The sequence below is a fragment of the Anaerofustis sp. NSJ-163 genome, from assembly GCF_024135845.1.
GTDB lineage: Bacteria > Bacillota > Clostridia > Eubacteriales > Anaerofustaceae > Anaerofustis > Anaerofustis butyriciformans.
Map to the genome: position 1 here is coordinate 1 of NZ_JAMYJV010000001.1, position 57,671 is coordinate 57,671.

Annotated in this window: 49 protein-coding genes, 1 tRNA gene, 1 pseudogene and 2 riboswitches; of the genes and pseudogenes, 40 read left to right on the forward strand and 11 right to left on the reverse strand. The window is 30.0% G+C overall.

Features of this window, described 5'->3' with window-relative positions:
* Positions 1–1,089: sugar-transfer associated ATP-grasp domain-containing protein (locus M6G78_RS00005; protein WP_253229199.1), on the forward strand; the 1,089-nt coding region annotated here is incomplete at its 5' end.
* A 25-nt stretch (positions 1,090–1,114) separates the two neighbouring features.
* Here the strand turns inward: M6G78_RS00005 and M6G78_RS00010 are convergent.
* From M6G78_RS00010 to M6G78_RS00030, 5 genes are all read right to left on the reverse strand, one after another.
* Positions 1,115–1,579: a TspO/MBR family protein gene (locus M6G78_RS00010; RefSeq protein WP_253229200.1), complete on the reverse strand. Its 465-nt coding sequence runs from the start codon at positions 1,577–1,579 to the stop codon at positions 1,115–1,117.
* Between the two features lie 137 nt (positions 1,580–1,716).
* Positions 1,717–2,067, reverse strand: a complete 351-nt coding sequence (locus M6G78_RS00015; protein WP_207734475.1) for a hypothetical protein — start codon at positions 2,065–2,067, stop codon at positions 1,717–1,719.
* Positions 2,067–2,420, reverse strand: coding sequence for a PqqD family protein (locus M6G78_RS00020; protein ID WP_253229201.1), 354 nt, complete (start codon positions 2,418–2,420; stop codon positions 2,067–2,069). Before M6G78_RS00020 ends, M6G78_RS00015 begins: the two co-directional genes overlap by 1 nt.
* 75 nt (positions 2,421–2,495) lie before the next feature.
* Complete coding sequence (locus M6G78_RS00025; protein ID WP_253229202.1) at positions 2,496–4,397, reverse strand: OPT family oligopeptide transporter; 1,902 nt, start codon at positions 4,395–4,397, stop codon at positions 2,496–2,498.
* Positions 4,398–4,591: 194 nt separating this feature from the next.
* Entirely contained in the window at positions 4,592–6,049 is a 1,458-nt protein-coding gene (locus tag M6G78_RS00030) for an aminoacyl-histidine dipeptidase (protein ID WP_253229203.1), read from the reverse strand.
* A gap of 172 nt (positions 6,050–6,221) precedes the next feature.
* On the opposite strand from M6G78_RS00030, the gene M6G78_RS00035 reads away from it, so the two are divergent.
* The 16 genes and pseudogenes from M6G78_RS00035 (at position 6,222) to pduL (ending at position 27,003) form a co-directional block, all read left to right on the forward strand.
* Positions 6,222–7,154 (forward strand): DUF1848 domain-containing protein, encoded by a 933-nt coding sequence (locus tag M6G78_RS00035; protein ID WP_253229204.1) that lies wholly within the window; start codon positions 6,222–6,224, stop codon positions 7,152–7,154.
* Between the two features lie 14 nt (positions 7,155–7,168).
* Positions 7,169–8,173, forward strand: a complete 1,005-nt coding sequence (locus M6G78_RS00040) for an asparaginase (protein WP_253229205.1) — start codon at positions 7,169–7,171, stop codon at positions 8,171–8,173.
* 176 nt (positions 8,174–8,349) lie between these two features.
* A riboswitch (glycine riboswitch) is annotated at positions 8,350–8,437 on the forward strand.
* 114 nt (positions 8,438–8,551) lie between these two features.
* Positions 8,552–9,985, forward strand: a complete 1,434-nt coding sequence (locus tag M6G78_RS00045) for a sodium:alanine symporter family protein (protein WP_138269387.1) — start codon at positions 8,552–8,554, stop codon at positions 9,983–9,985.
* Positions 9,986–10,129: 144 nt separating this feature from the next.
* Entirely contained in the window at positions 10,130–10,720 is a 591-nt protein-coding gene (locus tag M6G78_RS00050) for an AAA family ATPase (protein ID WP_253229206.1), read from the forward strand.
* Complete coding sequence (locus M6G78_RS00055) at positions 10,720–12,093, forward strand: MATE family efflux transporter (protein WP_253229207.1); 1,374 nt, start codon at positions 10,720–10,722, stop codon at positions 12,091–12,093. The genes M6G78_RS00050 and M6G78_RS00055 overlap by 1 nt, the downstream gene beginning before the upstream one ends.
* Positions 12,094–12,179: 86 nt before the next feature.
* Positions 12,180–13,253, forward strand: a complete 1,074-nt coding sequence (locus M6G78_RS00060; RefSeq protein WP_253229208.1) for a glycosyltransferase family 2 protein — start codon at positions 12,180–12,182, stop codon at positions 13,251–13,253.
* Between the two features lie 199 nt (positions 13,254–13,452).
* Positions 13,453–14,115: pseudogene (locus M6G78_RS10310) on the forward strand (hypothetical protein); the annotation flags it as partial.
* Between the two features lie 661 nt (positions 14,116–14,776).
* Positions 14,777–14,860: riboswitch (ZMP/ZTP riboswitch) on the forward strand.
* A 39-nt stretch (positions 14,861–14,899) separates the two neighbouring features.
* Positions 14,900–16,075 (forward strand): phosphoribosylaminoimidazolecarboxamide formyltransferase, encoded by a 1,176-nt coding sequence (locus tag M6G78_RS00070; RefSeq protein WP_253229209.1) that lies wholly within the window; start codon positions 14,900–14,902, stop codon positions 16,073–16,075.
* A gap of 176 nt (positions 16,076–16,251) precedes the next feature.
* Positions 16,252–19,479, forward strand: a complete 3,228-nt coding sequence (locus tag M6G78_RS00075; protein WP_371922812.1) for a heavy metal translocating P-type ATPase — start codon at positions 16,252–16,254, stop codon at positions 19,477–19,479.
* 191 nt (positions 19,480–19,670) lie between these two features.
* Positions 19,671–20,138: a tRNA (uridine(34)/cytosine(34)/5-carboxymethylaminomethyluridine(34)-2'-O)-methyltransferase TrmL gene (gene trmL / locus M6G78_RS00085; RefSeq protein ID WP_253229210.1), complete on the forward strand. Its 468-nt coding sequence runs from the start codon at positions 19,671–19,673 to the stop codon at positions 20,136–20,138.
* A 50-nt stretch (positions 20,139–20,188) separates the two neighbouring features.
* Positions 20,189–21,892: a Na/Pi cotransporter family protein gene (locus M6G78_RS00090; protein ID WP_253229211.1), complete on the forward strand. Its 1,704-nt coding sequence runs from the start codon at positions 20,189–20,191 to the stop codon at positions 21,890–21,892.
* Between the two features lie 11 nt (positions 21,893–21,903).
* Positions 21,904–22,824, forward strand: a complete 921-nt coding sequence (gene trxB / locus M6G78_RS00095; protein ID WP_253229212.1) for a thioredoxin-disulfide reductase — start codon at positions 21,904–21,906, stop codon at positions 22,822–22,824.
* A gap of 159 nt (positions 22,825–22,983) precedes the next feature.
* Positions 22,984–24,012, forward strand: coding sequence for a BMP family ABC transporter substrate-binding protein (locus M6G78_RS00100; RefSeq protein ID WP_253229213.1), 1,029 nt, complete (start codon positions 22,984–22,986; stop codon positions 24,010–24,012).
* A gap of 12 nt (positions 24,013–24,024) precedes the next feature.
* On the forward strand, positions 24,025–25,092 hold the full coding sequence (locus M6G78_RS00105) for a branched-chain amino acid aminotransferase (protein WP_253229214.1): 1,068 nt from the start codon (positions 24,025–24,027) through the stop codon (positions 25,090–25,092).
* Positions 25,093–25,118: 26 nt separating this feature from the next.
* Positions 25,119–26,339: a U32 family peptidase gene (locus tag M6G78_RS00110; RefSeq protein ID WP_253229215.1), complete on the forward strand. Its 1,221-nt coding sequence runs from the start codon at positions 25,119–25,121 to the stop codon at positions 26,337–26,339.
* A gap of 91 nt (positions 26,340–26,430) precedes the next feature.
* Positions 26,431–27,003 carry a phosphate propanoyltransferase gene (gene pduL / locus M6G78_RS00115; RefSeq protein WP_138269400.1) on the forward strand — a complete coding sequence of 191 codons (573 nt, stop codon included), beginning with the start codon at positions 26,431–26,433 and terminating at the stop codon, positions 27,001–27,003.
* Positions 27,004–27,028: 25 nt separating this feature from the next.
* Here the strand turns inward: pduL and M6G78_RS00120 are convergent, their stop codons facing one another.
* The 3 genes from M6G78_RS00120 to M6G78_RS00130 all read right to left on the reverse strand — a co-directional run bounded on the left by M6G78_RS00120 (position 27,029) and on the right by M6G78_RS00130 (position 32,755).
* Complete coding sequence (locus tag M6G78_RS00120; RefSeq protein WP_253229216.1) at positions 27,029–27,958, reverse strand: hypothetical protein; 930 nt, start codon at positions 27,956–27,958, stop codon at positions 27,029–27,031.
* 68 nt (positions 27,959–28,026) lie between these two features.
* The gene (locus tag M6G78_RS00125; protein WP_253229217.1) at positions 28,027–28,965 is read right to left on the reverse strand and encodes a hypothetical protein; all 939 of its coding nucleotides are present in this window, start codon (positions 28,963–28,965) and stop codon (positions 28,027–28,029) included.
* Between the two features lie 139 nt (positions 28,966–29,104).
* The gene (locus tag M6G78_RS00130) at positions 29,105–32,755 is read right to left on the reverse strand and encodes a DNA polymerase III subunit alpha (RefSeq protein WP_253229218.1); all 3,651 of its coding nucleotides are present in this window, start codon (positions 32,753–32,755) and stop codon (positions 29,105–29,107) included.
* 137 nt (positions 32,756–32,892) lie between these two features.
* Between M6G78_RS00130 and lgt the strand changes: the two genes are divergently transcribed.
* The 3 genes from lgt (at position 32,893) to M6G78_RS00145 (ending at position 34,787) form a co-directional block, all read left to right on the forward strand.
* Positions 32,893–33,795, forward strand: coding sequence for a prolipoprotein diacylglyceryl transferase (gene lgt, locus M6G78_RS00135; RefSeq protein ID WP_138269677.1), 903 nt, complete (start codon positions 32,893–32,895; stop codon positions 33,793–33,795).
* 2 nt (positions 33,796–33,797) lie between these two features.
* On the forward strand, positions 33,798–34,649 hold the full coding sequence (locus tag M6G78_RS00140) for a class II fructose-bisphosphate aldolase (protein ID WP_253229219.1): 852 nt from the start codon (positions 33,798–33,800) through the stop codon (positions 34,647–34,649).
* Between the two features lie 62 nt (positions 34,650–34,711).
* A tRNA-Trp gene (locus M6G78_RS00145) sits at positions 34,712–34,787 on the forward strand.
* A gap of 112 nt (positions 34,788–34,899) precedes the next feature.
* On the opposite strand, the gene M6G78_RS00150 is transcribed toward M6G78_RS00145, so the two are convergent.
* A complete protein-coding gene (locus M6G78_RS00150) occupies positions 34,900–36,555 on the reverse strand; it encodes a DUF4153 domain-containing protein (RefSeq protein ID WP_253229220.1) in 1,656 nt (551 codons plus the stop codon).
* 198 nt (positions 36,556–36,753) lie between these two features.
* Here M6G78_RS00150 and M6G78_RS00155 point away from each other — a divergent pair, with 198 nt between their 5' ends.
* The 12 genes from M6G78_RS00155 to M6G78_RS00205 all read left to right on the forward strand — a co-directional run bounded on the left by M6G78_RS00155 (position 36,754) and on the right by M6G78_RS00205 (position 49,631).
* Positions 36,754–37,371, forward strand: a complete 618-nt coding sequence (locus M6G78_RS00155; RefSeq protein ID WP_253229221.1) for a hypothetical protein — start codon at positions 36,754–36,756, stop codon at positions 37,369–37,371.
* A gap of 177 nt (positions 37,372–37,548) precedes the next feature.
* Positions 37,549–37,671: a hypothetical protein gene (locus M6G78_RS10250; RefSeq protein WP_256476183.1), complete on the forward strand. Its 123-nt coding sequence runs from the start codon at positions 37,549–37,551 to the stop codon at positions 37,669–37,671.
* Between the two features lie 104 nt (positions 37,672–37,775).
* On the forward strand, positions 37,776–38,789 hold the full coding sequence (aroF, locus tag M6G78_RS00160) for a 3-deoxy-7-phosphoheptulonate synthase (RefSeq protein ID WP_138269037.1): 1,014 nt from the start codon (positions 37,776–37,778) through the stop codon (positions 38,787–38,789).
* Between the two features lie 10 nt (positions 38,790–38,799).
* Entirely contained in the window at positions 38,800–39,861 is a 1,062-nt protein-coding gene (gene aroB, locus M6G78_RS00165) for a 3-dehydroquinate synthase (protein ID WP_253229222.1), read from the forward strand.
* Entirely contained in the window at positions 39,862–41,100 is a 1,239-nt protein-coding gene (gene aroA / locus M6G78_RS00170) for a 3-phosphoshikimate 1-carboxyvinyltransferase (protein ID WP_253229223.1), read from the forward strand.
* Positions 41,078–42,157, forward strand: a complete 1,080-nt coding sequence (gene aroC / locus M6G78_RS00175) for a chorismate synthase (RefSeq protein WP_253229224.1) — start codon at positions 41,078–41,080, stop codon at positions 42,155–42,157. The genes aroA and aroC overlap by 23 nt, the downstream gene beginning before the upstream one ends.
* A 9-nt stretch (positions 42,158–42,166) precedes the next feature.
* Positions 42,167–43,084: a chorismate mutase gene (locus M6G78_RS00180; protein ID WP_253229225.1), complete on the forward strand. Its 918-nt coding sequence runs from the start codon at positions 42,167–42,169 to the stop codon at positions 43,082–43,084.
* A gap of 2 nt (positions 43,085–43,086) precedes the next feature.
* Positions 43,087–43,890: a shikimate dehydrogenase gene (aroE, locus tag M6G78_RS00185; RefSeq protein ID WP_253229226.1), complete on the forward strand. Its 804-nt coding sequence runs from the start codon at positions 43,087–43,089 to the stop codon at positions 43,888–43,890.
* A gap of 2 nt (positions 43,891–43,892) precedes the next feature.
* Complete coding sequence (locus M6G78_RS00190; RefSeq protein WP_253229227.1) at positions 43,893–44,402, forward strand: shikimate kinase; 510 nt, start codon at positions 43,893–43,895, stop codon at positions 44,400–44,402.
* A 132-nt stretch (positions 44,403–44,534) separates the two neighbouring features.
* A complete protein-coding gene (locus tag M6G78_RS00195; RefSeq protein WP_253229228.1) occupies positions 44,535–47,507 on the forward strand; it encodes a vitamin B12-dependent ribonucleotide reductase in 2,973 nt (990 codons plus the stop codon).
* Positions 47,508–47,604: 97 nt separating this feature from the next.
* Positions 47,605–48,768, forward strand: a complete 1,164-nt coding sequence (locus tag M6G78_RS00200) for a TraB/GumN family protein (RefSeq protein WP_138269029.1) — start codon at positions 47,605–47,607, stop codon at positions 48,766–48,768.
* 11 nt (positions 48,769–48,779) lie between these two features.
* Positions 48,780–49,631, forward strand: coding sequence for a prephenate dehydrogenase/arogenate dehydrogenase family protein (locus M6G78_RS00205; protein WP_138269028.1), 852 nt, complete (start codon positions 48,780–48,782; stop codon positions 49,629–49,631).
* On the opposite strand, the gene M6G78_RS00210 is transcribed toward M6G78_RS00205, so the two are convergent.
* Together M6G78_RS00210 and M6G78_RS00215 are read right to left on the reverse strand one after the other, a co-directional pair.
* Positions 49,618–49,998, reverse strand: a complete 381-nt coding sequence (locus M6G78_RS00210) for a DUF4363 family protein (protein WP_138269027.1) — start codon at positions 49,996–49,998, stop codon at positions 49,618–49,620. The two genes, M6G78_RS00205 and M6G78_RS00210, sit on opposite strands and share 14 nt — an antisense overlap.
* On the reverse strand, positions 49,995–50,627 hold the full coding sequence (locus tag M6G78_RS00215) for a DUF421 domain-containing protein (protein ID WP_138269026.1): 633 nt from the start codon (positions 50,625–50,627) through the stop codon (positions 49,995–49,997). The genes M6G78_RS00210 and M6G78_RS00215 overlap by 4 nt, the downstream gene beginning before the upstream one ends.
* Before the next feature lie 73 nt (positions 50,628–50,700).
* On the opposite strand from M6G78_RS00215, the gene M6G78_RS00220 reads away from it, so the two are divergent.
* From M6G78_RS00220 to spo0A, 8 genes are all read left to right on the forward strand, one after another.
* Positions 50,701–50,904: a hypothetical protein gene (locus M6G78_RS00220; protein ID WP_138269025.1), complete on the forward strand. Its 204-nt coding sequence runs from the start codon at positions 50,701–50,703 to the stop codon at positions 50,902–50,904.
* Positions 50,905–51,001: 97 nt separating this feature from the next.
* Positions 51,002–51,556: a hypothetical protein gene (locus M6G78_RS00225; RefSeq protein ID WP_138269024.1), complete on the forward strand. Its 555-nt coding sequence runs from the start codon at positions 51,002–51,004 to the stop codon at positions 51,554–51,556.
* Complete coding sequence (locus M6G78_RS00230; protein ID WP_138269023.1) at positions 51,553–52,356, forward strand: TlyA family RNA methyltransferase; 804 nt, start codon at positions 51,553–51,555, stop codon at positions 52,354–52,356. The genes M6G78_RS00225 and M6G78_RS00230 overlap by 4 nt, the downstream gene beginning before the upstream one ends.
* A gap of 4 nt (positions 52,357–52,360) precedes the next feature.
* Positions 52,361–53,221, forward strand: a complete 861-nt coding sequence (locus M6G78_RS00235; RefSeq protein ID WP_253229229.1) for an NAD(+)/NADH kinase — start codon at positions 52,361–52,363, stop codon at positions 53,219–53,221.
* On the forward strand, positions 53,211–53,669 hold the full coding sequence (locus M6G78_RS00240) for an arginine repressor (RefSeq protein WP_138269021.1): 459 nt from the start codon (positions 53,211–53,213) through the stop codon (positions 53,667–53,669). Before M6G78_RS00235 ends, M6G78_RS00240 begins: the two co-directional genes overlap by 11 nt.
* A 1-nt stretch (position 53,670) precedes the next feature.
* Positions 53,671–55,368, forward strand: a complete 1,698-nt coding sequence (gene recN / locus M6G78_RS00245) for a DNA repair protein RecN (protein WP_253229230.1) — start codon at positions 53,671–53,673, stop codon at positions 55,366–55,368.
* Positions 55,369–55,443: 75 nt separating this feature from the next.
* The gene (gene spoIVB, locus M6G78_RS00250) at positions 55,444–56,712 is read left to right on the forward strand and encodes a SpoIVB peptidase (RefSeq protein ID WP_253229231.1); all 1,269 of its coding nucleotides are present in this window, start codon (positions 55,444–55,446) and stop codon (positions 56,710–56,712) included.
* A 90-nt stretch (positions 56,713–56,802) separates the two neighbouring features.
* Complete coding sequence (gene spo0A / locus M6G78_RS00255; RefSeq protein WP_253229232.1) at positions 56,803–57,576, forward strand: sporulation transcription factor Spo0A; 774 nt, start codon at positions 56,803–56,805, stop codon at positions 57,574–57,576.
* Positions 57,577–57,671: the final 95 nt, after the last annotated feature.

Here is a 57,671-nt window from a genome sequence, read left to right on the forward strand (position 1 = left end):
CTTTCAATAAAATTTCCCAAAGAGCAGTTAAAAGACTTTATTACAAATAAGGATACTACATTTAAAGAAAAAATATGGGCAAAAAAACATGGTTTTATATCTTACAGATTACATCAATATGGAATAAATGATGAGAATTATAATAATTATATTTCTGATTTTGAGTATAGATGGTTAAGACATATAAATAATGAATACAGAAAATGGATGGAAGATAAAATAACCGTAAAGTATATTTGTTCTGATTATAATAATTGTTTTCCTGAATACTATTACCATATAATTCTAAAAAATGGAAATAATAAAGTTATTTCTATGATGGATTGTCCTGAAGGGTATACAAATACTTTTGAAGATATTTTTAAACTTGTAAAAGAAAAAAAATCACTTGCTTTAAAACCCGATGAAGGTTCTCATGGTGACGGATTTTATAAATTTGAATATTTAGACGGTAAATACTATCTTAATCATGAACAAGCAAAAAAAGAAGATGTTCTTAATATTTTAAAAGATGTTAATAATCAATACTTAATAACTGAATATATAAACATGCATCCTGTAATTAAAAATATATATTCAGGTGCTGTTAATACAATACGAATGATTGTATTTAAAAAAGATGGTAAAAATCCTCAAATTGGGAATGCTTATATGAGATTTGGATCTAAAAGAACCGGTGCCGTAGATAATATGGGGGCAGGGGGGATGTTTGCAAAAATTGATATTGAAACAGGAAAATTTTACGATGCAAAAATAATTGAAGATAATGAAATTAAACCATGTTTATATCATCCTGATACTAATGTAAAAATAGAAGGTTATTTGCCAAACTGGGAAAAGATAAAACAGACAGTTTTGGATGTTGCAAGAAATATTCCCGAGCTTGAATATTTTGGATTTGACCTTGCAATAACGGAAAATGGAATAAAATTTCCGGAAATAAATAGGTTCCCTGATTATCCAGCTATTGAAAAATTATCTCCAAAAACTATGGATTATTTACTATATAAATTAAAAGAGAAAAAAATTTCTTATGGAGATGAGAATTTTAGAGGGAAATATAGTATAGTTAAACTTCCTTTAAGGTAAAAAAGCTTCTTAATTGAAGCTTTTTTTAATTTAAAAGAATAATCATGAAATTTAAGTATCCTGCAAAAGTAACCCATAAAAGATATGGGATTTGCAAATAACCTGCAATAGGATTAATTTTATAAAAAGATATAATCATTTTTAAGATAAAAAGCCATAGTATTATTAAAATAATAAATGAAAGTATAAAATTATTATAATTGAAGAATATTATGCTCCATATAAAATTTAAAATTAGTTGAATAATATATATTTTTTGAGCATTTTCTTCTTCTTCTCCATCAAAAAATGATATAAAGTATGCACTGATTCCCATTAAAATATATAATATCGTCCAAACAATAGGAAAAATAAACCCTGGGGGAGATAATACAGGTTGATTTAGATTTATATATATATCCATACTATCTTTTGTAAATAGTGCCGACACCCCTCCTACAAGAAGAGGTATTAAAATTGATAAAAGAAGTTTTTTATAATTAATTTTCATTTTTCACTCCTAAAGTTTATATAATTAATTTATGCTAAAATTATATAAATATGAATTTTAAAAGTGAATAATTAAAATTTTTATGTATTTTAAATATTTAAACTTTATAAAAAAAAGATATCGAAAGATATCTTTTTTTATTTAAGTTTATAAACGAATCTTCCATTTTCTTTCTCTTTTATTAACATATCATTTTCAATCATAAAAGAGAGAATAGAAGTTGTAAAACTTACTTTATCCGTTACGCCCAAACGGTTTTTAGAGAAAGGCTGGCTTACCTGAATATTTTTTACTACTTCTTGTATTTCTTTTTTTGATAAAGGACCTTTTTGTTTGATTGCCTTTTTTATTTTTGAAACGGCTTTTGAATATAACATATTCATTAAATCTCTTTGTTGTCGAGATGCACGCCATAGCCCCCATCCATAAATTAGCATTGTTGCAACCATAAATAATAATAAATATGGTAGATAATGTAGTATTGACATTAATCAATCTCCTTCCAAGTTATAAAATTATGATTTTGAAGGATTTCCAAAAATTTAATTAATCTAGATAAGCTTTTTTCCATTTTTGGATAATGAGCATCTAATTTTTGTGAAATTTGATAAACTGTACTTTCACCATCTATATTAAGCCAAATAAAACTTCCGTATTCATCTAAAGAGATGTTGCTGGTTTTAGGTTTATGAAAAAATTTTTGTGCAATTTTATTATAAAAACCAACCCAGTCTTTTTTTATAATTACAATACCATTTTCATCTGTTTCATATTCCATTTGAGGATTTTTGATTGGAATAAATTCAAGATAATTATTATTTTTTTTATTAGATTTACTCATTTATGGAGTTCCTTTCATTTTTATAAAAAGATGTAACTTATTTTATAAGTTACATCTTTTTATTATTTAAAACATTTAAGCTTGTTCTTTTTTATCTTTCTTTTTTAAACAAACCATTACAAGAGAAACAATTAATAGTGCAAATACTACTAAGCTTCCTATTTGACCGATGCTAAATGCTTTAGAAACATCGATTGCTTCTGCTTTGTTTACTACAGCAAGAACAGCAAGAACAACACCCATTAAACCTTCACCGGCGATTAAACCAGATGTATATAATGTACCACGTTCAACAGATTCTTTCTTTTCTTCTTCGCTTACTTTTCTTTTATCCATAGCTAAACGAACAAGACCACCTGCCATGATACCAGCACTTAAGCTGAATGGTAAGTACATACCAACTGCAACAGGTAAAACAGGTACACCTAAAATTTCAATTACGATTGCAACACCGGCACCTGCAAAGATTAAAGCCCAAGGTAATTGTGCATTCATTATACCTTCAACTATCATTTGCATCATAGTAGCTTGAGGTGCAGGGATTTCAGCAGAACCGTAACCCCATGCTGCATTTAATAGGTATAATACATAACCGATTGCAGCAGCTGAAGCAATAACACCGATGATTTCACCGATTTGTTGTTTCTTAGGAGTAGCACCAAGAATGAAACCTGTTTTTAAGTCTTGAGAACAGTCTCCGGCGATAGCTGCGATAACACAGATAATAGCACCGATAGCAATAGAACCAACCATACCATCAACACCTGTTGTTCCTGTAGCTTTAAGAAGAATAGTTGCAATAATTAATGTTGCAATAGCCATACCAGAAACAGGGTTGTTTGATGAACCGATAAGTCCAACCATTCTTGATGAAACAGTTGCAAAGAAGAAACCGAAGATTACGATAATTAATGCTCCAAGGAAGTTAACTGGGAACATCGGAAGTAACCAGATAGCAACAGCAATAATTAATAATAAAATTAATAATACTGGCATTGGTAAGTCGGTTTCTGTACGAAGTGTATTTTGGCTTGTAGCTTTTTTACCCATACTCTTCATAGCTTGAGAGAATGTTTTAACAATTAAAGGTAAACTTTTGATTAAGCTTATAATACCACCTGTAGCAACCGCACCGGCACCGATGTATTTTACATATGTACCCCATAAGTCACTTGGTGCTAAAGATGAAATAACAACATCTCCAGGGAAGATTGTTGCATCAGCACCGAATAGAGCAATTATAGGCATGATTACAAACCATGATAATGTACCACCGGCAAGCATGTAGCTTGAAATTTTTGGACCACAGATATATCCAACACCTACTAATGCAGGAAGTACTTGGATACCAATTGCCGAACCTGCGTAACCTTTAATATCATATCCGATTTCACTTGGGAAAACTTTCATTCCATCAGCAATGAATTTATATAAAGCAGCAATACCAAGGCCTGCAAATACAGTGCTTGCTTTGCTTCCTCCTTCTTCTCCCGCAAGTAAAACTTCAGCACAAGCTGTTCCTTCTGGGAAAGGTAATACTCCGTGTTCTTCAACAATTAAAGCTTGACGAAGTGGAACCATGAAAATTACCCCAAGGATACCACCAACAAGTGCTATAAGGAAAATTGTTATTATGCTTGGAGCTGAAATAATACCTTCGTTTGCCCATAAGAATAAGGCAGGTAATGTAAAGATAGCTCCTGCGGCAACAGATTCACCGGCTGAACCAATTGTTTGAACCAAGTTGTTTTCAAGAATTGAATCACGGCGTAAAATAACTCTGATAATACCCATAGAAATAACTGCCGCTGGGATTGATGCAGAGATTGTCATACCAACTCTAAGACCAAGATAAGCATTTGCAGCACCGAATACTATTGCTAAGATAATACCAATAAGAATTGATGTAACTGTAAATTCAGGTGCAACTTTATCTGCTGGTATATACGGTTTAAAATCGTTATGTTTGTCAGACATAATTTAACCCCTTTCTTTTAATTTTATTATAGACAATCAAACTGAATTATATAATAAATTTACATAAAAGTAAATATATTATTAATTTACAATTAAAAATGATAAATTTTTACAATTCTTTATTAAAAATGCGTAAAGCTATTCTTAAATTTAAGAATAGCTTTGATGATAATATTTAATATTAAATTAATTTTTTAAGCATTTGCTTCTTTTTTTAGAACATCGCATAATAATTCATAAAATCTTTCAAATGAATCAAGAGGAATTTCTTCATCAGGTGTATGAACGCCTCTGATTGTAGGTCCAACTGCAATTGCATCAAGACCTTCAATTGATTCTGAGAATAAACCACATTCTAATCCTGCATGGATAGCTTCGATTTTTAAATCTCCACCGAATAATTCTTTGTAACTTTTTATAAAAGTTTCTCTAATTGGAGATTCTTCTTTAAAACTCCAGCCAGGATAAGCACCTGCGATATCACAATTAAAACCAAATGTTCTTGCTAATAAGTAAAGTCTGTCAGTTGTATCGTCTTGTAATGAAGCAACTGAACTTCTTGGAGCAAAAACAATTTTTGCAACATTATCGTTTGTGCTTACTACACCAAGGTTTAGAGATGTTACTACAAATCCGTCCTGTTTAAGATTTCTTTTTAATACTCCGTTTGGCGCTAAGTATACAGCACTTACAAGATTTGTTGCATCTTCTTTACTTAATACGTTAGTTTCTCCTTCTTCTTTTGTAACATTAACAACAAAATCAGGTTCAAAAGGTACAAGTTCTTCAGAAAATTCTTTTGATAATTTATTAACTATTTCTTCAACTTTATTTACTTCTTCTTTGTTTTCTATTAATAATTTAGCTTCGCTGCTTCTTGGGATTGCATTGTCTTTACTACCGCCGTTAAATGAAGCAACATATGTATAAGTATTACTAATAACTCTATTTATTAATCTTGCTAACAATATATTTGCATTTTGACGTTCTTTATTAATATCCATACCTGAATGTCCGCCTAAAAGACCGTCTACGCTTACTGTTAAAATTGTACCGCTTTTATTTTCTTTAACAATATCTTTACTTAAAGTAAATCTCATTCCGCCTGCACAGCTTACAGTTGCGATACCTTCTTCTTCAGAGTCAAGATTAATCATTGTTTTTGCATTGATTTGAGATTTGTCTAAATGATCAGCTCCGCCAAGACCTGTTTCTTCTTGTGTTGTAAATACACATTCAAGATCAGGATGAGAAAGAGTTTCATCATCTAAAATTGCAAGCATTAAAGCAACGGCAGCTCCGTTATCTCCTCCAAGAGTAGTTCCGTTTGCAGTAATTATTCCATCTTTAACAATAATATCAATACCGTCTTTTGTGAAATCATGATTTGAACTTGAAATTTTTTCGCAAACCATGTCAGTATGACCTTGAAGCATTATTGGAGCTTTATTTTTTGCATCTTTACTTGCAGGTTTTTTTATAATTACATTAAACAATTCGTCTTGGTAAACCCATAAATTTCTTTCTTTTGCAAATTCAACAAGATAGTCACTTATGCCTTTTTCATTGCTTGAACCACGAGGAATTGCGCTTATTTCTTCAAAAAAATTAAAAAGTTTTTCAGGTTTGTAACCTTTTATTTTGTAGTCCATTTTTGTACCTCACTTATATATTAAATTTTTAATTAATTTATTTAATTAATTTACAATTTACATCTATTATATAAAAAAATTTAAAATAATACAATATTAATAAAAATTTGGTAAAAAAACAAAATATTTGTTATATTTTAAATAATGAATAAAAAGTTAAAGAGGCTAGAAGATGATACTTAGTGTAAGCAGGAGAACAGATATACCTTGTTATTACTTTGATTGGTTTTTAAATAGGTTAAAAGATGGATATGTTTATGTTAGAAACCCTATAAATAAAAAACATGTAAGTCTTATTGAGTTTAATGATAGGAATTTAGATTTTATTGTTTTTTGGTCTAAATATCCTATAAAAATGTTAAATAAAATAAATGAATTAAAAAAATATGATTATTATATACAATATACAATTACAGGATATGGAAAAGAAATAGAGCCTTTTTGTAATAATAAAGATGATATTATTGATATATTTAAAAAACTTTCTTTAAAAATAGGAAAGGAAAAAATGATATTAAGATATGATCCAATTTTTATAAATAAAAAATATGATGCAAATTTTCATATATTATTTTTTGATTATTTATGTAAAAATTTAAATGGTTATACAAATACTGTTGTTATAAGTTTTTTAGATATATATAAGAAAATAATAAAAAGTATAGAAAAATATGATATAAGATCTTTAAATGAAAATGAAATAATGTATATTTGCGAAAATATATCAAAAATAGCTAAAAAGAATAATATGAGGGTACAAACATGTTCAGAAATAATTGATTTATCAAATTATGGAATTGAGCATGGAAGTTGTATTGATAAAAAACTTATTGAAAAAAATATAGGGTGTGATTTGGATATAAAAAAGGATAAAAATCAAAGAAAAGAATGTGGATGCGTTGAAAGCATAGATGTAGGTTGTTATGATACTTGTCAAAACGGATGTATTTATTGTTATGCAAATCAAAACAGTAAATTAGTAAATAAAATATCAAATTTATATAATGTTAATTCACCTATATTATGCGATAAAATAAATGAAAATGATATAATAAAAAAACGTGAAATAAAATCATTTAAAAATAGTCAATTGAGACTTTTCTAAAATAAGGAGATAAAATGAAAAATATTTTACTTATAACAACAGGCGGAACTATTGCATGTATAAACACAGAAAATGGATTAATGCCATATGTTAGGGCAGAAGATATTCTGAAATATATACCAGAAATAAAAAAAATATGTAATCTAACTTTTAAACAGTTATTTAATTTAGATAGTACAAACATTCAGCCTGAGCATTGGTGTCAGATTGCAAATGTAATAAAGGAAGAATATGATAATTATGACGGATTTATAATTACACATGGCACAGACACAATGTCATATACTGCATGTGCATTATCTTATTTGATTCAAAATTCAAAAAAGCCAATAGTAATAACAGGCTCTCAAAAGCCTATTAACGAAACAATAAGCGATGCAAAGAAAAATTTAACAGATAGTATACGCTTTTGTTTAGATGAACAAAATTATGGAGTTTATGTAGTTTTTGACGGTAAAGTAATTATAGGTACGAGAGCAAGAAAAGTAAGAAGTAAAAGTTACAGTGCTTTTGAAAGTATTAATTATCCTATTTCTGCATTTATTGATGGAGAAAGAATTGTAAAATATGTTGAAAAAAATGAAAAAGAAAGCAGTATAAAATTTTATGATTGTTTAAAACCTTCCGTTTTTGTATTAAAACTTATACCAGGTATTGAACCCGATATACTTGATTATATTATGGATAATTATGATGCTGTAGTTATTGAAAGTTACGGAGTCGGGGGAGTTCCTTTTCATAATAAAAGAAATTTTCTTGATAAATTAAAGAAATATACAAAACAAGGCAAAATTATTGTTATTACAACACAGGTTATGTTTGAAGGAAGCGATGCAAAGCTTTATGAAGTAGGGAAAAATATAATGAAGGAATATAATGTTTTAGAATCTTTTGATATGACCGTTGAAGCTGTATGTATTAAACTTATGTGGATTTTATCTTTAACAAGTGATTTTAATAAAATAAGAGAACTTTTTTATAAAAAAATAAATTTTGACATCTTAACAAAAGAAAATTAAAAAATTATGAAAAAAATGTAATAAATGTTTGAAATTTTCAGAAAGTTCATATATAATAATATGCGTATGAAAATTTAATAATAATTTAGGACAAAAGAAGTTTGTAGGAAAATAGGCTTTGCCTTACCGAAGGAGTAAAACTCTCAGGTATTCAAATTTGAATGAGGACTATAAACGGATGTGGCTCTGGAGAATCTCTATGGAGTGCCGAAGGTGCAAGATGTTTTACATTAATCTCTCAGGCAAAAGGACAGAGTATAATAAAATTATTTTAATATTTTTTATTATGTAATGTTATTTTATTTAGAGTATTAGAGTCAAATATGTTTATTTGGCTCTTTTTTTATCTTTTGTTCTTTATTAGAAAGGTGTTTTAATATGTTGGACAATTTTACTGAACTTCTTGTTAAAATCAATGACTTTGTATGGGGAACTCCTTTGATTGTTTTGATAATGGCAGGGGGAATATTTTTAACTTTAAGATTGGGATTTACTCAAATTCGTAAACTACCTTTGGCTTTAAAGTATATGGTAAAAAATGAAGAAGGCGGAGACGGAGAAGTTACCTCTTTTGGTGCTTTGTGTACAGCCCTTTCAGCAACAATAGGTACAGGTAACATCGTAGGTGTTGCAACCGCAATATGTGCGGGAGGACCTGGTGCATTGTTTTGGATGGAGCTTGCTGCATTTTTCGGTATGGCAACAAAATATTCTGAAGGTCTTTTGGCCGTAAAATACAGAGTTTTGGATAAAGATAATCATGCTCTAGGGGGACCTTTTTATTATATTGAAAGAGGAATGGGTGAAAAATGGAAATGGCTTGCCAAGATATTTGCTTTTTTTGGGATTTGTGTTGGTTTGTTTAGTATAGGGACTTTTACTCAGGTTAATGGTATTGCATCTGCAGTGAATAATTTTTTTGACCCTAATATGGCATGGACTGTTACAATACCCGGTATAGGAACATATTCTTGGACAGTTGTTATTTCATCTTTGATTCTTACAGTTTGTGTTGCACTTGTTTTAATAGGAGGAATTAAAAGAATTGCAAGTGTATCTCAAGTTGTCGTGCCGTTTATGGCTGTTTTGTATTTTGTTGTTTGTCTTATTTTAATGATATGCAATATAACTGAAATTCCAAATGCAATTATGGTTATAATAAAGGGAGCATTTAATCCTTCTGCCGTAACTGGGGGTATAGTTGGTAGTATGATTATTGCGGTACAAAAAGGGGTCGCAAGAGGTATTTTTTCAAATGAATCAGGTCTTGGATCTGCTCCTATAGCCGCAGCTGCCGCTAAAACAAAAGAACCTGCAAGACAAGGTTTGGTTTCAATGACAGGAACATTTATAGATACAATAATAATATGTACTATGACAGGATTATCTATAATCTTGACAGGAGCGTGGCAAGTGAGTGGGCTTGAAGGAGTTGAAGTAACTACATATGCATTTAATAACGGACTTCCTTTTTCTCCACAAATATCATCATTTATATTAATGATTTGTCTTGTATTCTTTGCTTTTACAACTATTTTAGGTTGGGATTATTATTCTGAAAGATGTCTTGAATATTTAAACGGCGGAAACAAAAAAGCATTACTTACATTTAGATGGATTTATATTTTAGCAATATTTATTGGTCCATATATGACAGTAAAAGCTGTTTGGACAATTGCTGATATATTTAATGGTTTAATGGCAGTTCCAAATATGATTGCACTATTTGCATTAAGCGGTGTAGTCGTTAGTGAAACAAAGAAATATTTTGATAAAATGAAAAAAGAAAAAGAATCTAAAGTTGAGGCTTAGTAATTTTAAAAGAAAGAGTGAAAACTCTTTCTTTTTTTTTGCTTAAGTTGCTTTGTTGACAAAAATATTTTTTTATCATAGAATTAAAAATAATAAAAAATTATATAAAAATGTGTTCGTGTTTATGGAATGGGAGGTGTAAATATGAATACAGTTATTACAATAGGAAGAGAATACGGTTCAGGAGGACGTCTTATAGCAAAAAAAGTTTCTAAACTTTTAGATATTCCTTTTTATGACGAGGAACTTATAAATTTAATTGTTCAAGAAACAGGTCTTGCAGCTGATTTTATAAGAAATGCCGATACAAGAAATCCAATAGGATGTTTTTCAAATTTGAGTTTTAGTTATGATAATTTACCTGTTGAGGGACAGCTTCTTGTTTCAGAAGCAGATATTATAAAAAAAGTGGCAGATAAAGGACCTTGTATTATTGTTGGTCTTTGCGCTGACTATATTCTAAGACACAAAGAAAATTGTGCAAGAATATTCGTAAGTGCACCATTTGAAGAAAGAGTGAAACGTGTTAAGGAAGATTATCACGTAGAACAAAAAAATATTGAACATTATGTAACAAAAATAGATAAATCTAGAGCTAAATATTATAATTATATTACAGATGAAAAATGGAATGTAGCAAAAAATTATGATATGGTTTTAAACAGCACAATAGGTTTGGATGAATGTGCACAGCTGATAAAAGCGTTAGTTGAAATAAAGGAGAATAAAGCTTAATGGATGAAAAAGAGCTTGTTATAGACAAAAGAAAAGAGAATAAAATGGGGGTAATGCCTGTAAACAAGTTACTTGTTACTATGTCACTTCCTATGATGGCATCAATGCTTATACAGGCTTTATATAACATTGTTGACAGTATGTTTGTTGCGATGTTAAGCGAAAATGCATTAACTGCGGTATCTTTGGCTTTCCCGATACAAAACTTTATGATTGCAGTTGCAGTAGGTACGGGAGTAGGTGTTAATGCTTATTTATCAAAATGTCTTGGAGAGAAGGAGTTTGATAAGGCAAATCAAGCTGCAAAAACAGCAATATTTCTTGCAGCAATTAATTATATTATATTTTTAATATTTGGAATTTTTGGTTCAAGAGCCTTTTTCCTTTCTCAGACAAATATAACAGATATTGTAAATGACGGAACAATTTATTTAACCATATGTACCGTTTTATCTTTTGGAGTATTCTTTCAAATAGCATTTGAAAGACTGTTACAATCTACGGGAAAAACAGTTTATAATATGTATATGCAAGGTCTTGGAGCAATAATAAATATAATATTAGACCCTATAATGATATTTGGGTTATTTGGATTTCCAAAAATGGGAGTTGCAGGAGCTGCTCTTGCTACAGTAACGGGGCAAATTATAGCTGCTATTGTTGGGTTTTTGTTTAATCATTATAAGAATCACGAGATAGATATAAATTTAAAGGGATATAGACCTAATTTATCCATTATAAAAAGGATTTATTCTGTTGGTATTCCTTCGATTATCTTATCATCATTATCTTCAGTTATGACCTTTGGAATGAATAAGATTTTAATTACATTTTCATCTACGGCAACAGCGGTTTTTGGAGTATATTTCAAACTTCAAAGTTTCGTTTTTATGCCTGTGTTTGGATTAAATAACGGTATGGTGCCTATTATATCGTACAATTACGGAGCGAGAAAGAAAGAAAGAATAATGAAAACTTTCAAACTTAGCATTTTTTATGCCGTTGGGATTATGTTTGTAGGTTTTTTACTATTCTTGTTCTTCCCAAAAGAACTTCTTTCTGTATTTAATGCTTCAAATACAATGATGAGTATAGGTGTTCCTGCACTTAGAATAATAGGAATAAGTTTTGTATTTGCAGGTTTTAGTATTTGTACTCTTTCTATGTGTCAGGCTTTAGGGCATGGGTTGGAAAGTTTACTTATATCAGGAATAAGACAGCTTGTTGTTCTTCTTCCTGTCGCTTATGTGCTTTCAAAAATAGGAGGACTTAATTTAATATGGTGGTCTTTTCCTTTTGCAGAGATTATCGCTGTATTCCTTTGTGTCTTCTTCTTATCGAGAATATACCAAAAAGAAATTAAGAATTTATAAAATAAAGGGTATTTACCCTTTATTTTTTTAACGTTTTTTCATCATATTTCATATTATATATAAACTCTCAAAAAGGAGGTTTTGTTTTGGTAAGCATAAGTTTATGTATGATAGTAAAAGATGAAGAAAGTGTTTTAAAAAGATGTTTAAAAAGCATTAAAGATATTGTTGATGAAATTATCATAGTGGATACAGGTTCGAAGGATAGAACAAAAGAAATTGCAAAAGAATTCACAAATAAAATATATGATTATGAATGGGTAGATAATTTTTCAAATGCAAGAAATTTTTCTTTTTCAAAAGCTACAAAAGAATATATTTTATGGCTTGATGCAGATGATGTAATACTTGATGAAGATAAAAAGAAATTCATAAAAATGAAAGAAAACATGAGTAATGATATAGATGTTGTAATGATGAAATATAATACGTCGTTTGATGAGAATGGCAATGTCGTTTTTTCATATTACAGGGAAAGATTAATAAAAAATATTCATAAGGATATGTGGAACGGTTATGTTCATGAGGCAATAGTTCCTTTTGGAAAAATAGAATATTCTAATATTGCCGTTACTCATAAAAAAATAAAGAAAAGCTACAGTGACAGAAATATAAAAATATTTGAAAAATTATTAAATAACGGGGTTGTTTTTTCTCCAAGAGAACTATTTTATTATAGCAGGGAACTTCTTTATCACAATAAATTTAATAATGCAATTGATGGATTTGAAAAGTTTTTAAATATGGATAACGGATTTTTGGAAAATAAAATTGATGCTTTAAGGATGATGTCTTATTGTTATAAAAATATAGGACAAACAGATAAAGAAATTGAAGTATTGTTTAGGACATTTAAGTATGATACTCCAAGAGCGGAAGTTTGTTGTGATATAGGAAATTATTTTGTTAATATAAATAGATACAATGATGCAATTTATTGGTATAAAGCGGCACTTAATTGTAGTAGAAAGGATACTTTAGGGGGATTTATTTTAGAAGATTGTTATGGATATATTCCTTTAATTCAACTTTGTGTATGTTATGACAAAATCGGTAACACAAATTTAGCAAATGAATATAATGAATTAGCAGGCATTATAAAGCCTGCTGGTAGAGAATATATGATAAACAGAGAATACTTTAAAAATATATTTTCTTAAAAGTAAAATAAGGAGTGAAAATATAATGTATGATTTTGATTATAACAGTTTTTTAGAAGGTAACGATAATTCAAATTGTTGTAAACATTCTAAAAAAAATAATTCATGCAGTATGAAATCAAATGAATATTATCCCTATACAAATAATAATCAATCTTCTTGCTGTTATACTCCCAAAAGTCATAATTGCTGCGTAGTAACCGGCCCAACGGGGGCAACAGGAGCTACAGGTCCGAGAGGTCCAAGAGGGTGTCCAGGACCAACAGGGGCAACTGGTACAACCGGACCACAAGGACCAAATGGTAATAGTATAATAGGTCCTACAGGAGCAACTGGTGTTACAGGTCCAACAGGCCCAACCGGCCCAACGGGAGCTACAGGAGCAACAGGTTCAGGGGCGACAGGTCCAACCGGCCCACAGGGACCACAAGGACCTCAAGGGATACAAGGTCCTACAGGTGCAGGTGTAACAGGAGCAACGGGACCAACAGGAGCTCAAGGTCCCCAAGGTCCCCAAGGTGTTCAAGGTCCTACAGGAGCAACAGGTGTTACAGGTCCAAGTGGAGCGACTGGTGTTACGGGTCCGACAGGCCCAACAGGCCCAACAGGTCCAAGCGGAGTAACTGGAGTTACAGGTTCGACAGGCCCAATAGGACCAACAGGTCCAAGCGGAGCAACTGGTGTTACAGGTCCAACGGGCCCAATAGGACCAGCAGGTCCAAGCGGAGCAACTGGTGTTACAGGTCCAACGGGTCCAACAGGCCCAAGTGGAGCAACTGGTGCTACAGGTTCAACAGGCCCAAGTGGAGCAACTGGTGTTACGGGTCCGACAGGCCCAACAGGTCCAAGCGGAAATAACGGTCAAGCTGCTACATTAAGTGTTGGAACAGTTACAACTTCTGCGCCTGGTACTTCTGCTACTGTTACAAATTCAGGAACACCTCAAAATGCGGTTTTTAATTTTGCAATTCCAAGGGGCGCAACCGGTATAACAGGAGCAACTGGCGCAACAGGTGCCACAGGCGCAAGCAGTTTGGATAATCCTCAAATATTATGTGCAATTGATTCTGCACCACAACCAACAACCGCAAATCAACCTATTCAATTTAACAGTAATTATTTAAATAGTGGCAGTGCAATAACTCATAGTACAAATTCTTCAAATATAACAATTTCGCAAAATGGAATTTATCAAGTTATATTTAACGTTTCTGCGGGTGCTTCAGGTTCTTCTCCTTCAGCAATAAGTATTTCGTTATATAAAAACGGAAGTGCTGTAAGTAGTGCCGTAAGTAGACAGTTTTTATCAAGTTCAGGTAATTATGCAAATATGTCTTTTTCTACGCCAATTTCAGTTACTTCAACACCTTGTGTGTTAACTGTAGTACCTGACAGCAGTGGTTTTACTTTGAGCGATGCTTCAATTAATGTTTATAAAATAGGAAATATAAATAGTAATTAAGCACTAAGAATAAATGTTTCAGATATAATATTGACTTAAAAATAAAAAAATGTTATTCTATTTTATGTTATACGACTGACGGAATAGTGGAATTAACCACATGAAGTATAATGATTATTATGAGCCGACCGTCTGGGCAAGAGCCTGGATTGGTGGGCTCTTTATTATTTTAGGAGTGTAACAAATGAAAGAAATACAGTTAAAGTATGGATGTAATCCAAATCAAAAACCTGCAAGAGTTTATATGGAAGATGGAGATTTACCAATTACGGTTTTAAATGGTAATCCTGGATACATTAATCTTCTTGATGCTTTTAACAGCTATCAATTAGTTAAGGAATTAAAAGAAGCAACAGGGCTTCCTTCTGCGGCATCTTTTAAACACGTTTCACCTGCCGGTGCTGCGGTTGGTTTGGAACTTGATGAAACATTGAAAAAAATGTATTTTGTTGATGAAAATATAAAACTTACAGGTATAGCAAATGCTTATATAAGAGCAAGGGGAGCTGATAGAATGTCTTCTTATGGTGATTTTGCCGCATTGTCTGATGAATGTGATGAAGCAACTGCACTTTATTTATCAAAAGAAGTTTCAGATGGTATTATTGCTCCTTCATATTCAAAACAAGCTTTAGAAATATTAAAGAAAAAGAAAAAAGGAAACTATCTTGTTATAAAAATTGATAAAAATTATGTTCCAAAAGAAATAGAAAGAAAAGAAGTTTTTGGTATAACTTTTGAACAAGGCAGAAACAATATAAAAATAAATGAAGATATGCTTGAAAATATTGTTACTGAAAACAAAGATATGAGTGAAAGTGCAAAAAGAGATTTAATAATTTCTTTAATAACTTTAAAATATACTCAGTCAAATTCAGTATGTTATGTAAAAGACGGACAAGCAATAGGAATAGGAGCAGGTCAACAATCAAGAATACATTGTACAAGACTTGCAGGTAATAAAGCTGATACATGGTTTTTAAGAAGCCACGATAAAGTTTTAAACTTACCTTTTAAAGAAGGCTTAAGAAGGGCAGATAGAGATAATGCTATTGACGTATATATTTCAGAGGAACATGATGACATATTAAGAGACGGAAGCTGGGAAAATGTATTTACTAAAAAACCAGAAGTATTAACAATGGAAGAAAAAAAAGAGTATTTAGCTAAAATGACAGATGTATGTCTTGGGTCAGATGCTTTCTTCCCATTTGGTGATAATATAGAAAGAGCATATAAAAGCGGAGTTAAATATATTGCTGAAGCAGGCGGCTCAATAAGAGACGATAATGTAATAGATACTTGTAACAAATATAACATGGTAATGTCTTTTATCGGTACAAGATTATTCCATCATTAAAGATAACCTCCATATGGGTTATCTTTTTTTTATATTTACTTGTTTGTTATTGCTAACATGGTGTATAATATTTATATAAAAAAAATATATTTCCTATTGACATTATAGGATTAAGTGTTATACTTTTTTTAGAATAATTAGCATATGTTAAAAACTCTAAATAGAAGGAGCATGTTATGAAAAAGGAAAAATATGATATTACCGGCATGAGTTGTTCTGCTTGTTCGTCAAGAATAGAAAAGACATTAAGTAAAAAAGACGGAGTAGAAGAAGTAAGTGTCAATCTTCTTACAAACAGCATGAATATTTCTTATGATGAAAATATAACAAATTGTAACGACATAATAAATGATGTAAAGGAAATAGGGTATGGAGCAAGTTTACATGATAAAAATATTACAAACATAAAATCAAAAAATAATGTAAGTGTAAATAATGATGAAGAAATAAAATATATGAAAAAAAGGCTTATAATTTCATTTGCATTTTTAATTCCACTTATGTATATTGCAATGTATCATATGTTTGATGGATTTTTAGGGTTAAAGACACCTGATTTTATAATGAATTTATTTCATGGAAGTAAAAATGCCATAAATTTTGCTTTTATTCAATTTTTACTGGTTTTACCTATAATGTATATGAACAGAAAGTATTATACTGTTGGATTTAAAACATTATTCAAAGGTAGTCCAAATATGGATAGTCTTATTGCTATTGGTTCTATGGCTGCTGTTGTGTATGGTGTTTTTGCAATATTTATGATTGGTCATGGTCTTGGTTATGGAGATTTAGAACTTGTTAATAAATACAGCACAAATTTATATTTTGAATCAGGAGGAATGATATTAACGCTTATAACTTTGGGAAAATTTTTGGAAACAAAGTCAAAGGGGAAAACAAGTGAAGCTATTTCAAAACTTATGAATTTAGCTCCAAAAATGGCAGTTGTAGAAAGAAACGGAGAAGAAATGGAAGTACCTGTTGATGATGTTATGAAAGGGGATATTGTAATTGTAAAACCCGGAAGTAGTTTTCCTGTTGACGGTATAATCGTAAATGGAAATACAAGTGTTGATGAATCAATGATAACAGGAGAAAGCATACCTGTTGAAAAATCAGTGGGAGATAAAGTAATTGGTGCAACAATAAACAAATCAGGGTTCGTAAAATTTGAAGCAACTAATGTGAATGAAGATACTACAATTAATAAAATTATAAAACTTGTAGAAGAAGCTAGTTCATCAAAGGCACCTATTGCAAAAATGGCTGATAAAATATCAGGGGTGTTTGTTCCTATAGTTATAGGTATATCATTAATATCTATGATTGTATGGTTACTTCTTGGTGAGAGCTTTGAATTTGCTTTATCAGTAGCCATTTCTGTTCTTGTTATTTCTTGCCCTTGTGCTCTTGGACTTGCAACACCTGTTGCAATAATGGTTGGAACGGGAAAAGGGGCTCAAAACGGAATACTTATAAAGTCAGGAGAAGCTTTAGAAATTGCACACAGCATAGATACAGTTGTTCTTGATAAAACAGGAACAATAACAAAAGGTGAACCTGTTGTTACTGATGTGTTAAATTTTGAAATTTCGAAAGAAGAGCTTTTAAGTATTGCATATTCTCTTGAAAGTGGCAGTGAACATCCTCTTGCAGAATCAATAGTTAAATATGCTAAGGATAATAATATAAACACTATTCCAAATGAAGATTTTGAAGCAATATTCGGTAAAGGTGTTAAAGCAAAAATAAATTCAAAAATGTATTTTGCAGGAAATGCATCTTTAATGAATGATATTAATGTAGATATATCTATATATGAAAAAACAATAAATGCTCTTGCGGATGAGGGGAAAACTCCTTTAATTTTTGCAAATGAGGAAGATGTAATTGGAATTATTGCGGTAGCTGATATTGAAAAAGAAAGCAGTAAAGAAGCAATTGAAAAGTTTAAAAATATGGGTATAGATGTTGTAATGCTTACGGGAGATAATGAAAGAACAGCAAAAGCAGTGCAAAAAAGGCTTTCTATTCCAAAAGTAATAGCCCAGGTTTTACCTGATGAAAAAGAAGCAAAAGTAGTAAGTATTCAAAAAGAAGGTAAAAAAGTTGCAATGGTTGGAGATGGGATAAATGATGCTCCTGCTCTTGCCAGAGCTGATGTTGGTATTGCCATAGGTGCAGGAACTGATGTTGCAATAGAAAGTGCAGACATAGTTCTTATGAAAAATAGTTTACTTGACGTCGTAAATGCTATAAAATTAAGTAAAGCTGTTATAAAAAATATAAAAGAAAATTTGTTTTGGGCATTTTTCTATAATAGTATAGGTATACCTTTAGCAAGTGGATTATTTTATACAGCTTTAGGATGGAAATTAAATCCTATGTTTGGTGCAGCGGCAATGAGTCTTAGCAGCGTATGTGTTGTAACAAATGCATTAAGACTTAAATTTATAAAGTTTGATAATGAAGATAATAAAGATGAAAAAGGAGAAGAAACAAAAATGAGCAAAAATGAAAAACAACTTGTAATCGAAGGAATGATGTGTCCTCACTGTAGTATGACAGTTGAAAAGAAACTTAAAGAAATTGATGGTGTAGAAGCATGTACTGTTGATTTAGACAAAAAAAGTGCTTATGTTAAATTAAGTAAAGATATTAATGATGATGTATTTAAAAAAGTTATAACTGATGCAGGATATGAACTTATTGAAATAAAAATAGTAAGTAAAATGAAAACATTAAAAAAGATATTTGTTTTTATAATATGCTTTTGCATCCTTGTTTCCTTTTGTTCTTGTAAAGAAGATATAGATGCTGATTCAAATTATGAACTTGGATTATCGTACTTTAAAAAACAGGATTTTTATAATACTATTGAAACATTAAAAGTTATAACTGACAATGATTTATCTTTAAATAAACATAAAAATGATGAAGCAAATATGTATTATATGTTAGGCTATTCATATTGGCAGTTAAAAAGATTTGATACTGCAACTGCATATATGGAAAAAGCAAATGAACTTGATAATAACAATGAAGAATATAAACAAGTTATGGGAAGACTTTATTATATTGTTGATGAGTTCGAGAAATCAAGACAATGTTATGAAGGTGTTTTAAAAATAAACAGTAAAAATGAAAAAGCGTATTATAATCTTGGACTCATATCCTTAAAAGAAAGTCCTATGGATACAAAAAATGCAAAAAATTACTTTGAAAAAGCAATCAATTTATATCCTGAATATGCAATGGCTTATGCAGGAATGTCTATGGCATATTATTTTGAAGGAAACAAAGAAAAGACAGATTATTATTTACAAAAAGCTATTGATTTTGGATATAACGATTTACCAGTTATAAAACAAATTCAAAATGGAGAATTAACCAAACCGTAAAACACAGATTTTTCTGTGTTTTTTTATTTTTTTAAGGAATAATATAATATATTTAGATAAAAAATAAAAAAATTTTGCATTTTATGTAAAATTTAAGTAAAATAAATATAAATACATAGTAAAATAAATTTAAAATATGATATATTATTTAAGATTTTTTTAATTTTATATAAGAAAAACGGAGATAATTTATGTTTAATATAGTTTTATTTAATCCTGAAATTCCACAAAATACAGGTAATATAGTAAGAACATGTGCTGTAACAAATTCAAGACTTCACTTAATTAAACCTTTGGGTTTTAGCATTAGAGATAAGCATTTAAAAAGAGCAGGTCTTGATTATTGGAATGAAGCAGACATACACGTTTATGAAAATTTTGATGAATTTTTAGAAAAAAACGATATAAAAAATTTATATTTACTTACAACAAAGGGAGATAAAAATTATTCTTCTTTTAGTTTTTGTGATAATGACTATTTTATGTTCGGGTCTGAAACAAAGGGGCTTCCGGATTTTATACACGAAAAATATAAGGATACAAGACTAAGGATACCTATGATACCAAAAGAGAATGCGAGATGTTTAAATTTATCCAACAGTGTTTGTGTAATTTTATATGAAGCCTTAAGACAGACAGAATTTAAACATATGAAATAAAACAAACTAAAAATTAAATCAAACATTTATGTTATTGGGAGGAAATTGTTATGAGTGTTATGATGTTAATCCAGCTTTTCGGAGGTCTTGGGCTTTTTTTGTATGGAATGGATTTGATGGGGGAAGGATTAAAAAAAGCCGCAGGTAATAAATTAAGAGATATTCTAAATAAAGTTACCAGCAACCCTATAAAAGCTCTTGCACTTGGTACTATTGTTACAATGATTATACAAAGTTCATCTGCCACAACAGTTTTGGTTGTAGGTCTTGTTAATGCAAATTTAATGAGCCTTGTTCAAGCTGCAGGGGTTATTCTTGGGGCGGATATTGGTACAACAATTACAGGGCAGATTATAGCTTTAAATTTGTCAGAATATGCTCCTTTATTCATTGGTCTTGGTGCAGCAATAAGAATGTTTTCAAAGAAGGATAAAACAATTCATATAAGTGAATGTATACTTGGTTTTGGTATTTTATTTTTTGGAATAAGTGTTATGTCTGATGTTTTAAAGCCTCTTGCAAATAATCCTGTATTTACAAATATGCTTATAAGTTTAGGCAAATATCCTATTCTTGGAATGTTCGCAGGTGTGTTTGTTACTGCTGTTATTCAATCTTCTTCAGCATCAATTGGTTTACTTCAAGCACTTGCTCTTGGTGGTGCGTTTGCAGGTGTAGAAGGTTATGAAGCTTTAGGCGTTTTAATTCCGATTGTTCTTGGTATGAATATAGGAACATGTGCAACTGCTATGATTGCAATGATAGGTGTAGACAGACAAGCTAAACAAGCTGCTGTTTTCCATTTGATAACAAAAACAATAGGGGTAATTTGGATGATGACAATATTATTCCTTACAGGTGCATTCTCTGCAAATGGTGACAGTTTTGTATTTAACTTTATTCTTGATATTTCAGGAAGTGACCCTACAAAACAAATTGCGAATTTCCATACGTTATTTAATGTATGTAATGCATGCTTATTATTATTCTTAAGTAAGCCTATAATATCATTTATTGAAAAAATTCTTCCTGTTAAGAAAGAAACTAACGAAGAAGAAGGTTTTGAATTAAAATTAAATGATATTTTGTTAGAAAACCCTGCTTTTGCCGTTTCAGAAGTATTAAATGAAGTAGAAACAATGGCAGAGCTTGCATATAAATCAGTAAATCTTGCTTCTGATGCTTGTATAAATGATAAATATGACAATGAAGAAGAAGTAAAAATGTTAGAAAATTTAATTAATAAATATGAAACGGGTATTGCTGATTTTGTAATTAAGATTTCTGCATTGGATGCAAGTATACAAAGTGCAGATTTTACGGTTCATTTACATCAAGTAATACATGATATAGAAAGAATCGGTGATTACTGTATGAGTATGATTAGGATTGCTCAACTTAAGAAAGAAGAAAATACAGTATTTAGTGAAAATGCAACAAATGAACTTATGGAAATGTATGAAATGGTAAAAAATAATTTAAGATGTGCTATAGATGCATTCAAGGAAAAAGATATTGCAAAAGCCGTTAAAACGGATTTGGTTGAAGAACAAATTGATAAAAAAGAAGATGAATTAAGGATGGCACATATAGACAGATTAAATAGAAAAGCTTGCACACCGGAAGCAGGTGTAGTATACTTTGACATAGTGGCAGACTTAGAAAGAATAGGTGATTATACTGCCCATATAGGAAGTTTTGTTAAAGAATATGTTGAGCTTTTATCAAAAAGACAATTTGACATGCTTCCATAGGAGGAAAAAAAATGAAATATGATGTAATAATTATTGGAGCCGGTCCTGCCGGGTTAAGTGCCGGACTTTATGCTTCAAGGGCAACTTTAAATACTTTAATTATAGAAAAGGCTGTAGTGGGAGGTCAAATTACAACAACTACTGAAATTGAAAATTATCCCGGTGCCAGCGAAGTAACAGGTCCTGAACTTGTTGAAAAAATGAAAGAGCAATGTTTAAGCTTTGGTGCAAAAATAATAAATGACGAAGTTTTAAGCATAGAAAAAAAAGATGATGGTTTGTTTTATGTTAAAGCAAACAAAGACGAATATATTGCAAAAAGCTGTATTATTGCTTCCGGTTCTTCTCCAAGAGAACTTGGAATTAAAGGTGAAAGAGAATATAGAGGAATGGGTGTTTCCTATTGTGCAACATGTGATGCAATGTTTTTTACAGGATTTGAAGTTTGTGTTGTAGGTGGAGGAGATACTGCGTTAAAAGAAGCAATATATTTAACAAAATTTGCAAAAAAAGTTACCATAATTCATAGAAGAGATGAATTTAGAGGAGGAAAAAGCTGGGAAAAGAAAGCAAGAGAAAATGAAAAAATCCATTTTCTTTTAAGCCATGAACCTGTAGAAATAATTGGTGAAAATGGAATGGTAACAGCAATAAAACTTAAAAACAAAAAAACAGGGGAGATTTATGATTATAAAACAGACGGAGTGTTCATGTTTGTAGGTCATAATCCTAACAGCGATTTAGTTAAAAACATGGTTGATGTTGATGAAAGTGGCTATATAATAACAGATGACTCTCTTCAAACTTCAATAAAAGGATTGTTTGTTGCTGGAGATGTAAGGAAAAAATCTTTAAGACAAGTTGTTACAGCGGCTTCAGACGGAGCAATTTGTGCAACAGGGGCAGAAGAGTTTATTGATGAATTAAATTAAAAAAGTGTTATTTTAATAACACTTTTTTTATTTATATTTTTTATTAAAATGATTTATAAATATAAAAATTAATATTATAAAAAACTTGAAAAAAATATGAAAAAAGCATAAAATAAATATATTATACAGATATAAGTATAAATAATTAAGAGGTTAAAAATGAAAAAATTTATTAGCATAATAATGGCTTTATTTTTTGCCCTGACATTGTTTGGATGTGGAGGAAGTAAAAAAGAAAGCGCAGTAAACAGTAAAAATGGTAAAGAATATAAAATAGCATATATGACTGATACATACGGAGCAGAAGAAAGTTTTAACAAACAAGTTATTGAAGGTATTAATGAATCTTTTGGAAATTATGAATATAGTTTGGATATTTATACTCCAAAGACAAATACTGAATATGAATCAATGGCAACATCAGTTCTTTCTGCTTCTCAATATGACCTAGTTGTGTCTAATTCATCGGCTGTATGTTCTGCTCTTCTTGCCGCTCAAAGCGAATACTCAGGTAGTAATTTAGGTTTTATTGGTTATAATGATGAAACAAATAATGCAATGAGTATTACTTTTAAAAATGAAGAAGCAGCTTTTTTAGCCGGAGTTCTAGCAGCATTGGAAACAAAAAGCAATGTTTTGGGATATGTAGGAGCTTATAATGATAGAGATCTTGATTATGAATATGGTTTCTTAAGCGGTGTAAAAGCAGTTAATTCTAAAATTAAAGTTAAAAAAGAGTATATTAATTCTTATATGAGTGCTGAAGAAGCAGAAAAGGTAGCTGAAAAATTATATAATGAAAAAGCTGATGTAGTATTTACCGTATGCGGAGCCGGAGCAATAGGTGTAAATAATGTTGCTAAAGAAAAAGGCTTTAAAGTTATTGATTCAGATTTATATAATAAATCTGATAATGAAATAAAACTTGCACAAATAAACAAGGATTATAAAAGTGCAGTAATTTCAATTTGTGATGCCGTAATCTTTGAATCATATTCAAAAAGTTGTAGTGATTTAAGTGTACTAGACTCTGTAATAGATTTAAAGTTAAATCAGAATTTTTTTGATCAAAGTTCAAATGAATATACTACTATAGAAAAAGTAAAAAAAGATATGGCAACAAAGAATTTAGTTATTCCAACGGACGAAAAGTCTTTTAAGGCTTTTAAATATAACATTAACGATTAAGGAGAGATTAAAATGGATATAAAATATGAATTGGTAGAACAAAGAAAAGAAAAACCGGATCAAAACAATTTAGGTTTTGGTAATTATTTTACAGACCATATGTTTGTTATGGACTATACAGAAGGAAAAGGCTGGCATGATGCTAGAATCGTACCATATGGTCCTTTAGCTGTTGATCCTGCAACAATGGTTTTACATTATGCACAAGAAACTTTTGAAGGTTTAAAAGCATACAGAAATGAAAAAGGTGAAATATTATTATTTAGACCTGAAATGAATGCAAGAAGAATGATTAATTCAAATAAAAGAATTTGTATGCCAGGTGTGCCTGAAGATATGTTTATTGAAGCAGTTGAAGCATTGGTAAAATGTGAAAAAGATTGGGTTCCTACAAAAGAAGAAACTTCTTTATACATAAGACCATTCATGTATGCAAGTGAAGCAAGTGTTGGAGTTCATCCTGCAAAAACATATAAATTCATTATCATTTTATCACCTGTTGGTGCTTATTATCCAGAAGGTGTTAATCCTGTAAAAATTTGGGTAGAAGATGAATATGTAAGAGCCGTAAAAGGTGGTACTGGTTTTACAAAATGCGGTGGTAACTATGCTGCAAGTATAGCTGCACAAGTTAAAGCAGAAGAAAATGGTTATACACAAGTGCTTTGGTTAGATGGTGTACACAGAAAATACGTTGAAGAAGTTGGAACAATGAATGCAATGTTTGTAATTGACGGTAAAGTTGTTACAGCAGCTCTTGAAGGTTCTGTTCTTCCAGGTGTTACACGTGATTCTATAATTCATATTTTAAAAGACTGGGGTTATGATGTTGAAGAAAGAGATTTAAGCATTGACGAATTAATGGAAGCAGGAAGAAATGGAAAATTAACAGAAGCTTTTGGTACAGGTACTGCTGCTGTAATCTCTCCAATCGGTGAATTATGTTATAAAGGCGAAAAAATCGAAATTAATGGATTCAAAACAGGGGATTTAACACAAAAATTATATGATACTCTAACAGGTATACAATGGGGTAAATTAGAAGATAAATATAATTGGACAAGAAAAATTAATTTATAATTTAATATAGAAAAGGAAATAAAAATATGAGTGAATTACTTGCTCCTGCTGGAGATTTAGAAAAATTAAAATATGCTTTTACCTATGGTGCCGATGCGGTATATTTAGGTGGGAAAAGTTTTTCGATGCGTGCTAATGCAGGGAATTTTACAATTGATGAAATTCGTGAAGGAGCACAGTTTGCCCATGAAAGAAATAAAAAAGTATATGTTACAATAAATATTTTAGCTAGAAATTATGATTTTATTGACCTTTCAAAATATATAAAAGAACTTGACAAGGCCGGGGTTGATGGTATTATTGCCGCTGACCCCGGAGTTATTATGACAATAAGAGATACTCTTCCTGATATGAAGATTTCAATATCTACACAACAAAGTACTACAAATTATAAAAGTATGGAGTTTTGGAAAAGAAATAAAGTTAATAGAGTAGTTTTAGCAAGAGAGCTTTCTTTTAATGATATTAAAGAAGTTTGTGCTAATAAACCTGACGGAATGGAAGTTGAAATGTTTGTTCATGGTGCAATGTGCATTTCTTATTCCGGCAGATGTCTTCTTAGCAATTACCTAACAGGCAGAGATGCTAATAGGGGAGATTGTGCACAGCCTTGCAGATGGAAATATTCTCTTGTTGAAAGTACAAGACCGGGAGAAGAATTTCCTATTGAAGAACATAAAGAAGGAAGTTTTATTTTTAATTCAAAAGATTTATGTTTAATTAATCATATACATGAACTTATTGAAGCCGGTGTAGATAGTTTTAAAATTGAAGGAAGAATGAAGAGCATTTTCTATGTTTCAACCGTTGTAAATGCTTATAGAAATGCTATAGATTCTTACGAAAGAGATAGAGAAAATTATAAGGTTGATCCTAGTTTATATGAAGAACTTACAAAAGTAAGTCACAGACAATATACTGAAGGTTTCTTCTATGGAAATGCTGATTCTACTTCTCAAAATTATGGAACAAGTTCATATACAAGAAATTATGATTTTGTTGCTCAAGTAATTGGGTATAACGAAGAAAAGGGTATGTACGAAATTGAACAAAGAAATAAATTCTTTATTGGTGATGAACTTGAACTTGTAAGACCAAGAGAAAAAAGCGTAACATTTAAAATTTCAGAAATGTATAACGAGAAAGGGGAAGCCGTAGAAAGCACTCCTCATCCAAAAGAAAGATTGTTTATTAAAACCGACGGAGTTATATTAAAAGAATTTGAACTTATAAGAAAAAGATTATAAGTTTTTAAAAAATATGTACAAATTTTGTGATTTGTGATAGAATATTCGTGGTAAACATATAAATTATTTATTGAAGGAGAATTATAGATAGATGAAAACTAAAGTACCTGTAGGTCTTTCAAATAAACACGTTCATCTTAGTAGAAAAGATATAGATGCTTTATTTGGTGAAGGCTATGAATTAACTATAAAAAAACCTATTTCTCAACCCGGACAATTCGCTGCAGAAGAATTTGTTGATGTTGTAGGTCCAAAAGGTACGATAAAAATGAGAGTTCTTGGTCCTGCAAGACCTCATGCACAAATCGAAATTTTAGCAAGCGATACTTTTAAACTTGGCGTACCTAAAGTAATCAGAGATTCTTGGGATTTAGACGGAACACCAGGATGTATTTTAAGAGGTCCTAAAGGTGAAGTTGAAATTGATAAAGGGGTTATAGTTGCAAGCAGACATATTCATATGACTATACCTCAAGCTAGAGAATACGGCGTTAAAGACGGAGATATCGTTAAAGTTAGAGTCCCTGGAGAAAGAGGTTTAATTTTTGAAAATGTATTAATTAGATCTAATGAAAGATGTGGACTTGAAATGCATATTGATATTGAAGAAGGTAATGCTGCAGGATGTAAAAATGGCGATATGCTTGAAATTATTAGAGACTAAAAAAGACTGCTTATGCAGTCTTTTTTTATTTATTGTTTGGAGTCATTGTCAAAATTTCAGTACCATCTTTTGTATCTTTCATTTTATAAATTATTTTATCATCTTCATAAGATACTTCTCCATATGGAATACCCTCTTTAGTATATTTATATTCAATTGAATTTAATTTATCCCACAAATTGGTACTTACTGTTTTTGGATTATTATTTTGTCTCCATATAGCAGTTTGTATCATATTTGTATATCCTGAATATTTTTTAATTAAAGTTTCATATTCGTTATCAGATTCTGTATTAATCCAATTGTATGAAATTTCAATTTTTTCTATTTCTTTATAATTTGAAGAAGGATAAATAATTATTTTTAAATCATTTTTGTCATCAATTACGAGTTCGAAATAACCTTTACTATCATCAAAAGTTACATCTTCAAGCAAATCTATTGTTGTATCGTTAAATTTATTTTTAAATATACTTTCGTTTATATAATTTGTTGTTAAAATTAAATCTTCAGGAGATATTTCAAAATAGTTATTTACCTCTATACCTTCATATGCGTAATCTACATAACTTTTGCTAAAAGTTCCATTAAATATTGCTATTAAAATGAGTAAAGCTATGGCTATACCTCCAAAGATTGAAAAAAATATAAGTTTTTTATTTTTTTCTTTTAATTTTTTTATATCTTTTTCCAAATTTTTAGAGTCATTATTTTCTTTTATATAATTTTGTTCATAATTAGAAGATGTATGCATATTTTCGTTTTGTTCAATATTATTAAATTTATCTTCTTGGATATTGCTGTTTTCTTCTTCTATTGATTTTTTATTTACTATAAATTCTCCTTTTTCTTCTTTAGTATTTAGTTCTTCATTACCTTCTTCATCAACTTTTTTGTTTACGATAAATTCGCCCTTTTCACTGTTTAAATAATCTTTGTTGCTTTCGTTATCCATTTCCATCCCTCACTTTACTATAAAATTATTTATTTATATTTTTAAAAAAGACTTCTTAAGTAGGCTTTTTAGTTGTTTGGTTCCATTATAATTGATGTTGTTCCATCTTCTAAATCGTTTCTAGTATATGTTACTTTATAATCTTCATAAGAAATTTTACCATAACCTATGCCTTCATCATTGTACTTATATTTAATTGAATTTAATTTATCCCAAATTTTTTTATTTTTACTTTGTTCAAAATTATTATATCCATCAAAAATATTCATCGACATATTTACATAAGCTGAATATATTTGATTTATTTCATCTAGTTTATCACTATCAGTTAATGTGAAAAATTCATCATAAGACACAACAACTTTTTCTATACTTTTATAATCTTTTGAAGGGTATATGTTTATGTATAGTTCACTTTCATCATCGAAAATTTTCTCATAGCATCCTTTTTCATCATTAAATGTTATTTCACCGATTGTAGGTATTGTTACTCCATCAAAGTCACTATAATAAATATTTTCGTTTATATAGTCTAATGTTTTAGCAAAATCTTCGGGAGATAGTTCAAAATAGTTATTTATTTCTATGCCATTATATGCATAATCTTTAGAGCTTGGACCGTTATTTCCAAATAGTGCAAAGCAAACTATTAAGGCAATTATTAAAATACCAGCAATGGAAAATCCAATAATTTTTTTATTTTTCTTTTTGTTTTTATCTTTAATTTTTTGCATTTCTTCTTCAAAATTGTAATGATTTTGGTTATTAAAATTATAATTTTGTTCATAATTAGAAGATGTATTTATATTTTCGTTTTGTTCATTATTATTAAATTTATCTTCTTGAATATTGCTGTTTTCTTCTTCTATTGGTTTTTTATTTACTATAAATTCTCCTTTTTCTTCTTTAGTATTTAGTTCTTCATTGACTTCTTCATCAACTTTTTTGTTTACGATAAATTCGCCCTTTTCGCTGTTTAAATAATCTTTGTTGCTTTCGTTATCCATTTCCATCCCTCACTTTATAATATTATAAAATTATCGAAACGTTTTAATATATATTACATTTTATCATAAAATTTAATAATATTAATAATAAAATTAAATAAAACATTATTTTATAAAAAAAGAACCTAAGTAGGTTCTTTTATTTTATTATTATATTGTTTTTTCCGATGAGTTCAGCTAGTTCGTCAATTAATCCAAATTCAAGACTTACCCACATGCTTTTATCAGCAACGTAAGATTTCTTTGAAACAGGGGAGAATAACACAACTTTTTTATCTCCTTTATATTTAACAAAGAGCTGTCTAATATCACTCATAGTTTTCGGACTTATTTTATTTAAAACAAGTATAAGGGATTTTCCCATTATTTTATTTGAGTTGGACTTCTTGATTTCAGGGGACTGAGCTGTTTTATCAATTGTTTTGACTATTGGTGCTTTTGTTTTCTTTCTTACAGCAGGTGGTCTTGTTCTTTTATCTTCAAGGTCGTAAATTTTATCTGCAATAATCGAAACGCTTACTTCTTCATCTTCTTCTTTAACACTTACTTGACCTTTGATTATTACTTTGTTGTCAGTTTGCAATATGTTTTTGTATTCTTCAAAGGTTCTTGGGAAAACAACTATTTCCATGTCATCAATCAAATCTTCAATACTCATAAACGCCATTTGTTTATTATCTTTTTTTGTATATATTACTTTAACGTTTGTTATTAAACCGCCAATGCTTATGCTTTCTCTTTTGTTGTTATTATATTTTGAGTATTTATTTTGAACTTTTGGTTCTATTTCTTCTTCACTTTCATCTTCATCCTCACTTTTTTTCTTGCCGTACATATCATATACTTCATAAAGTTTCATGCTAGTATATTTATTAAGATCCTCTTCAAACTCTCTTAAAGGATGTCCACTTATGTACATTCCAAGAACTTCTTTTTCGTATTTAAGTTTATCGGCATTCTCAAATTCACTCATTGTAGGAATATGCATTTCAATTTGCTCGTTTTGTTCCTGTGAAAGCATATCTAGAAGTGTTGTTTGTCCTGATATATTTTGTTTTCTTTGTTTTAAAGTGTTATTTAAAAATTCTTCATAAATAGTATAAAGTTCTCTTCTATTGTTTCCAAGTGAATCAAATGCACCTGATAAAATAAGACTTTCAACACCTTTTTTATTTAAGGAGTGGAATTCAATTTTATTTACAAAATCAGGGAAAGAAGTAAAATCACCTTTTGTTTCTCTTGCTTCAACTATTTCTTCTATGGCACCTTCTCCAAGACCTCTTAGAGCAAGTAAACCAAATCTTACACTTCCGTTATCTACCGTAAATCTTGCGTAACTCTTGTTTACATCAGGAGGTAATAACTCTATTCCTTGTTCTTTTAAGTGATTCATGTATAACATTCTATCATCAGAACCAATATAAACAGTAATTAGGGCAGCCATAAACTCAGCAGGATAATATGTTTTTAAATATGCTGTTTGGTATGAAATAACACCATATGCCGCAGCATGAGATTTGTTAAATCCGTAGGAAGCAAATTTTTCCATTAAGTCATATATTTCATTACCTGTTTTTTCATCTATTCCAATTGCTACACATCCGTGAACTCTTTCTTTATCTTCGCCTTTATTATAAGCTTCTTCGTTACCGTGTAAGAATACTTCTCTTTCTTTTGCAATTACTTCATGTTTTTTCTTACCCATGGCTCTACGAATGTTATCACTACGTCCCATAGAGTATCCGGCTAAATCTCTAACTATCTGCATAACTTGTTCTTGATAAATGATTATACCATATGTTACGTTTAAGATAGGTTCTAGAGATGGGTGAAGATATGTGATATTTTCAGGGTTATGTTTATTTTCAATGTATGTAGGAATCATATCCATAGGTCCCGGACGATAAAGGGAGATACCCGCTATGATATCTTCAAAAGTGTTTGGTTTTAGCCTTTGCATAAAGTTTTGCATTCCAGGGCTTGCTAATTGGAATACACCTATTGTATCTCCTCTGCTTATTGTGTCATAAACGTTTTGGTCTTTAAAGCTGATATTATCAATATCTACATCAATACCTTTGGATAGTTTAATATTATCTAAAGTATGTTTAATTACCGTTAGATTTTTAAGTCCCAAAAAGTCCATTTTAAGTAGCCCCAATTCTTCAACCGTAATCATGTTGAATTGTGCGGCTATACTGTCTTTATTAAGATATAGGGGAACATAATCGCTAACAGGTCTATCGGATATTATAACCCCCGCTGCATGAGTTGATGAATGTCTAGGCATACCTTCTACGGCTTTTGCCGTATCCAAAAGCTTAGTAATAGTAGGGTCTTCATCGTATAATTGATGAAGCTCCGGATTCATTTCTATTGCTTTTTGAACAGTAATTTTATTTTCATCAGGAATCATTTTTGCAATTTTGTTTGATTGTTCAAAGCTGATTCCCATACATCTTGCAATATCTTTTACGGCAGCTTTTGGTTTTAATGTTCCGAACGTAACAATTTGACTTACGTTATCAAATCCATATTTATCAATAACATACTCTATTGCTCTATGACGATTTTCATAACAAAAGTCGATATCAATATCGGGCATTGATACCCTTTCTTTGTTTAAGAATCTTTCAAAGATAAGAGAATATTTTATAGGGTCAATTTGTGTAATATCTAGGGTATAACTGACTATACTTCCTGCAGCACTACCTCTTCCAGGTCCTACCGGTATACCGTGTGTTCTGGAATAATTTATGAAATCCCAAACAATAAGGAAATAATCGTTAAAGCCCATATCGTTAATAACGCTTAATTCATATTCAAGTCTTTCTGTTAGTTCTTTTGTGACGTTTTTATATTTTTTATATAAACCCTCGGTGCATAATTTTTTTAAATATTCCTGTGAAGTCATCCCTTCAGGAAGAGGGAATACAGGTAAGTGATAATGTCCAAACTCTATTTCAACATTACATCTCTCGGCAATTTTATGAGTGTTTTCTATGGCCTCAGGGCAATATTTAAAAAGTTCACTCATTTCTTCAGGGGATTTTATATAAAATTCGTCATTTGGGAAACGAAGTCTGTTTTCATCATTTAAGTTACTTGAAGATTGCACACAAAGAAGAACATCATGTGCTTCTGCATCTGATTTTCTTAAATAATGGGAGTCGTTTGTGGCAATAAGCCCTACACCATACTCTTTTGCCATTTTAATTAATTCTTCATTTGCAGTTTTTTCTTCTCTTAGGCCATGGTCTTGAATTTCCAAAAAGAAATTGTCTTTACCGTAAATATCTATAAATTTTTCAAGGTATTTTCTTGCTTCGGCAATTTCTCCTGAATTGATTTTTCTTGGAATAACACCTGCAATACAAGCACTTGTTGCAATAATACCTTCTGAATATTTTTCAAGTAAATCAAAGTCTGCTCTTGGTTTATAATAAAAACCTTCTGTATAAGCTATTGATACAACTTTCATAAGGTTTTTATATCCAATATCATTTTCGGCTAATAAGATAAGATGAAATCTTTGTCTGTCGTTTATCGGGTCTCTGCCTTTTCTATCTCCGGTTGTCATATATACTTCACATCCAAGAACAGGTTTTATCCCTTCGGCTTTACATGCTCTGTAAAAATCTATAATACCAAACATATTGCCATGATCGGTAATTGCAATACTGTCCATACCCATTTCTTTAACGTATTTTGGTAGTTCTTTTATTCTGCAAAATCCATCAAGTAATGAGTATTCTGTATGTACATGTAAATGTGTAAATGGTATTGACATTATTTTATCTCCTTATCAAAAAACTAAAATTTATTATATAATATTATAGGTAAAATTGAAATAATATATATATAAAAATATTTATAAATGAATGTATGTGTGATATAATTCCCATATGTATTTTTAGGAGGGAAAAAATGTTGACACCTAATCCAATAGCATTTTCAGTCTTTGGAATTGAAATAAGATGGTATGCAATATGTATACTAACGGGAATAGTTCTTGCTCTTTTAGTAGGTTCAAGAACACTAAAAAAACTTGGTATTGATACTGATATTATATATGATTATTTGATAGTTTGTCTGCCTCTTGGAATTATTGGAGCAAGACTTTATTATGTATTATTTGAATGGTCTTATTATAGCAACCACTTATCTGATATTTATAAAATATGGAATGGGGGACTTGCTATACACGGCGGTCTTATAGGTGCTTTTATAGGTATATATTTAGTAAGTAGAAGCAAAAAATTAAATGTCCTTTTCATTTTGGATATAGTAGCTCCTTGTTTCTTGTTAGCTCAAAGTATAGGAAGATGGGGAAACTTCTTTAATATGGAAGCTCACGGCGTACAGACTACTCTTCCTTGGGCAATTAATGTTATTGATCCAGTACTTGGTTCAATTATGGTTCATCCTACATTCCTTTATGAATCAATTTGGGATTTTCTGGGATTTTTACTTTTGTATTTCATAATAGATAAGAAGTTTAAGAAATATGATGGTGAACTTATTTGTTCTTATTTCATATATTATTCCATAGGAAGATTTTTTATAGAAGGTTTAAGAACTGATTCACTTATGATATTTGGTCTTAGAACAGCTCAGCTTGTAAGTCTTGCACTTATAATTATTGGAATAGTTGGAATTGTTATAATAAGAAAAACACATAAAAAAGAGAATATAAAAGACAAAGCTTATGAGAATATTTGTTTAGAGAAAAATGAACAAGATAATGTAACTGATATAAATACAGAAAAAATTTGTGAAGATAATAAAACAGAGAATATAAAAAGTAAAGACAACTTAGGTAAGGAGTAATTATGGCACTTATATCATCAACACAGTTATTTAAAAAAGCAAAAGAAGAAAAATATGCTATTCCGGCTTTTAACTTTGAAAATATGGAAATGGCAAAAGGAATAATCGAAGCATGCAGCGAAGAAAATTCTCCTGTAATAATGCAGACAACAACTTCAACTCTTAAGTATATTGCTCCTGAGATAGCTTATGAAATAGTAAATTATTATGCGAAAGAATATAATATTGATGTTGTTCTTCATCTTGACCACGGAGCAAGTTATGAGCTTTGCAAAAGATGTATAGACTCAGGATATACTTCTGTTATGATTGACGGGTCAAAACTTGATTTTGAGGAAAATATTGCTCTATCAAAGAAGGTTATTGATTATGCTTCAAAGTATAATGTTCCAGTTGAATGTGAACTTGGCAGAGTAGGAGGAAAAGAAGACGAAATAATAGTAAATGATAAAGACGCATTTTTAACCGACCCTGACAAAGCTTTAGAATTTTCTGATAGAACAAATTGTTCATCTCTTGCAATTGCAATAGGAACGGCTCATGGTTTCTATAAAAAAGCTCCTAATTTAGATTTTGAAAGACTTGATAAAATAAATAAAATGGTTAGTGTCCCTTTGGTTTTACATGGTACAAGCGGAACTAAAGATGAAGATGTTAAAAAAGCAATAAGTCTTGGAATGTGTAAAGTAAATTATGCAACGGATTTAAGAGCTGCGTTTACAAAAGGTGTAAGAGATTGTTTACAAATGGAAAGTGTATATGATCCAAAAGAATATAATAAAGCGGGAATTGAAACTTTAAAATTAAGAGTAAAAGAACTTATTGAAGTTTGTGGAAGTAAAAATAAGGCTTAATAAATTAAAAATATATATTGACATTTTTACAAAATTTGATATAATTTTATAGTGTCAAAAATAGGGGTATAGCTCAGTTGGTAGAGCAGTGGTCTCCAAAACCACGTGCCGAGGGTTCAAGTCCTTCTGCCCCTGCCATAAAGAAATCAAATCGGATTTTTATCCGATTTTTTTTATTTATAAAATATAAAACGAATTAAAAAAATAATATAAAAAGTTATATAAAAAAAGCAGGTTAAACCTGCTTTTTTTATTTTTTTAGTAAATAAATAGAGAAAGTACAATCTGATATCTTTTCTTTTTCTATTGAAAAATCTATTGAAGTAAAGACTATTCTTGTATTTTTATCTATATCATATATTAACTTTTTATCAAGGGTATCAATATTTTTGTTATTTTCATATAAATCATAAAAGTAGTCATATAAATCTATATTAATGCCATGTTTATCTATTTTTGTTCCTTCAATATATAATTCATACATCTTGTTGTATTCTTTTATGTTTATTTCTTCATTTTCATAATCATGATAAAAAGAAAAATATTCTGTATTTTCGTATTCATCTTCAAACTCATAATATTCATCTATGTTTTTAAATTTAAAACCATATAAGTTTTCTGTATCTTTTTTTTCTATTATGTTTTTTACAAAGTTTGACTTTTTACCGATTGAGACTGTAAGATATTCATGGGCGCTTTGTATTTTTTCTTTATCTTCTTCGCTTATATTGTTTGATTTTATTATTTCCTCTCCCTTTATCATATTATTCTCTTTGAGAATGCTTATAAGCCTTGCTTCCTGGTTAAAATTTGAAATATTATATATGTTTAAAGGTGTAAGAGTAAATATAAATATTATCACCGTAGCTATTAAAAATGGATATTTTACATTCTTTTTTATAATTGAATTAATTAGGAATATTATTCCAATAACTATAAATATAATTGATAATACCCTTGCAGGTGTAAGTCCGTATGCATTTAATCTTATATATATAAATATAAGCTGAGTTATTATTATAGGTATCATTAAATAACCGCCGTATTTTTTATATAAAATGCTGTAATTATCCTCTTCATTTAAAAGGTTTAAATATAGGAATACAAATCCAAGTAAAGCGAGAGAAGCAAATATATTCATTTCTCCCACAGGTAAGTTTAATGTAATTATTATTTTAAGAATATAAACATATAGTATTCCAATAAGAACAGTAAATAAAGGCAGTAAAATATTTTTGATTATTGTTTTATAAAATTTAGGGATAATTACCTCTTCGTCTTTTTTAGGTATTGAAATTATTATCAAGCTTATATTTATAAAAACAAAGCATAAATTTGTGGTAATGATACTTATATTAATGGTTTTAATTGGAATAATAAGAGTATCAAAAGCAGTTATACAGACCATCATTCCAATAAATAAAATAAATGATATAAAATTGCTTATAAAAAGACTTTTTACTATGTAAGAAAAAAGAGCTTTTTCATTGTTTTTATTATATAAAAAATATACCGTTATACTAATCAGTATTAAAATAAAACTGAAATACATTAAATTTATTATATAATCAAATGAAAAAGGACTATATAAAGACTGCATTTGTGGGTATTTATAAAATACCAAAGACCAAATAAATGCTGTAAGTGCTGAAATTACAAAGGATATAATATTTTTCTTTTTGTTATTATAATCTTTCTTATTTTCTATGAATATATTAATAAAAATAGATGTAAAAACTCCTATAATAAGCCCTTTATTTATGCTGAAAAATTGTTTACCTGTAATATATAAAGAATATATTATTACAGTGTTTAATAAATAAAAAATTAAAAATAAAAATGACGATAAAAATCTCCTATAACTCTCTTTTAATCTTAAGTTAAAAGAATGTAAATTTACTTTCATAATAATTCCCTCCTTAAATTATGCTAATTATATCAGTAAAAAATATTAAAAAATTATATTTAATAAATACTTAATTAAAAGTTAATTATTATAAAATAAAATTCACAGAAAATTATTATTTTTTTATAATATATAGTAATTATATTTTGATTAAGTTAAATTTAAGTATTATAATAAAATAAAAAAGGGGAAATTAATATGAAAAAATTTAAAAGTAGTATTTTATTAATTTTAGTTTTTACGTTTGCTTTGATAGGTTTTGGGTGTTCAAATTCAAATGAACAAACAAATTCACCTAAAGATGTTGCAGTTACCTTGCTTGAGGGGTATAAAAATTTTGACCTTACAATGTTAGACGATGTATTAAATATAGACTATTCTATAGAAGAAGAATTTAATAAGATGATAGAACAAGGGATATTAAACAGCACTGACGTTTATGCACGTACTACAAAAAATATGCAATATAAAATTATAGATGTAGAAGAAAAAGGTGATACAGCAGTGGTAAAGGCTGAGATAACAAATGAAAATATTGGCGAAGTAGTTGCATATGCAGTGGTAAAAGGCGCAAAAGAACAAGCAAATAATTCTTCAATGACGGATGAAGAAACAAAGCAATATATTGAGGATTGTTTTTTTGAATCATTAGAAACTTTTAAACCTGATGTTTATACTGAAGAAATTGAGCTTAGTCTTGTAAAAGTAGATGGAAAATGGAAAGTAGAGCCTCTTAGCGATGAAGATCAAAACATTATTATGGGAAAAATATATGAGGGAATCATAAATATGATGGAAGAATATGGTATATATTAAATATATTGTTGATTTTTCATAATTAAAAAAATTAATAAAATGTAATGAAAACAAATCATTTTTTGTTATATAAAAAGTAAACTGTATGAAAAAATTTCATAAATTTACTAAATATTCTTGACAATTAAAAACAATAAGTGTATTATATCAAACAAGAATACAAAGGAGAAGATTAAAATGAAAGGTTTAAGAGAACTAAATAGCTTTAAATTTTATAACTATTTTAGCTTTGCAAACTTTTATTTCTTTGCAGGTTCTTTTTCACGTACAGATAAGCCTTTTAGTGAGTATAATCTTTAAATGTATTTAAAAAACGCAAAGTAAAGAATTTGGGGAACTCATTAAAAGGAGTTCCCTTTTTTATTTTACAAAACTAAAAAATTAACTTAAAGGAGAAAATCAAAATGATAGTAGTATTACAACCCAACTCAGACAAACTTGAAGTAGCCAAATTGGTTGCTCAAATCGAAAGCAAAAATTTAAAAATCCAACCAATCGAAGGAGAAGAACTTACTGTACTTGGTTTAGTAGGTGATACATCTGTTTTAGATGCAAAAACACTTGAAGCAAACTCAATCGTAAGAAGAGTTTTACATGTTGAAGAACCTTACAAAAAAGCAAACAGAATGTTCCACCCAAACGACAGCGAAATTAAAGTTGGAAACCAAGTTATAGGCGGAGAAAAGCTTGCAATTATCGCAGGACCTTGTTCAGTAGAAACAAGAGAACAAATTACACAAGTTGCGAAAGATGTAAAAGCTTCAGGTGCAAACTTCTTAAGAGGCGGTGCTTTCAAACCAAGAACTTCCCCATACGCTTTCCAAGGTCTTGGATACGATGGACTTGAACTTTTAAAAGAAGCAAGAAAAGAAACAGGACTTCCAATTGTTACTGAATTAATGTCTACAAACGACCTTGAAAAATTTGTTGAAGACGTTGATGTAATCCAAATCGGTGCAAGAAATATGCAAAACTTCGATTTATTAAAAGAACTTGGTAAAATCAGAAAACCTATTCTTTTAAAAAGAGGTTTAAGTGCAACAATCGAAGAACTTTTAATGTCAGCTGAATACATTATGGCAGGTGGAAACGAAAATGTTATCCTTTGTGAAAGAGGTATTAGAACATTTGAAACATACACAAGAAATACTCTTGATTTAAGTGCAATTCCGGCAATCAAAAAATTAAGTCACTTACCAATTATTATTGACCCATCACACGCAACAGGTAAATGGTGGATGGTTGAATCTTTAGCTAAAGCAGCAATCGTTGCAGGTGCAGACGGACTTATTATCGAAGTTCATAACGACCCATTAAACGCTTTATGTGACGGACAACAATCTCTAAAACCTGAAGCATTCGACGATTTAATGACAGATTTAAGAAAACTTGCTCCAATCGTTGGAAGAACTCTATAAGGAAAAAATTATGGCTAAGAAAATTCATGTAAATCTTAATGAAAAATCTTATGATATTATTATTAAAGAAGATATTTTAAAATCATTATCAGAAGAAATAAAAAAAGTATATAAGGGAGAAAAACTATTTATTATAACCGACGATATAGTTGCAAGATTTTATCTTGATAAAGTTATAAATAACCTTAAAGACGGCGGTTTTAGTGTTGATTATATAATTCTTCCAAACGGAGAGAAAACAAAATCCATAGAATCTCTTGAACCTATATATAATGCTCTTATTGATTTTAACATGACTAGAAAAGACATGATTATAACTTTGGGGGGCGGAGTTATAGGTGACCTTGGCGGTTTTGTTGCATCTACATTTCTAAGAGGAGTTGGTTTTATTCAAATTCCTACAACTCTTTTATCTCAAGTAGATAGTTCTGTTGGTGGAAAAGTTGCAATAGACCTTAAAAAAGGCAAAAACTTAGTTGGAAGTTTTCATCAACCAAAGCTTGTGCTTATTGATACAAATGTCTTAACAACTTTGTCCCTTAGAAACATAAAAGACGGTTTGGCTGAGGTAATAAAATACGGTCTTATATTTGATAAAGATTTCTTTGAATTTTTATCTAATCTTAAAACAAAAGAAGATATACTTAATAATATAGAACATATAGTATACACAAGCTGTAATTTAAAGAGAATTGTAGTTGAAGAAGATGAAAAAGACACAGGGGAGAGAATGAAGCTTAATTTTGGACATACTCTTGCTCATGGAATAGAAGCTCACTTTAACTATGAAAAATATACTCATGGTGAAGCTGTGGCTATTGGAATGTATGAAATAACAAAACACAGTGAAAAACTTGGTCTTACATCTAAAGGCGTAAGCGATAAAATAAAAGATATTTTAATTAACTTTGATATGGAATACGATATCGGGGCAATAAATAATGACAGTATTCTTTCTCATATTTCTTCCGACAAGAAAAACGAAGGAAAAGTTTTAAACGTAATTCTTTTAAATGAAATAGGAAAATGTTATATACATAAGACAAATACACAATTTTTTAAGGATGAATAAATGGACAATATTTTAATTAAACCAAGAAAATTATCAGGGGAAGTAGTTGTTCCTCCTTCAAAAAGCATGGCTCACAGGGCAATTATATGTGCTGCTCTTTCAAAGGGTAAGTCTATAATAGATAATATAGACTTATCCGATGATATAATAGCAACCATAAACGCAGCAAGAAGCATGGGAGCAAAAATAGAAATAGATAATAGAAAAGTAGCGGTAGAGGGGATTTTATCATCTCCAAATAATGAAGATTTTATAGTGGACTGTAACGAATCAGGCTCTACTTTAAGATTTTTCGTTCCAATAACAATGCTTCTTAATCAAAAAAAGACTTTTATCGGTAAAGGAAACTTAGGCAAAAGACCTCTTAATGTTTTTTACGAAATATTTGACAAACAAGGAATAAAATATTCTTATAAAAAAGATATTTTGGATTTGCAAGTAGAGGGAAAATTAAAGCCTGATACGTTTTATGTAAGAGGAGACATAAGCTCTCAGTTTATAACTGGACTTCTTTTTGCTCTTCCTCTTTTAAATGATGATAGTAAAATTGTAATAACTTCAAAACTTGAATCAAAAAGCTATTTGGATTTAACTCTTTCAATGCTTGATAAGTTCGGTATAGAAATTGAAAATAAGGACTATAAAGAATTTATAATAAAAGGAAACCAGGAATATAAGGCAATGGATTATACCGTTGAAGGAGACTATTCTCAGGCAGCATTCTTCCTTAGTGCGAACTATATTGGCAATGATATAGATATAAAAGGTCTTGATGAAAATTCTCTTCAAGGTGATAAAGAAATATTAAAATGGCTTGAAGTACTTAAAAATGATGAAAACAAAGTGATTGACGCAACAAACTGCCCTGATATTATTCCTATCCTTACGGTGTGTGCAGCTTTAACTAAAGGAAAAACAGAAATCATAAATGCAGGAAGACTTAGAATAAAAGAATGTGACAGATTAACTGCAATTTCAACTCAGTTAAATAAACTTGGTGCTGATATTATAGAACATGAAGAAAGCCTTACAATAAACGGTGTTGATTCTTTAAATGGAGGATATGTTGATTCTTTCAAAGATCATAGAATTTCAATGAGTCTTGCTATTACATCAAGCAGGTGCAAAGATGATATCATAATAAAAGATTATATGTGTGTTAAAAAATCTTATCCGCATTTTTATGAAGACTTTAAGAAACTTGGAGGAGAAATAAATGAGTGCGACATTTGGAAATAAATTTAAAGTAACTATATTCGGGCAGTCTCACAGCGAAGCAATAGGCGTTGTTATTGACGGAATTCCAGCAGGAGTAATCCTTGATTTTGATAAAATAGATTTTGAACTTAAAAGAAGACAAGGGGGCGATAAATTTTCAACTCCAAGAAAAGAAGCCGATACTCCAAAGATAATAAGCGGTTATTTTGATAATAAAACAGCAGGTTCTCCTCTTTGTGCAATATTTGAAAACAGCAATACAAGAAGTAAAGATTACAGCGAGCTTAAAGTAAAAATGAGACCTTCTCATGCTGATTATCCCGCATATGTAAAACATCACGGAAGCAATGATTACAGAGGAGGAGGAAACTTCTCCGGCAGACTTACTCTTCCTTTAACCTTTGCAGGTGCAATTGCAAAACAGCTTTTGGAAAAAGAAGGGGTATATATAGGTGCACATATAAAAAAGATAAACAAAGTCGAAGATTTGAGTTTCGATTACACCAATATTAACAAAGACATTCTACTTGGATTGAAAAACGAATCATTCCCACTTCTTGATAAAACAAGGCAAAAAGAGATGGAAGATGTAATTTTAAATGTAAAAAATGAAAAAAATAGCATTGGAGGAATAGTAGAATGTGGTATAATAGGTTATCCGGCAGGTATTGGTTCTCCGTTTTTTGATAGTATTGAATCAAGAATGTCCCATATTCTATTTTCCATTCCAGCCGTTAAAGGCGTTGAATTTGGCGAAGGTTTCGCTTTTGCTGATATGCTTGGAAGTGAAGCAAACGATGAATATTATTATGATGAAAATGGCAATGTAAAAACTTTCACAAATAACAACGGCGGAGTTCTTGGAGGAATATCAAACGGACAGCCTATATGCTTTAGTGTTGTAATAAAACCAACTGCAAGCATCGCAAGAAAACAAAGAACCATAAATGTCGAAACAAAAGAAAATACAAGTTTGGAAATAGTGGGAAGGCACGATCCCGTTATTGTAAAAAGAGCTGTTCCTGTAATAGAAGCAGCAAGTGCAATTTGTTTATATGATTTTTTGTTATGTGATTAGGAGTTATGTATGAAAAGTTTGGAAGAATCAAGAAGAAGAATTGACGAAATAGATAAAGAGTTAGTTAAACTTTTTGAAGAAAGAATGAATACTGTCGTAGACGTGGCGAAGTATAAAAAAGAAAATAATATCGAAGTATTAAATACCAAAAGAGAAGCACAAGTAGTTGAAAATGCAATAAACAATCTTAAAAACAAAGATTATTCAGAAGAGATTGCCGACTTTTTCAATCATATTATGGATATAAGTAAGAATTTTCAAAGAAAAGCAATTGCCGATAAGGCAATAAACATAATAAAAGAAAAATATACTATTGATTTGATTGAAAGTGCTAATAAGATAGGTTACATAGATAAAATAAATCATTTGTCAATAGATGCAATGAATTTATATTTTAACAAAGACCTTGAAGTAATTAAATTTGAAGAATACGAAGATATTTTAAAAGCTGTTTCAAACGGGGAAATAGACTTTGCCTTTTTAGCTTTAGATAATGCCGGAGACGGGCATATCGCAAAAATGTATTCTCTTCTTGAAACTTATGATAATGTTTATATAAAAGATAAGTTTATTGTTGATGATAACTTAAACGTAATAAACAAAAATAAATCTGATAAACTTGAAGATTTAAACAAATTTATAATTCTTGGTAAAGATAAATATTTCTGCAAAGATTGTACTAAAGTAGATTTACTTGTTAAAATCGACAATAAATCTAAATCATTAAGTCATTTAATAAGATACTTTGCAAATTATAATATCCACATTAATAAAATAGATTCAAAAGAAACAAATATATACAGAAAAGAATTTACGATTTACATTAATTTTGACGGCAGTTTACAAGATAGCAATGTTTTAAAAATGTTATACGGACTTGACGGTGATTTGCCATATATAAGAATTCTTGGAACATATAAAGGATAGATATGAAAAAATTTGGTTTAATTGGTGAAAAATTACCTCATAGTTTTTCAAAAATTTTGCATAATACGGCTTTTGATGTATTAAATTTAAACTATGAGTATGAGCTTTATGAAATAGATGTTGATACGGCAAAAAATATAAAAGATTTTATGAAAAAAAATAATCTTGACGGAATAAACGTAACTATTCCTTATAAAAGAACCGTTATGGATGGTTTGGATTTTATAAGCGAAGAGGCTGAAAAAATCGGTGCCGTTAATACAATAAAAAATGTTAATGGAAAACTTTACGGATATAATACCGATTATTATGGTTTTATGTATCAGCTTAACGTAAACAATGTAGAAATAAATAATAGTAGGGTTGTAATACTAGGCAGCGGCGGCGCAAGCAAGGCCGTTATTTCCTGCGTTAAGGATTTAGGTGCAAAAGAGGTTTATTTGGTAAGCCGTAACAAAAGCGACAAACAATCTAAAAATGATGTTAATTTAATCGACTATGAAGATTTAAAAGAAATAAAAGCTCAGGTAATAATAAATACAACACCTGTTGGAATGTATCCTAAAGTTGATTTTTCTCCTGTTAATGAAGATATAATCAAAAACTTTGATTACGTAATTGATGTTGTTTATAATCCGCTAAAAACAAAGTTTATGGAAATAGGCGAAAACTTAGATAAGAAAACTTGCGGCGGAATTGAAATGCTTATTATGCAAGGTTTAAAATCTGAAGAAATATGGAATGACTTTGTAATTTCAAAAGAAGATACAAATAAGATTATATCCAAACTTAAAAAGGAAATATAAAAATGCAAAAGAATATTTTATTAATCGGTATGCCGGGCTGTGGTAAAAGCAGTATAGGTAAGGAACTGGCAAAAGAGCTTGGTTTAACTTTTATAGATATGGATAATTACATTGAAGAAAAGACAAACAAAAAAATCAGTGAAATATTTAAAGACGGTGAAGAAAGTTTTAGAGATATAGAAACCTTTTATTCAAAAGAGCTTTCAAAATTAAACTCCACTCTTATTTCTTCAGGAGGCGGAATAGTCACAAGGAAAGAAAACATTGATTATTTTAAACAAACAAGCATAATAGTATTTATAAACAGAAGTGTTGAAAATATATTAAAATCCAAAAATCTCGGTAAAGACAGACCACTTCTAAAAAATAACGAAGAGCATATTTATAATTTGTATAATGACAGAATTGGTTTATATAAAAAATACTGTGATATTGAAGTAAGCAATAACGGTTATTTTAAAAACTGTATAGAAAACATAATTAAAGAATTAAATAAAAAGAACGTTTTATAGCGTTCTTTTTTTGTTTTTTGTTATAGAAAACGTATTGCAATTACAATAATAAATGATATACTAATAATTGTATTAATGTATGTAATTTATACTATATGTGGTAGAGTATTTTACATAAGAAAGGTGAACTTTATGGATAATTTAAGTGTAAACAATATTTTCAAAAGACGTTTTACCAAAAGACTTGAAGAAGATAGCAGCATTACGGTTTATGATTTATTTGAATATAAAACCGTAGATGTTGAGATTTTTGATTATAAAACTCAAAAAAATATTTTTGAAATGCACGATTTGGAATTCCCTGAATTTTATTCAAAAAATGCATGTAATATCATAGCATCAAAATATTTTAGAAAAGCAGGGGTAGGAAAAGATAACGGACACGAAACAAGCATAAAGCAAGTAGTGGACAGAATGGTAGGATTTTGGGCAGATGCTCTTGTTGATGAAGGGCTTATAACAACTCAAAATCAATATAATATTTTTTATGATGAAGTAGCTTATGCTCTTTTAAATCAAATGTGGGCTCCAAACTCTCCACAATGGTTTAACACAGGAATAAAGAGAAACTATGGCATAAGCGGTGAAAGTGACAATATGTTCTACTTTGACCCTGAAAGCAGAAGCGTAAAGAAGAGTAAAGACAGATACACAAGAACACAAGCCTCAGCCTGCTTTATTCTTTCTATAAAAGATACATTGCTTGGTGATAATTCTATTTCTGAACAATACGTTACAGAAACAAAGTTATTTAAAGGCGGTTCAGGGGTAGGAACTAACTTTTCTAATCTAAGAGCATTAAACGAAAAACTTTCAAGCGGCGGAAAATCTTCTGGTATGATGAGCTTTTTAAAAGGTTTTGACAGAAATGCCGGAGCAATAAAAAGCGGTGGAACAACAAGAAGAGCTGCAAAAATGGTTATAGCCGATATTGACCATCCTGAAATTGAAGATTTTATTTCTTGGAAAGCAAGAGAAGAAGATAAAGTAAGAGCTCTTGGCAAAATGGGATATGATACTTCAATGGACGGTGAAGCATATCAAACAGTAAGCGGACAAAATGGAAATAACTCTGTAAGACTAAATAGAGAATTTATGGAAAAAGTCTTAAACTTAAGAGAAAATCCTGATGCTACTTTTGAACTTAAAGGAAGAGTTGATGAAGAAGTAAATAAGGAAGTTAAAGTAAAAGACTTATGGGATTTAATTTGTAAATCAGCATGGAACTGTGCAGACCCTGCGGTTCAATTTGATGATGTTTTCAATGCTTGGCATACTTGCCCTGCAGGTGAAGACGGAAACGTAGGTGCAAAATACAACAGAATAAACGCAACAAACCCATGCAGTGAATATGCTTTCCTTGATAATACTGCTTGTAATCTTGCGTCAATTAATATTTACAGATTCTATAACGAAGAAGAAGGAATCTTTAAATTAAATGATTATATTCATTTGATTTCTCTAATACAACTTGTTCTTGAAGCATCAATTCACTGGGGACAATTCCCAACTGAAGAAATAGCAAGAAAGAGTTATATGTTTAGAACAACAGGTCTTGGACTTGCAAATATGGCTTCACTTCTTATGGTATTCGGTTATCCATACGACAGCGACGAAGGAAGAAACTTAACTGCGGCATTATGCTCTATTATGACCGCACAATCTTATCTTGTTTCTGCTTTAATGGCAAGAAGTGTCGGACCATTTGAAAAATTTGATATTAATGCTGAATATGTGTTAAGAGTACTTAGAAACTCTGCAAGATGTTCTCTTGCTTTAGATGATAATTTTGAAGGGCTTGATTATGTTCCTTTAAAACTTGATGAAGATGTAATTTCTGAAATGGGACTTGAAGAAGTTTTAAATGCAAGCAGAATTTTATGGACAAAAGCTCTTGAACATGCCGAAGCATACGGAATTAGAAATGCTCAAACAACTGTTATTGCTCCAACAGGAACAATTTCATTTGCTATGGACTGCGGTGCAACATCACTTGAGCCTTTCTACTCAAACGTTGTTTATAAATCCCTTTCAGGCGGGGGAACAATGGAACTTGTAAATCCAATATTGGAAATTGCTCTTAGAAATTTAGGATATAAAGAAGAAGAAATAAAAGATATTAAAGATTATCTTCTTGAAAAAGATGAAATAGGAAGCTTTATGCACTATTCATTAAATGATGCACCACACTTAAGAGAAGAGGATAAGAAAATATTTGAAACTGCAAACGAGATTTCTCCAAGCGGACATGTTTTAATGGTAGCGGCAGTAACACCTCTTATAAGCGGTTCTGTATCAAAAACAGTAAACATGCCTTCTAACGCAACTTATGAAGACATAAGCGATATATATAAACTTTCTTATATGTCAGGGGTTAAAGCTATTTCTGTTTACAGAGATGGTTCAAAGGCATCTCAACCTCTTAATACATCAATAAAAAGTGAAAGCGATTCTTTGGAAGATCTTACATATCAAGGACTTCTTGATTATGCAAAACATTGTAAGAGAGGAACACTTCACAGAATTAAACCTGACGGAATGAGAAGAAGCAGAACTCATGCTGCTAAGATAGGTGATATTGAATTATATGTAACAATAGGATTCTACCAAGACGGAAGAATGTCTGAAATATTTGTTTCAACAGATAAAGAAGGAACAGTAGTAAAAGGACTGCTTGCTTCTCTTTCAAAATCAATATCAAATATGCTTCAATACAACATTCCTGCAAAGGAAATTTCAAGACTTCTAAGAGGTCAACAATTTGAACCAAGCGGATTTGTATCAAGACATCCTTACATTAAAAATGCTTCAAGTATTGCTGATTTATTAAGTAAGATAATAGATATAGAACTTGGGGATTTTACAAGAGTTGAAGTAAAACCGGAAAAACCACAAGAAGAAGAAATAAACGACAGCATAAGCAATAAAATAATAAAAGAAGAAAGACAAGAAAAAGAACAGCTTAGCTATGAACAGATAAAAGACGATCCAAATACAACAAGAGTGTATGGAGAGGTTTGTCCGGTTTGTTCATCAAACAGACTTTTTAGAAACGGAACATGTAAAGTATGTGCAGACTGCGGTTCAACAACAGGTTGCAGCTAAAATTTTTTAAATATGCTTTATAAATTAAATAAAAAATGATAAAATAAATTACCCCCTTTTTTAAGGGGGTAATTTGTAATTATTTTACGGAGGCAAAATGTCTGAAACAGTTAAACAGCTTAATATAAACGGTAAAGAAATTACCCTTATAGGTACGGCACACGTATCAAGAGAAAGTGCCATTCAAGTTGAAGAAATGATAAGAGAAATAAAGCCCGATAATGTCTGTATAGAGCTTGATGAGGGTAGATATTCTTCAATTAAAAATAATGAAAGATGGCAGGATACGGACATCGTAAATGTTATTAAGGAAAAGAAAACGACTCTTCTTTTGATAAACCTTATTTTAAGTTCTTATCAAAAAAGAATTGCCGAAAGTTTTGATATTAACTCAGGGCAGGAAATGATAAATGCAATAAATACTGCCGAAGAAATAGGAGCAAAGCTTACTTTAGCAGATAGAGATATTAAGACAACTTTTCTTAGAATATTCAGGAAGATGTCTTTTATGGAAAAGATGAAACTTCTGTATGGTCTTATTATGAGCTTTTTTGAAGATGAAGAATTAAGCGAAGAGGATCTTGAAAATATAAAACAAGGGGATTATATAGAAAATGCGTTGCTTGATATAAGCACATCATTTCCGGATTTAAAAAAATACCTTGTAGATGAACGTGACATATATCTTTCTCAAAAGATAAAAAACGCAAAATGCGAAAAAATAGTTGCCGTTGTAGGTGCGGCTCATTTAAACGGAATAATAAAAAATATACAAGAAGACATAGATTTAAAGGAAATAGAAGAAATACCAAAACCCGGAAAAACGGGAAAAGTTATAGGCTTTGGAATTCCGGCATTTATTATCTTAATGATAATATTCAGCTTTTTTAAAAGCGCTGATACGGGATTTTCTCAAATAATAAGTTGGATACTTTTTAATGGAACATTAAGTGCTCTTGGCGTAGTCCTTGCTTTTGGAAGTATTCCAGCCATTATAACGGCATTTTTAGCTGCTCCAATAACTTCCCTTAATCCGCTTCTTGCGGCAGGGTGGTTTGCAGGGCTTGTGGAAGCATATATAAGAAAACCAAAAGTTTCCGATTTTGAAAACTTAAGTTCTGATTTAGAGAGTTTAAAGGGACTTTGGAAAAACAGAATAACAAAAATACTTTTGGTAGTTACCTTTGCTAATCTTGGAAGTACAATAGGAACGATTATTGCAGGGGCAGATATATTTAAAAGTTTTCTTCAAATTTTTTAAGGAGTGATAACATGAACATAGCAGTAGTGGGACTTGGGCTTATAGGAGCCTCTTTTGCAAAAGCAATAAAGAAATATACGACAAATAAAGTTTTCGGTTATGATATAGACTCTGAAACATTGGTTAAGGCAAAAAGGGACGGAGCAATTGACGATATTATTTTAATTGATGATATGAAAGAAATGGATATGGTTGTAATAGCTCTTCATCCTGTTAATACTATTAACCTTGCTTTTAAAGTAATGGAAACAATGAAAGAACATTCTACCCTTATGGACTTATGCGGGGTTAAAGAGCAGATAGTAAATAAAATTGAACCTGAAGCGATAAAAAGAAATATAGATTATGTTGGAGCTCATCCTATGGCAGGAAGAGAACTTTGGGGATACGATGCGGCTGTTTCAGATTTATTTAAAGGGGCAAGTTTTATTGTTACCGTAACGGAAAATACAAATAAAGATAAGATAAATATTATAAAACAGCTTGTGAAACAAATGAAGTTTAAAGAATGTGTTTTATCAACTCCAAGAGAACACGATAAGATAATCGCTTTTACATCTCAGCTTGCACACGTTGTTTCAAACGCATATGTAAAAAGCCCTTCAATTTTGGAAGAGAAAGGCTTTTCTGCGGGAAGTTTTCTTGATTTAACAAGAGTTGCAAAGTTAAACGAATATATGTGGAGCGAACTTTTTATCATGAATAAAGATGCCCTTTTATTCGAGGTTGAAAATATAATAGAAAAATTAGAAGAATATAAAGAAGCTCTTGAAAGTGAAGACATGGATAAAATGGAACAGCTTTTAAGAGAAGGAAGAATTTTAAAAGAAAAAAGCAACGAATATCACATTAAAAAATGTTAGGGATGTTGACTTTTTCCCTTTCGTAGATATTGTTTATATAAAATTTAAGAGAATTTAAAGAGGCCAATAATTCATTGTCGGCTTCTTTTTTTATATATCCTTCACATTCCTTTATCTTTACATCTACGTTATCAATTTCTTCGTGATTTATTATAAGAAACCATACTTTTTTACTTTCTATTGTTTGTTCTTTTAACTCATTAAAACTTTTCTCTACATTTTCATCATCATTTTTGTTTAAGTAATAAACTATCTCGTCAATATTGTTTTCAAGTTTTATTGATGACTCTTTTATAAAGTTATAACAGTAAACATTTATCCCAAGAAGTGTAATCAAAAGTGCCGCCGCAAAACAAAAAGATCTCATTTTAAACTATCCTTTCTTATTATATATAACTGATTTTGGTATACGTATGCCCAAAAGACATCCTTATCATTCACGATGTTATTTTTTCTAAGTTCCTTATCAAGCCTTTCATCGGTATAATTTGCAAGAGGAAGACTTTTACTCAGTCTTTTACCATACTTAATGAGGCTTATTGGAAGTGAACCTTCTTGTTTGTCTACAAAACTGGGATTTCCGTTAGCTTCTAAAATCAAATAAGAAACCTCGTTTAAGTCGAGAATATCATTGTTTCTTAATTGTTCGCATAAATCATCAATGCCTATTAGCATCTTTGACATTTGCTTTTGCATTATCTTGCCGTTATATATAAGATATTCTGGTTTACCGCATATAAAAGTCCTTATTCTTTCGTTTTTAAATGTTAGAAGAGATATACAGGTTTGAAGAAATATTAAAACAATAAGAGGAATTATTCCGTTTAAAAGGGGAATATTAACGTCGCCGATAGGTTCAGTTACAATATCCGCTATCATTATTGTTATTACAAGTTCAAAAGGCTGATATTCGCTTATCTGTCTTTTTCCTAAAAATCTTATGGCGAATAAAACCAAAAAATATATAAGTGCAACACGAATAAAACAAATTAACATAATTAAAACCTTTCTTTTTTTTTAATTTTAGTATATGATATAATTGTATTTTTATAACATGGAGAGAATAAATATGAATAGTTTTTTGGATTATTTGACTAAAATAATAAATATAATAAATCCTGTTTTATTATTCATGGTACTTGTTTCGGTAATATCATTTTTAGGGTATTTAAAAATAAAAATAGAAGAATATTTTAAGGATATAAAATCAATATCAAATAGCTTAGAGAGAATTGCCGATAGCGAAGATAGTAAAAGAAACGGATATTATTAATAAAAATTGACGAATTTTTGATAAAAAATTGTCGAGTTTTATAATGGTAAAAAAATAAAAATATTTTGTGATATAATTAGTAGAAATCGGAGGAAATATGTCAAAGAATAAAAAACAAGACGGAAAAAGCTGGGCTATAAAAATTACGTTTTTAACATTCTTTTTATCTATGGCCTTTAACGTAATAAGCGAATCTCTTGTGGGGAATGCGGGCTTGGTTGGTGCACTCTTTGTGCTTTTTGCAATAATATTGATAGGTATAATATGCGATATGGTTGGAACTGCGGTAACGACAGAGGGGGTTGCACCTTTTAATGCAATGGCAGCAAATAAAGTTAAAGGAGCAAGAAAGGCTGTTGACCTTGTTAAAAAAGCTTCTCAGGTTTCAAATATATGTAATGACGTTATCGGAGATATATGCGGTATCATAAGTGGTGCCACCGTTGCAATAATTATAGTAAAAATCGCTAGTATATATAATTTAAAAGAAACCGTTATAATAAGTGTTGTTTTAAACGGTGTTGTCGCTGCTTTGACAGTTGGGGGAAAAGCCTTTGGAAAACACATTTCAATGAACAACTCCACCGAGATAGTAAGAAAAGCGGCGGTTTTTGTGGAATTTTTCTCTATTAAAGGGAGGATAAAAAAATGAAAACCAAAGAAAGATTAGATGTTTTGCTTTTTGAAAGCGGAATGGCAGAAAGCAGAGAAAAGGCAAAGAGGCTTATAATGGCTGGTCTTGTTTTTGTAAACGACCAAAGAGTCGATAAAGCGGGAACAAAGGTGGATATTTATTCAAATATTATTATAAAAGGAAATGATAATCCCTTTGTAAGCAGAGGCGGTTTCAAACTTGATAAAGCAATCAAAGTTTTTGATGTTGATGTTAAAGATAAGATTTGTATGGATGTAGGAGCGTCAAGCGGAGGCTTTACAGACTGTCTGCTTCAAAACGGAGCAAAAAAAGTATACAGCATAGACGTTGGATACGGGCAGTTTGCCTATAAATTAAGACAAGACGAAAGAGTTGTTTGTCTTGAAAAAACGAATTTCAGAAATATGGAATTTGATAAAGTTGGGGAAATGATTGATATTGCCGTTATGGACGTATCATTTATTTCAATTTTAAAACTTGCAGATAATCTGCTTAATTTCTTAAAAGACGACGGAGTATATATATGCCTTATAAAACCACAGTTTGAAGCGGGAAGAGAACTTGTTGGGAATGGAATAATAAAAGATAAAAACATTCATAAAAAAGTTGTTAAAGATGTGATTTTGGGGCTTAAAGAAAAGGGATTATATGTTGAAAAACTTGATTTTTCACCTATAAAAGGACCTAAAGGCAACAGAGAATTTATTGCATATGTAACAAAAAATGAAGAAAACCTTATAGATATTGATAATATAGTAGATGAATGTGTTGAAAATGCGCATAAGGAGATTGACTGACATTATGGAAAAATATGTAGGAATAATAACAAATTATAAAAAAGACAGATACATGGATTTCACAAGACAAATAGTTCATTATCTGTATGGAAAAAATGTACATATGTATCTTGAAGAACCATTGAAAAATCCCGAATATGACAGCTTTTCAATATTAAACGAAGAAAATATAAAAAAAGTTTCCTTTATTATAATAATTGGAGGAGACGGAACAATTTTAAAAGCCTTATCTCAAATAGGAGAATACGAAAAACCCATTCTTGGAATTAACTTTGGAAAAGTCGGTTTTCTTGCAAATGTAGAAAGAAACGAATGGATGGAATGCATAGATAAGGCGTTAAATGGTGAATATACACTAGATAAAAGAATGCTTCTTGATGTGTATGACAAAGATAATAATAAACTTGGTTTTGCCTTAAATGATACTGTTTTATTTAGGAAAAACCACTATGGAGTTGCAGAATATAAGGTGTTTATAAACGATGAAGTTTTTGCTGACTATCTTGCTGATGGCGTAATTATAGCAGGACCTACAGGTTCAACTGCTTATAATCTTTCAAGTGGAGGACCTGTTGTAAACCCAAACTGTGATTTGTTTATAATAAATCCAATTTGTGCTCATACTTTAAATTCAACAAGCATTATCGTTAATTCAAATGATGTTGTAAAAATAAGATTTAACCCTAAAATAACGAGTGTTTATATCGACAGTGTTGAACCTGATATAAAAGGAAATGAAATAATAGTAAAGAAAAGTGCTCTTAAAGCCAATTTCATAAGATTTGATGATTATAATTTCTATTCTTTACTTGTAAACAAGATAAAAAACCCAATAGTAGAAGGAGAATTTGTTCATGAAGATTGACAGACATTCAAAAATACTTGAAATACTAAACAAATACGAAGTTGAAACACAAGAAGACTTAACAAAATATTTAAAAGAAGCTGGAATAAACGTAACCCAGGCAACAGTTTCGAGAGACATCAGACAGATGAAACTAATAAAGGTAATGACAAAAAGCGGTAAATATAAATATGCTGCATATTCAAATCAAAGTTCAAATTTAGATGACAGAATTGTAAGTGTTTTTAGAGAAGCTGTTTTAACAATTGATTATGCAAACAACTTTGTATGCCTTCATACAATAACAGGAATGGCTCAAGCTGCAGGTGTTGCAATTGATGCTTTAAAATTAAATGAAATTGTAGGAACGGTTGCGGGAGATGATACACTTTTCATACTTGTAAGAAGTGAAGATGACGCAAAAGAATTGGTTAAAAAGTTTGAATCTCTTTTAAAGAAAGGAAAATAAAATGCTTTTATCGCTTAATATAAACAATTATGCAATTATAGATAATTTAAGTATTGAATTTGATGAAGGTTTAAACATAATAACAGGTGAGACAGGGGCAGGAAAGTCCATAATTATTGGTGCTTTATCGCTGGTTCTTGGGGAACATGCAAAAACGGAAAACATAAGAACGGGAAAAGATAAAGCCGTTATTCAGGCTTTATTTACGGTTGAAGAAAATAACCATGAATTAAAGGAAGTTCTTGATGATTTATCTATTGACTATAGCGATGAAACACTTATTTTAACAAGGGAGATTTCATTAAAAGGAAGAAATATTTGTAAGATAAATTCAACCTTGGTTAATGTATCAACTCTAAAAGAAGTTGGAACTCACCTTATTGATATTCACGGACAACATGAACATCAAAAACTCCTAAACCAAAATACTCATTTAAGTTTTCTTGATTCATATGGACAAAATAAAATAAAAGAAGATCTAAACAAGGTTTCTTTATCTTATGATGAATATAAAAAGGCTTTAAAAGAACTTACTGAACTTGAAAAAAAATCAAAAGAAAACAGTGATAATTTAGATAATTTTAAAAGACAATTTGAAGAAATAAATGAAGTAGACCTTGAAATAGGAGAAGATGAAGAACTTGAAAAAAGAGAAAAAATTCTTCTAAATTCACAAAATATATATTCAGATATAGACAGTGCATACTCTCTTTTATATAAATCAGACAGTAACGTTTTATCAAATTTAACCTTGGCAAACGATTCTTTTTCAAAGGTTCTTGATTATGATGAAAGCGTAAAAGAAAATGTAGAAATGCTAAACGAGGCAAATACATTAATAGAAGAGGTAGTGTTTTTCTTAAGGGATTACAGAGATAATATTTCATTTAACCCGGAAGAATTAAACGATATAGAAAGTAAATTAAATAAGATAAATTATCTTAAAAAGAAATATGGAGTAACAATAGAAGAAATTTTAGAATATAAAAAGGAACTACAAAATAATATCGAGCTTATAGATAACTATGAAGATACTCTAAATTCTCTTAAAAAAGACGTGGATAAAAAGAAAAAAGAATATTTAAAACACGCAAAAACCTTAAGAGAAAAAAGGAAAAAAATTGCAGATGAGTTTTGTAAAAAAATAACCGAAAATCTTCAGCTTCTTTCAATGAAAGGAACGGTTTTTGCTTGTGAATTTAAAGACCTTGAAAAAAATGAAAACTATACTAAAAAAGGAATTGATGATATAGCTTTTATGATTTCAACAAATAAAGGAGAAAGTTTAAAACCACTGAATAAAATAGCATCAGGCGGTGAAATTTCAAGAGTAATGTTATCATTTAAGAGAATTTTATCGGAAAATGATAATATTGATTGTTTGATATTTGATGAAATAGATACGGGAATAAGCGGACAAACTGCTTTAATCGTAGGAAAACAAATGTGGGAACTTTCAAAAAACCACCAAATTCTTGCAATAACGCATCTTCCTCAAATTGCTTCAATGGCAGATACGAATTATTTCATTAAAAAAGAAGTAAAAGATGATAAGACATTTACATCTTTTACAAAACTTAATGAGGAAGAAAAAGTAGAGGAACTTGTAAGAATAATAAGTGGTGAAAACACCAGTGAAAATGCAATTATGTATGCAAAAGACATGATTGAAAATGCTGACAAATTAAAAAATCAATAATCACTTTTGTGCTTCGTTTATATTTTTTGTAATATTGGGAACAATAAATCAAAAAAAACAAACGAGGTACTAAGTGTGAATATATTTTCAAGAAAAAAATTACTTTTAGGATTTTTAACTATAATTTTTATATTTTCAGTTTACCTATCTTACTTAAATATAAATACTAAAGAGATTGCTGTGTTATCCTCTCAGACGACCAGTGTTTCTTTAGATTTGCCAAAAAACTGTAAAATTGAAAATGAAAGCGAAGATTTAAAAGTAAATGGGACGACTTCTTCAAAAAGTGATGTTGAAGATAATAAAATAGAAGTTTATTCATCTTCGGCTGGCGAATATAAACTAAAGGCAAAACTTTTTGGAATCATACCAATAAATAACTATAACATAAACGTTATACCAAACACAAAGCTTTATCCGTCAGGACAGCTTGTTGGGGTTAGTATGAATACCAAAGGAGCCATTGCCGTTCAGTTTCAATCCTTTATAGATATTAGCGGTAATGAAGTTTGTCCTGCAAAAGATGCAGGGATAAAAACAGGGGATATAATAGTCGAAATAGGAGATAGTAAGGTTTATAATGCCGATGAAGTTATCGAGCAGTTAAACAAAATCGACCATAAGGAAATTGAAGTTGTAATAAAAAGAGAAAATGTTGAGCAGACAGTAACAGTAAAACCCGTAAAAGCAAAAGACGATAATAAATATAAAATAGGCTTATGGGTAAGAGACAGCGTTGCAGGAATAGGAACGCTTACTTGCTACAATGATAAGTTAAATAGATTCGTTGCTTTGGGGCATAGCATAAATGATGTTGATACAGGAATAATAATGCCCGTAAAAAACGGAGATTTGATTGAAAGCGAACTTATAAGCATTGTAAAAGGAAAAAGAAACAATCCCGGAGAGCTTAGAGGAGTTTTAAAAGCAGATAACAAAGACATAATCGGTTCAATTGAACTTAATAATGATTTTGGAATTTACGGTGATGTTACAAAGAAAGTTAATTCTTCATCTTCTCCAATGGAAATTGCCCTTCAAGATAAAATAAAAGAGGGCGATGCTCAGATTTTAACTACTATTGATAATGAAGGTCCGAAACTTTTCGACATAAAAATTAAAAAGACCTATAAACAAACCAAGAAAAACACCAAAAGTATGTTAATCGAGGTTACCGATAAAGAACTTCTTTCAAAAACAGGCGGTATTGTACAAGGAATGAGCGGTAGTCCCATAATTCAAAACGGCAAAATCGTCGGAGCCGTTACCCATGTATTTGTAACAGACCCAACCAAAGGATATGGAATTTATATTGAATGGCTTTTAGAAGATTTGTTAACCTAGCAAAATTAGACAAACTTTGCATTAAAATTGTAGTAATCTTTAAAAGAAATTAAAATAAAACAAAATAATATTAAATCGGGAGGAAAAATTATGGTATATAAAGTTGCAATTGCAGATGATAACGAAAAATTTGCTTTGGCTGTAAAAGACCATTTTGAAGGAAGAGAAAATTTTAATGTAGTGGGAGTAGTAGGAAACGGCAGCGACCTTTTGGATGTTGTAAAAAACGAAAAGCCGGATATTTTACTTTTGGATACAATAATGCCAATGCTTGACGGTATCGGTGTACTTGAAAAATTAAACAAAAGTGATATGGGTAACTACGACCCTCATGTTGTTATGATGTCAGCTGTAGGAGGAGAATCATTTACAAGACAAACAGTAAATTTAGGAGCTGACTATTATTTCTTAAAACCTTTTAATTTTGATGAATTAACGAGAGAGATAGATGCATATTTTTCTCCCGATATGAACGAAGAAACAAAGGAAGAAAAAGAAAAGAAAGATAAAGATTATCAAGTTATGGTAACATCAATACTTCATGAAGTAGGTGTTCCTGCTCATATAAAAGGATATATTTATTTAAGAGAAGCAATAAAACTTGTTATTGATAATGTTGAATTACTTGGAGGAATAACAAAAACTTTATATCCTATGATTGCAGAAAAATACGGTACAACACCAAGCAGAGTTGAAAGAGCAATAAGACATGCAATAGAAGTTGCTTGGAATAGAGGAAGAGTTGAGACAATAGATAAAATATTTGGTTATACAATAGACCAAAATAAAGGTAAACCTACCAATTCGGAATTTATTGCAATGGTTGCGGATAAAATGAGACTTGATATTGGACAGTATGCTTAAAAGACGTGCAAAAGGCACGTCTTTTTTTTATAAAAATCATAGTGATAATGATGTTTTGTATCTTTTTTGTTGATTTAAGTACGTTTTTATATTAA

Bases quoted from the DNA above. Each gene is read 5' to 3' on its own strand.
- aroF (WP_138269037.1), top strand. From the start codon at position 37,776: ATGATAGTAGTATTACAACCCAACTCAGACAAACTTGAAGTAGCCAAA.
- M6G78_RS00035 (WP_253229204.1), top strand. From the start codon at position 6,222: ATGATACTTAGTGTAAGCAGGAGAACAGATATACCTTGTTATTACTTT.
- M6G78_RS00030 (WP_253229203.1), bottom strand. From the start codon at position 6,049: ATGGACTACAAAATAAAAGGTTACAAACCTGAAAAACTTTTTAATTTT.
- aroA (WP_253229223.1), top strand. From the start codon at position 39,862: ATGGACAATATTTTAATTAAACCAAGAAAATTATCAGGGGAAGTAGTT.
- M6G78_RS00225 (WP_138269024.1), top strand. From the start codon at position 51,002: ATGTCAAAGAATAAAAAACAAGACGGAAAAAGCTGGGCTATAAAAATT.
- trxB (WP_253229212.1), top strand. From the start codon at position 21,904: ATGAAATATGATGTAATAATTATTGGAGCCGGTCCTGCCGGGTTAAGT.
- M6G78_RS00055 (WP_253229207.1), top strand. From the start codon at position 10,720: ATGGATGAAAAAGAGCTTGTTATAGACAAAAGAAAAGAGAATAAAATG.
- M6G78_RS00010 (WP_253229200.1), bottom strand. From the start codon at position 1,579: ATGAAAATTAATTATAAAAAACTTCTTTTATCAATTTTAATACCTCTT.
- M6G78_RS00140 (WP_253229219.1), top strand. From the start codon at position 33,798: ATGGCACTTATATCATCAACACAGTTATTTAAAAAAGCAAAAGAAGAA.
- recN (WP_253229230.1), top strand. From the start codon at position 53,671: ATGCTTTTATCGCTTAATATAAACAATTATGCAATTATAGATAATTTA.
- lgt (WP_138269677.1), top strand. From the start codon at position 32,893: ATGTTGACACCTAATCCAATAGCATTTTCAGTCTTTGGAATTGAAATA.
- M6G78_RS00180 (WP_253229225.1), top strand. From the start codon at position 42,167: ATGAAAAGTTTGGAAGAATCAAGAAGAAGAATTGACGAAATAGATAAA.
- aroC (WP_253229224.1), top strand. From the start codon at position 41,078: ATGAGTGCGACATTTGGAAATAAATTTAAAGTAACTATATTCGGGCAG.
- M6G78_RS00215 (WP_138269026.1), bottom strand. From the start codon at position 50,627: ATGTTAATTTGTTTTATTCGTGTTGCACTTATATATTTTTTGGTTTTA.
- trmL (WP_253229210.1), top strand. From the start codon at position 19,671: ATGTTTAATATAGTTTTATTTAATCCTGAAATTCCACAAAATACAGGT.
- M6G78_RS00020 (WP_253229201.1), bottom strand. From the start codon at position 2,420: ATGAGTAAATCTAATAAAAAAAATAATAATTATCTTGAATTTATTCCA.
- aroE (WP_253229226.1), top strand. From the start codon at position 43,087: ATGAAAAAATTTGGTTTAATTGGTGAAAAATTACCTCATAGTTTTTCA.
- M6G78_RS00070 (WP_253229209.1), top strand. From the start codon at position 14,900: ATGAAAGAAATACAGTTAAAGTATGGATGTAATCCAAATCAAAAACCT.
- M6G78_RS00240 (WP_138269021.1), top strand. From the start codon at position 53,211: ATGAAGATTGACAGACATTCAAAAATACTTGAAATACTAAACAAATAC.
- M6G78_RS00075 (WP_371922812.1), top strand. From the start codon at position 16,252: ATGAAAAAGGAAAAATATGATATTACCGGCATGAGTTGTTCTGCTTGT.
- M6G78_RS00105 (WP_253229214.1), top strand. From the start codon at position 24,025: ATGGATATAAAATATGAATTGGTAGAACAAAGAAAAGAAAAACCGGAT.
- spo0A (WP_253229232.1), top strand. From the start codon at position 56,803: ATGGTATATAAAGTTGCAATTGCAGATGATAACGAAAAATTTGCTTTG.
- pduL (WP_138269400.1), top strand. From the start codon at position 26,431: ATGAAAACTAAAGTACCTGTAGGTCTTTCAAATAAACACGTTCATCTT.
- M6G78_RS10250 (WP_256476183.1), top strand. From the start codon at position 37,549: ATGAAAGGTTTAAGAGAACTAAATAGCTTTAAATTTTATAACTATTTT.
- aroB (WP_253229222.1), top strand. From the start codon at position 38,800: ATGGCTAAGAAAATTCATGTAAATCTTAATGAAAAATCTTATGATATT.
- M6G78_RS00205 (WP_138269028.1), top strand. From the start codon at position 48,780: ATGAACATAGCAGTAGTGGGACTTGGGCTTATAGGAGCCTCTTTTGCA.
- M6G78_RS00045 (WP_138269387.1), top strand. From the start codon at position 8,552: ATGTTGGACAATTTTACTGAACTTCTTGTTAAAATCAATGACTTTGTA.
- M6G78_RS00100 (WP_253229213.1), top strand. From the start codon at position 22,984: ATGAAAAAATTTATTAGCATAATAATGGCTTTATTTTTTGCCCTGACA.
- M6G78_RS00195 (WP_253229228.1), top strand. From the start codon at position 44,535: ATGGATAATTTAAGTGTAAACAATATTTTCAAAAGACGTTTTACCAAA.
- M6G78_RS00050 (WP_253229206.1), top strand. From the start codon at position 10,130: ATGAATACAGTTATTACAATAGGAAGAGAATACGGTTCAGGAGGACGT.
- M6G78_RS00235 (WP_253229229.1), top strand. From the start codon at position 52,361: ATGGAAAAATATGTAGGAATAATAACAAATTATAAAAAAGACAGATAC.
- M6G78_RS00150 (WP_253229220.1), bottom strand. From the start codon at position 36,555: ATGAAAGTAAATTTACATTCTTTTAACTTAAGATTAAAAGAGAGTTAT.
- M6G78_RS00220 (WP_138269025.1), top strand. From the start codon at position 50,701: ATGAATAGTTTTTTGGATTATTTGACTAAAATAATAAATATAATAAAT.
- M6G78_RS00230 (WP_138269023.1), top strand. From the start codon at position 51,553: ATGAAAACCAAAGAAAGATTAGATGTTTTGCTTTTTGAAAGCGGAATG.
- M6G78_RS00015 (WP_207734475.1), bottom strand. From the start codon at position 2,067: ATGTCAATACTACATTATCTACCATATTTATTATTATTTATGGTTGCA.
- M6G78_RS00110 (WP_253229215.1), top strand. From the start codon at position 25,119: ATGAGTGAATTACTTGCTCCTGCTGGAGATTTAGAAAAATTAAAATAT.
- M6G78_RS00210 (WP_138269027.1), bottom strand. From the start codon at position 49,998: ATGAGATCTTTTTGTTTTGCGGCGGCACTTTTGATTACACTTCTTGGG.
- M6G78_RS00040 (WP_253229205.1), top strand. From the start codon at position 7,169: ATGAAAAATATTTTACTTATAACAACAGGCGGAACTATTGCATGTATA.
- M6G78_RS00025 (WP_253229202.1), bottom strand. From the start codon at position 4,397: ATGTCTGACAAACATAACGATTTTAAACCGTATATACCAGCAGATAAA.
- M6G78_RS00155 (WP_253229221.1), top strand. From the start codon at position 36,754: ATGAAAAAATTTAAAAGTAGTATTTTATTAATTTTAGTTTTTACGTTT.
- M6G78_RS00200 (WP_138269029.1), top strand. From the start codon at position 47,605: ATGTCTGAAACAGTTAAACAGCTTAATATAAACGGTAAAGAAATTACC.
- M6G78_RS00190 (WP_253229227.1), top strand. From the start codon at position 43,893: ATGCAAAAGAATATTTTATTAATCGGTATGCCGGGCTGTGGTAAAAGC.
- M6G78_RS00120 (WP_253229216.1), bottom strand. From the start codon at position 27,958: ATGGATAACGAAAGCAACAAAGATTATTTAAACAGTGAAAAGGGCGAA.
- M6G78_RS00125 (WP_253229217.1), bottom strand. From the start codon at position 28,965: ATGGATAACGAAAGCAACAAAGATTATTTAAACAGCGAAAAGGGCGAA.
- M6G78_RS00130 (WP_253229218.1), bottom strand. From the start codon at position 32,755: ATGTCAATACCATTTACACATTTACATGTACATACAGAATACTCATTA.
- M6G78_RS00090 (WP_253229211.1), top strand. From the start codon at position 20,189: ATGAGTGTTATGATGTTAATCCAGCTTTTCGGAGGTCTTGGGCTTTTT.